The sequence below is a fragment of the Burkholderia arboris genome (assembly GCF_902499125.1).
Lineage (GTDB): Bacteria > Pseudomonadota > Gammaproteobacteria > Burkholderiales > Burkholderiaceae > Burkholderia > Burkholderia arboris.
This window is the reverse complement of record NZ_CABVPX010000005.1, coordinates 283,472-331,560: the sequence shown is the minus strand read 5'-3', so window position 1 is coordinate 331,560 and position 48,089 is coordinate 283,472. Positions and strand designations below refer to the sequence as shown.

Genomic DNA, 48,089 nt, shown 5'->3' with positions numbered 1-48,089 from the left:
GGCGCGTTCGGCAAGCCGGCAGCGGCGCGCTGGCCGCCGGCGGCGCAGCCGCGAGCGTCGGCGCGGCTGCCTCGGCAGGTGGCGCCGCTTGACCGGGACCGGGGCCTGACGCGACGGCCGGCACTGCCGGCATCGGCGCGGCCGACAACGCGGCCGTGTGGAAAGCGCCAACCATGGCGACCGACAGGACGAGCAGCGACGCGGACGGCTTCATGCGCCCCTCCGTTTCGTCTGGCTGATCCGGTCATCAAGCGTGTCGGAACCGACGCGCGCTAAGCAGCTATGCCCGTGAGTGCACATCCCCACTGCTTCCCCTCATATGGCGAACTGGCCTGATGCATTTATCGAAACGACGCGGCAAATCCTTTCATGGCCGTCGTCGTGCTCCGCGCGCCTGGCACTGGCGCACGCGCATTCGTCACACTATCTCAAAAATGGGACAAAACTAACGCCGCTTCGCGACGGCGAAGCGAAAAAAACCTCAATCCGGTCGGAAATGCTGCGCATGCGGTACGAATGGTAAGAATTGCGCCGTTGTCGCCAGACGGGTCGAACGGCATACTGCCGGCGCGGTGCGGCGGTCCGTTGCAGACCGCCCGGAACGCGCTGCCGCGGAGCGGCGCGTATGCTACCGCAAACCCGCGACGCCGGACGTGCTTTCTTTCACGGAAAACTGACTTGAATCAAATCATCGACCCCGCCCCCCCTTCCTCCGACACGCTGCTGCGCATCATCGCGACGCAGACCGAAATCGCGAAACTCGGTCTCGACCTCGGCAGCGTGATGGCCTACGTGGCCGAGCAGGTGCCGCAGCTCACCGGCGCGAGCGCCGCCGCGGTCGAATTCGCCGAAGGCGACGACATGGTGTACCGCGCCGCGTCGGGCACGGCTGCCGGGATGCTCGGGCTGCGGTTGCGGCGCTCGGGCAGCCTGTCGGGCCTGTGCGTGCAGCAAGGCGAATTGCTGCACTGCGTCGATTCGGAAATCGACCCGCGCGTCGATCGCGACGCGTGCCGCCGCGTCGGCCTGCGCTCGATGCTCGTGATGCCGCTCACGCATGCCGACACGACGGTCGGCGTGCTGAAGGTGATGTCGCCGAACGTCGACGGCTTCTCGCAGGCCGACGCCGGCACGCTGCGGCTGATGGCCGACCTGATTGCCGCCGCGATGTTCCACGCGGCGCGCAACGAGGCGAACGAGCTGTACCTGCGCGCGACGCACGACGCGCTCACGGGCCTGCCTAACCGCGCGCTGTTCTACGACCGCCTGCGCCAGTCGATGCACACGGCGCTGCGCGCAAACGGCCGGCTCGGCATTCTCAACATCGACATGGACGGACTGAAGCCGATCAACGACGGGTTCGGCCACCGCGCGGGCGACGCCGCGCTGCGCGAGATCGCTACGCGGATGCAGGGGGTGGTACGGCGCTCGGACACGGTCGCGCGCGTCGGCGGCGACGAATTCGCGGTGATCCTGCCGAACATCGGCACCCGCGACGATGCGCACGCGCAAAGCACGCGGCTCGCGCGGCAGGTCGGCGAACCGTTCGAATTCGAGGGGCACGCGCTGCGGCTCGGCGTCAGCGTCGGAATCGCGATGCTGCCGGAAGACGGCACCGACATGAACGCGCTGATCGAGCACGCCGATCAGGCGATGTACGAAGCCAAGCGGACGCGGTCGCAGCGCACCGCGCACGCGTAACGCCTGACGGGCGACGCTAGCCGGTCAGCGGCACCGCGAGCGCGATCCCGACCACGAGCCACTGCACGATCGCGACGAGCACGCCGGCACGGCACAGCCCGACCGCACCGCGCACGCGCGCGTCGAGCGCGCGCCCGGCCTTCGTCGCGTCGATCCAGCCGAGATCGGTGAGCGCGCGGTCGAGCGCCTCGAGCCCGTCGTCGAGCGCCCCGTCGCCCGCGGCCGCCCGCGCGAGCGCCGCGAACAGCCGGCGGTCGATCGCGATGCGCACCGCGTACCACAACGCCGCAATCCCCGACCCGGAGCTGACGACGGCCAGCAGCCCGCGGGCGAGCGTCGCCGGCGCCCAGCCCGCCGCGATCCACCAGCCCGCGCCGGCCGCGGCCAGCGCCGCCGCGATCGCCCATGCACCCGCATCGAGCGCGCCGCGCGCGGCGGCAATCCTGAAGGGAGCGGACGGATCGCGCATCACGCCCGTCCCATGTCGCGACGGCGATCGATCCAGTCCTGCAGCACGCCCACGCCGTCATCCGACCACACCGCATGCGGCCGCACCGCGCGCACCGCCGCCAGCGCGTCGCGCGCATCGCCCAGCCCGCGCCGCGCGGCGAGCCACGCGGCCGCGCACAGCACGCTGCGCCCATAGCCTAGCGCGCAGCAGACCAGCACGTCGCGCCCGTCCCCGTGCAGGCGTTCGAGCGCCGCGACGGCCTGCGCGAGCTGCGCCGGCGTCGGCGCGACCAGATCGAGCTGCGGCACGGACGCATACGCGAGCGACGCATCGGCCGCCGCCCAGCGCGGCATCTCGGCAGTCAGGTCGACCAGCGCGGTGAAACCGTGGCGCCGGAGGTCGCGCGTCGTCGGCGTACGGCCGATCGACACGCGTGCGTCGATCCGCACCGGCGCCGGCTGCCGGAACGTCCACAGCCGCGAATTGACGAACGCACCGGCAATCGTCGGAGCGAGCAGCCAGCGAACGAAGACCGGCAACCGGCCGTGCGCATCCTTCTGGAATGCGCCGGGCGCGCCACGCCGGTAGACCCATGCCACGCACGCCAGCGCCAGCGCGATCCACCCTGCCGCCAGCGCCCAGCCCGGCGCGCGCGGCACGCACCACAGGGCCGCCAGCGCCACCAGTGCGGCGCCGAGCGCATAGCGCCGCGCGAGCGCGCGGCCGGCCGCGCCCGGCGACGCGTCGGCGCCCGGCAAGCGGCCCGCCGCATCGCGCAGCGGAAACAGGAACAGTGCGAGACAACCGACGGCCGCGCCGGTCGGCACGTCGATCGCGTGGTGCTGGTAGGTCGTCAGCACCGATACGCCGATCGCCGCGAACCACAGATGCAGCACGGCGCGCGCGAACGTGCCGCGCAGGTGCTTCGCGTAGACGGCCCACAGCACGACGAGCAAGCCGATATGCAGCGACGGCGCCTGGTTGAACGGCTTGTCGAAGCCCATCAGCAGCGTGAACAGCGCGCCGGCCACGCCGCCCGCGTCGGGCCGCTCGAACCCGAAACGCAGCGGCCACACGATGAAGCAGGCGACCGACACCAGTTGCACCGTCAGCAGCCGTTTCACGTGATCGAGCAGATCGGCGCGGCGCGTCCAGAAGAAGAACGACAGCGCATACAGCAGGTCGATCGACCAGTACGGCACGATGGTCCACGGCACGAACGGGATCGCATGCTCCCAGCCGAACGCGAACGTCGGCACTGCCGCGCGGCGCGCGGCGAGCCAGTTCGCGAAGCCGTACGTCGAGAAGAACACCGCGCCCATCGCCGCGAGCCAGCCGAAGCGCAGTGCGAACGACGCGTCGCGCGCGCCGGCCGCCGGTTCGGCAAGGCCGCCCGCGCCGCCGCCGAGCGCGCTCATGACGCGTCGACCCGCTGCGCGAGGCTGACCGTGAAGATGCCCATCTCGTCGATCCGCTGCTCGAGCTTGCGGAAGCCTGCACGCGCGACGAGCTCGTCCATCTCGGCCTGCGAACGGCGGCGCATCACCCAGGTCGCCTCGCCGCGGTGGTTGTTCAGCGCGCGCGCAATGAATTCGAGCTGCGGATGCCACGGCTGCCCGGTATAGACGAGATAGCCGCCCGGCGGCACGGCCTGCGCGAGCCCGCGCAACGAGCGCTCGATCAGCGCGTTCTCGCCAAACAGTTCGTACAGGCCCGACACGATCGCGAGTGTCGGGCGCGGCTCGAGCGTCGCGAGCGATGTCTCGTCGAATGCGTCGCCGCGCTCGAAGCGCGCGATCGGCTCGAGGCCGCGCTGCGCGATCAGCACGCGCCCGGCCTCGACGTTCGGCGGGCTGTAGTCGCGCAGCGTGATGTCGTCGGGCGCCGCGCCGTCGCGCTCGGCGGCCGACGCGATCGCGTCGAGCACATAGCGCCCGTGACCGGCCGCGATGTCGACGATCCGCACCGGCGAGCCGTGCCCGCGCAGGCGGCCGATCGCCGTGCCGATCAGTTCCTGCAGATGCACCTTGCGCTGGCGGATGCCGATCCAGCCCGGCGAATCGAGATACGTGCGGTCGATCAGCGCGCCGACGCCGAGCCGCCCCTGCGCACGGTTGCGGTACACGTAGTCGAGCGTCGAGCCCGAATCGAAGCCGAGCCGCAGCCCGAGCGCGATGCCGTCCGACAGCGCGCCGCCTGCCTTCAGGCCGGCGCGCGTGAGCGCCCAGTACGCCCGCGCGAATACGTTCGCGGGCGGCCGGCCGAGCGCCGCGTATTCGTCGTGGAACGCGCCGCGCCGGTCGGCATCGGCGAGCGACACGCGCGGGCTCGGCGCGTCGAACTCGCGCAGCACGAACGCGCGCAGCGGCGCGAGCGCCTGTGCGCGGTCGCGTTCGCCGAGCGTGTCGTGATAGAAGCCCGGCAGTACGATGCGCTCCTTGCGCGCCGCGCCGAGCCGTTCGAAGAAACGATCCTGCGGGCCGCGATGCACGACCCAGTCGGCGCCCGAGATCAGCAACTGCGTCGGCACGGTGATCGCGGCCGCGTCGGCGACGATCCGCTGCGCGGTGTCGTGCAGGTCGAGCAGCATGTTGACCGCGATCGGCCGCGTGATCAGCGGATCGGACGCATAGCTCGCGATCCGCTCGGGATCGTGCGTGAGGAATTTCGGCTTCACGTAGCTGTTCACGTAGAACAGCCCGCGCAGCTTGTGCATCAGCCGCAGCCCCGGCCGCGCGAACGGCACGTAAAGCTTGATGTGGAATGCCGGCGACGCGACGACGAGCGCGCGGATCGGCGGCGCATAGTCGTGCGCCCAGGTGGCCGCGAGCACCGCGCCGACGCTCTGGCCGACTACCGCCATGTCCTCGATCGCGATGCCGTGCGTGTCGCGGATATGTTCGACGAAGGTCTGCAGGTCGCGCACCGACGCGGCCGCGCTCGGGCTGTAGCCGCGCGCGCCCGGCGAGCGGCCGTGACCGCGTGCGTCCCACGCGAAAAATGCAAAATCCGGCAGGTCGAGCTCGTCGACGAGGTGCGCGACGCGCGCCGAATGTTCGTGGCCGCGATGCAGCAGCACGACGGCGCCGCGGCAATGCGGTGCCGTTGCGGGCCAGTGTCGATAGAACAGCGTTTCGCCGTCGTGCGTGATGAAGTCGGCCTCACGTGCCGTGCGTGCGCTCATGCGATTTCTCTCGTTTCGTTATTCGAATTGTGTGGCGCCGCCCTCCGGCGCCCGGGCCATCAGCCGCCCGCTTCGGCGATCCCGGCCCGTACGCGCCGCACCGCCGTCACGATCGACAGCACGATCAGCAGCCGCCACAGCCACGCGGCGACGCTGCCGACCGGGAATCCGAGGCCGATCCACAGCGCGAACGCGCCGAGGGCCAGCGCCCGGTCACTCTTGCCGAACGGGCCGTCGTAGCGGCGCGTCGCGCCGACGAGCGGGCCGATCAGCCCCGCGCATTCGACGATCACCGCCGTCAGCGCGAACAGCCAGACGTCCGCCGGAGCGAACGCGGACATGGCGAGGAACGGCAGCACGAGCGCGACGTCGGACACGATGTCGCCGAGCTCGTTCAGGTACGCGCCGAGCGTGCTCTTCTGCCCGTGCTCGCGCGCGAGCATCCCGTCGATCGCGTTGAGCGCCATCCGCGCGAACAGCCACAGCGGAATCAGCAGGAACAGCGCACGGGCGAACACGCCCAGGCCGGCGAGCGCGCCGACGACGATCGAGCCGCCGGCCGCGAACAGCGTGACCTGGTTGGCCGTGACGCCGCGTTCGGCGAGCGAATTCGCGAACGGGCGCAGACGGTTCTGGAATTTGGGTTTGAGTGCGTAGAGGCTCATCGTTTTATTTGCGCGGCACAGTCGGATACGTTTCCCGCCGCCATGCCCCGGGCGGCGAAACGGCCTTCGTCAGCCTTCATTGGACGGCCCTAATCGTCGCCGAGCGGCCCCGATGCGTCAAGCCTGCGGCCCGGCACGCCCGCGCGGCGCGAATCTGGCGTTTTTCAGCGAAACTCGCGATAATCCGCTGGCCCGATCGCGGTGAGATCCATTCGAACTGCAGACGGGCACTCGTGCAACAGCCGATTATCACGCCGCCGACCGGCGCATTCGCCGCGACGCAACAGCGTGCGACGGCGAATCGTCCGATTATCGCGGACCTGCGACAGGCAGCCACGAATTTGAAAAAATTTAAACAAGAGCCGTCCGGCGCGCATCCTGCCGCGCCGGCATTCCGGGGTTCCGCCCGCCGCGCTTGCGCAGCGGGCCGGGCATGCAGGCAGGAGGCACCGCGCCGATGAACATCCTCAATGTCTGGCAGCGCGACTTCCTGCTGTCCATCGTGCGACTCGTCGCCGGCGCGTATCCGGTCTGGCATCAGGCGCCGCCGTCCCCGACGCAGAAAATCTATTTCTCGAATCACACGAGCCACATCGACACGCTCGCGATCCTCGCCGCGCTGCCGCGCAACGTGCGCGCGGTCGTGCGGCCGGTCGCCGCGCGCGACTACTGGGACAGCAGCGACATGAAGCGGCACATCGCGCAGAAGCTGCTGAACGTCGTGCTGATCGACCGCCACCGCGAATCCGGCGGCGACCCGCTCGACCCCGTGCGCGACGCGCTGCGGCAGGGCCATTCGATCATCATCTTCCCGGAAGGCACGCGCGGCGCCGAGGTGCTGCCGCAGCCGTTCAAGAGCGGACTGTTCCATCTCGCGACCGAATTCCCGGACGTCGCGCTCGCGCCCGTCTACCTCGAGAACCTGCAGCGCATCATGCCGAAGGGCGCGATCTGGCCCGTGCCGCTGATCTGCAAGGTGCATTTCGGGGCGAACGACGCGCTCGGCGACCAGGAAGAGAAGCCGACCTTCCTCGCCCGCATGCGCGACGCGGTCGTCGCGCTCGCGCCGCCGCAGCGGCCCGCCGGCTGAACGCGCCGCCCTTTTCTCCCTTTTTCCGGATACCAACAACAATGCGAACCATCTTCTGGGAACTGGTCGCGGGCGTCACGGGCGTGCTCGTCGTCGCGACCGTGATCGGCGCGATCCTCGGCGCGCGCAGCGGCGGCCAGAGCTCGACCATCGTCAACCTGAACCAGCGCATCCGCGCGTGGTGGGCGATGATCGCGATCATGGCCATCGCGATCGGCCTCGGCAACAACGTCACGTATCTCGTGTTCGCGCTGCTGTCGTACCTGACGCTGCGCGAATTCATCACGCTCACGCCGACCACCGCGAGCGACCACACGACGCTCTTCATCGCGTTCTTCGTCGCGATCCCCGTGCAGTACCTGCTGCTCGGGATCAACTGGTACGGGATGTATTCGATCTTCGTGCCCGTGCACCTGTTCTTCGCGATGTCGCTCGTCTCGGCGCTCACGCAGGACACGCGCGAATTCCTGAGCCGCAACGCGAAGATCAACTGGGCGCTGATGGTGTGCGTGTACGGCCTGAGCCATGCGCCGGCCGTGCTGATCCTCGATATTCCGCGCTACGCGGGGCAGAACGCGCTGCTGCTGTTCTTCTTCCTGTTCGTCGTGCAGATCAGCGACGTGCTGCAATATGTGGTCGGCAAGCTGTTCGGGCGCCGCAAGATCGCGCCGCAGCTGTCGCCGTCGAAGACGATCGAAGGCTTCGTCGGCGGCGGTTTGCTGGCCACGCTGTGCGGCGCGTCGCTGTATCGCGTGACGCCGTTCAGCTTCGGCGCGGCCTTCGGCATCTCGCTCGCGATCGTGATCGCGGGCTTCGTCGGCGGGCTCGTGCTGTCGGCCGTCAAGCGCTCGCTCGGCACGAAGGACTGGGGCTCGATGATCGCGGGCCACGGCGGGATGCTCGATCGCGTCGACTCGATCTGCTTCGCCGCGCCGGTGTTCTTCCACCTCGTACGCTATCTGTACGTGTGATGCACGGGCGGCGCCACGCCGCCCGTTCCCGCGCGCGACGGCTCAGTAGCCGTCGCGCAATGCCTTCGGCACGACGTAGCGGCCGCGTGCCGCGTCGAACGTCACCGTATGGCGTGCGCGGATGGCCTTGTCGCCGCGCGTGCCCGTTTCGCTGACCGTCAGCGGATAGACGTCGCCGGTGCCGGTCAGGTCCGGCACGATCTCGAAGCGGCGCTCCTCGCAGCGAGCGTGCGCGTTCGCACATTCGGTCGACTCCGCGTTGTCGAGCGCCTCGTCGATGCGCGCCGCCGCCTGCACCAGCGCGTTGCCGTACGGCAGCCAGATCGAGCGGAAGCTTTGCGTATAGCCTTGCCGCATGTCGCGTTCGCCGATGACGAACCCGAACACGTGCGGCCCGAGCCGCTCGATGCGCACCGTGCCCGGCTCGCCGCGCGTGCCCGACGCGATCTCCGTTTTCTTCACGACCGGCTCGAGTGTCTTGCCGTCGGCCGTCGGCTTCAGCACGTACAGGTCGATCGTGCCGGTCGACGCGTCCGCATCCATGCCCGGCGTTCCGTTCTGCACGGCCGCTTCGGTTTCGCCGCACACCGCGAGCAGCGTGCGCGCGCCGTCCGCGGTCGCGACGCGCAGCGAGCCGCACGGCGCGTAGATGAAATCGTCGCCGTCCGCCTGCCAACCCTTGCGGTCCGCACGCCAGTTGCCGTAAGTGTCGTGGATGAAGGTCTTCAGTTGATGGTCGGGCTGGGCCGGCTCGACGGCATAAACGGGCGACAGCGCGGAGAGCGCCGTCAGTACCGCGAGTGCACCCAGTGCAGCGAGCGAAGCCGCGAGCGGCTTGAGACGTGTGTTCCGGTGCGGGACTGTCATGACGAGGTTCGTTCTGGTCGGAAGGATGGGCGGTGAATGGTTGCGGGCGCGCCCGATCACGGTTGCCGTGGCGCGATGCCGGTGCCGTCCGGCTTCAGCCGCGCGGTTGACACCCATCCCTCGGCCATGCCGCGCGTGCGCGGATTCAGGTAGACAATCGACGTGAAACGGCCATATTCGGTCCGCGCATCGACGTGGTCGTGCTCGACGATGAACAGCCCGTCGATCCGGCATGCGTCGTCCGGCGCGGAAAAGAACGGCAGGCGCCCCTTGCCGGTGACGACACGCCCGGCGTCGCTACCCGTCACGAAATCACCCTGCCCCTGTGCGCGGCGGTTCAGCGCGTCGCAATCGACGGCACCGCGCACCGGCGCAGCCGGCGCATCGCACGCCGACACGGCACGCGACAGCGCGCGCCTGTCGATCTTCAGCACGTCCGGCCGGTCGGGATCGCGTGTGATGTCGAGTGCGCGCATCGCCTGCGTATCGAGCGTCACCCAGCCGATCGTCGCTTCGCGATTGGGCGTGCCCGGATGGTCGGGCACCGTGAACAGCCGGATGCGGTAGAGATGGCCGTTGCGCTCGTCCACGTCGGCATGGATGTCGTGCCGCGCCATCGCGGTCTGCCGCAGCGCCGGTACGATCAGCGCCGTCAATTGCGCGTTGCACGACGCCGGCGGCGCAGCGGCCGCCGATTGCGCGGCCAGCACGCCCGCGCACGCCAGCCCGGCGCCCACGGCGAGTGCCGCGCACCGGCCGCGACGCATGCCCTCGCCATTCGCGCCGGCCGGCGTTACGATCTCGTTCTTCACTCCAGGCTCCGTTCGATGCACGCGGGAATCGGTCCGCGAGGCCGTAGCGTACACGCACGGCGCGGCACCGCAAGCGTCGAATCGCCGGCCCGACATGGACACACGCATGAACCTGACCTTGCAGGACGTCGCCTGGCACCGCTCGGTCGGGCGGCTCATCGAGTCGCTCGACCAGCCGGGCTTCTGGCTGTCGCTGATCCGGCTGATCGAGGAATACGTCGCGGTCGACAGCTGGGTGGCGCTGATGTTCGGCGACGGCCGCCCGCTGGTGTTCGCCGAATGCGCGTACGAAGGCGGCGGCCCCGACCCGCTGTTTCGCGACTACGTGCAGGGCCTGTACCTGCTGGATCCGTTCTACATCGCGAACCGCGATGCGCCGGCCAGCGGCCTGTTCCGGCTGTCCGACGTCGCGCCCGAGTGCTTTCGCGACACCGAGTACTACACGCGCTATTTCACGCACAACGTCGTCGAGGACGAGGTGCAGTTCAACGTCGTGCTCGACGACACGCGCACGCTGTGCCTGTCGCTCGGCAGCAAGCGGCGCTTCAGCCCCGAACAAGTGGCACTGCTCGACCTGGTGCGGCCGTGGATCGTCGCGCTGATGCGCCAGCGCCTCGCGTACGAGCGGACACCCGCCGAATCCGCGCCGTCGCGCCCGGCCAGCGCCGGTGCTGACGCGAGTCACCGCTTCGAGCACGCGATGGCCAGGCTCGGCACCCCGCTCACCGCCCGCGAACTCGACGTGATCCGGCTGATCCTGAGCGGTCGCTCGAACAAGGAAGTCGCAAACAAGCTGGAAATCTCGGCGGAAACCGTCAAGGTGCACCGGCGCAACATCTACGCCAAGCTCTCGATCAATTCGCAGTCGGAACTGTTTTCGCTGTTCCTGAAGGCGCAGACCGATGCGTGATGCGCAGCGCCGCCGCGATCTGGCCCAGACGCGGGCAATCCCCGGCTGACGTCCGCACGCCGCTCGCGTAAGGTTCGCGTATCGTTCAGCCTCCCGGGCACCCCGCGATGCACCTCTCTCCACCCGCTTCACCCGGCCACGCCGGCCCTGTCATCGGCGTGCGGCCGCAGACACTCGGCAATACGATCCGGGCGGCCGGCACCGCCGGGTTCGCCGATGCCGTCGCCCGCTTCGTCAACGAGAGCCTCGTCACCGACGCGATCCATCTCGAACGCTGGCGGCCCGACCCGGGCGCCGCGTCGGGTTATCTGATCGAATGGCTCGGGAGCTGGGGTGACCGGTATCAGGAGCTGTGCGCGCTGATGGATGCGTACTATCTGGATTTCTGGCAAACCGATCCGCTCATCGAGCCGGTGCGCGGCACGACCGGCACGCTGCTGCTGCAGCGGCACGTCGGCGGACTGCCCGACGGCGATTTCCGCCGGCGCTTCTTCGACGAACAGCGCGTCACGCAGGAATGCATGCTCGTGCACGGCAATGCGAACGTCCAGTATGCGCTGTCGGTCACGCGCTCGACCGGCCAGGCCGCATTCAGCCGCGACGAGCTGTTCCACCTGCGGCAGATGGCCGACCTGCTGTTCCCGTTGCTCGAAATGCATGCGCGCTCGTGCGCCGCGCGCCGCATCGCGCCGGCGGCCAGCCACGCGCCGTCGCATCACGGCTTCGACACGCGCATCGCGCGCCAGGACGTGCGCCTGTCGCGCCGCGAGCAGGAAATCTGCAAGCTTCTGCTGAGCGGCCGCTCGGTGCCGGAAGCCGCAACCCTGCTCGACATCCGCCACTCGACCGCCGAAACCTACGTGAAGCGCGCGTTCGCGAAGCTCGGCGTGCGCACGCGCAGCGCGCTGTTCGACTGGGCGCTGATCGACGGCTGAGCGTATCGCGCGCCGATCCCGTCTATCGACCGCGCCGTCCGGGCGTCCTTGCGGATTCGGTCGGTACTCGCCCGTTCACGACGCCCTCCGGCAGCCACTGATTTCCGTATCCGTTCACGCCTCCGTCGATACCTGTCGCGAGTTCAATACCCCCGACGGGTTAACGCGTCGGCGGGATGGGAAACCGTAAGGATCGGCGCATACTAGGCCCTGTTTCCAACCGCTCCGCCGCGTGTCGCGACGGGCCACTGCCCCCGAAACCGCCCATGAAACTGAAGCTCGACATCGTCCAGCTCGCCGGCCGCGACGGCGACACGCACTACAACCTGCAGCGCACGCTCGACGCCATCGCGACCTGCGCGCCCGGCACCGACATCGTGATGTTTCCGGAAGCGCAGCTCACCGGCTTCCTCGATCCGTCGAATCTCGCGGAAGTCGCCGAGCCGCTCGACGGCCCGAGCGTCGGCGCGGTCATTGCGGCTGCGCGCGCACGCGACGTGGCGGTTGTGGTCGGGCTGATCGAGAACGACGGCGGACGCTTCTACAACACGACCGTGTTCGTCACGCCGGACTGCATCGCGCTGCGCTATCGCAAGACGCACCTGTGGGTGAGCGAGCACGGCGTCGTGCTGCCGGGCGACCGCTACGCAACGGTCGAATGGCGCGGCGTCCGGATCGGCTTGCTGATCTGCTACGACAGCGAATTCCCGGAAACCGGCCGCGCACTCGCCGCGCTCGGCGCCCAGCTGATCCTCGTGACCGACGGCAACATGGAGCCGTACCGCAACGTCCACCGCACGTCGGTGTCGGCGCGCGCGATGGAGAACCAGGTGTTCGCGGCAGTCGCCAATCGCGTCGGCGACAGCACGCACGACGTCGTGTTCGCGGGCGGCAGCCTCGCGGTCGATCCGTACGGCAACGTGATGTTCGAAGCCGGCAACACCGAATCGCGTCATGCGCTCGAACTCGACTTCGACCAGCTCGCCGCATCGCGCGCGGTCTACGACTATCGGCGAGATCAGCGCCTGCATATCGCTGGCGAACGCATCGAGCACGCGAACGGACGTCGCGAGCTGCTGATTCCGTGACCCGCACCTGCCTGCCCGCGGCGGCGACGCCACGCGTCACGCCGGATCGGGCACCTCGATCGCCAGCAGCGCCGAACTGACCGACTTGCCGTGCGCGTCGAGCGCGAGCGAACGCGTCACGCCCCCCCCGAGCGCATCGCGCAGCACGAAGTTGAATGCACCGAGCGCCGGCAGTTCGTAGCGCACGACGTCGCCGTGCACGATGCCCGCGAGCCATGCCTTCACCGCTTGCGCATCGAGATGCGCGCGCAGATGATCGAAATGACGCGGATCGCGGCAGATGACCGATACGTTCAGCGTATTGCCCTTGTCGCCGGTGCGCGCATGCGCGAGTTCACGCAGTTGCATCATGCCTCCACGAATGAAAACGACGGTGTCACGGCCGCACGCGGCAGCAGCACCGACTGCACGGCGATCACCTCGCGTGCCGACTTGAACGCGCCGCCGCCGCCGGCCGGCCCGTTCGTATAGAGCGTCTCGACTTCATTGCCGATCCGCGCGGCTTCGGCGGCGCTCGCCGTACGGCCGGCCACCCGCACGCGCACCTCGGCCGGCTCGCCGCGCTCGGCCGGCGTTGCGTCGCCATACAGGGAATCGATGCCGATCAGGTCGAAGCGCCACTCGGTCGCCGCGACGCCGGTCAGCGCCAGCCGTTCGCGGACGATGTCGCGCGCGAGGCGCGCACGTTCGAGCGCGCCCGGCCCGCCGTACGAAATCTGGCCTTCGCCGATCCAGCCGTCGACGTAAGCAACCGACACCTTCAGCGTATCGGGTCGCGCGCTTCCACGGCCGCCCGTCACGCGCACGCGGTCGGCCGCCTCCTCGGCAACCGCCACATGCGTGAAATCGGCGACGACATCGGGTTGCAGATAGCGCGCCGGATCGTGAATCTCGTAGAGCAGCTGTTCCTTGCAGGTCGCCGCGCTCACGCGGCCGCCCGCGTGCGGCACCTTCGTGATCACGACCGAACCGTCAGCCGCGACTTCGCCGATCGGGAAGCCGAGCCGCGCCAGGTTCGGCACGTCCTTGTAGCCGGGATCCGCGAAATAGCCGCCCGTCACCTGCCCGGCGCATTCGAGCAGATGGCCGACGACGGTCGCCTGCCCGAGCGTGTCCCAGTCGTCCATCCGCCAGCCGAACGCGTGGATCAGCGGCGCGGCAAACAGCGACGGATCGGCGACCCGCCCGGTCAGCACGATGTCCGCGCCTGCCGCGAGCGCGTCGACGATCGGCGCGGCGCCGAGGTACGCATTCGCGGACACGATGCGGTCGCGATACGCGGCGACTTCGTCGCCCGACTCCTCGAAACGGAACGCGCCGCGCAGCACGACGTCGAGCACGTCGTCGCCTTCGACTGCCGCGACTTTCAGCCCCGCGATACCGAGCGACTGCGCGATCTGCGCGGTGTGCCGCGCCGCCGCGCGCGGGTTCGCGGCGCCCATGTTCGACACGATGCGCACGCGTTTCGCCGCCGCGACCGGCAGCACGGCGTGCATCCGCGCGTCGAGCAACGGGTCGTAGCCGAGCGCCGGATCCTTGCGCCGCGCCTGCTGCGCGATCGCGATCGTGCGCTCGGCCAGGCATTCGAACACGAGATAGTCGAGTTGCCCGTGTTCGGCCAGCTCGACCGCGGGCTCGATCCGGTCGCCCGAGTAGCCGGCGCCCGCGCCGATGCGCACGCGCCGTTCAGGTTGCTTTGCTGTCATGTCCGTCCCGTCGTCCGGCGGCTTGCGCCGCCGGTAAAAATCAAAAGATGCCCAGCACGACGCATGCGATCGTCATCACGATTGACGCGCCGAACAGCAGCGGAAACGTGAATTTCTGGTGCTCGGCCAGCTCGATGCCGCACAGGCCGACGACGAGGAACGTCGCGGGCGTCAGCGGACTGACCGGGAACCCGGTCGTCATCTGGCCGAGCAGCGCGGCCTGTCCGACCTGAACGGCCGGCACGCCCAGCTGGCCGGCCACTTCCGCGATGACCGGCAGTACGCCGAAGTAGAACGAATCCGGGTCGAACAGCATGCTGAGCGGCATCGACGCAAGGCCGAGCACCACGGGAATGTGGCCGGCCATCGACGGCGGCACGAAGCCGACCGCCGCCTGCGCCATCGCCTTCAGCATCCCGCTGCCCTGCATGATCCCCGTGAACACGCCGGCCGCGAGCAGGATGCCGGCCATCATCAGCGCGGCGCGTGCATGCGCGTCGATGCGCTTTCGCTGCATGTCGACGTCCGGATAATTCACCATCAGCGCGATGCACAGCCCGACCATGAACATGATCGCGGGCGGGATCTTCTCGCCCATCACGACCATCGTGCCGAGCACGACGAGCGTCAGCACGAGGTTGAACCAGAACAGATGCGGCCGGCGCAGCGCCAGTTCGTCGGGCGTCAGTTCGCGTGTCGGCAGCGGGATCGACGCATCGCCGCGCGACAGGCCGAGCCGCTTCTCCTCGCGCCGCCCGAGCCAGTACGCGACGCCGAACACGAACGCGAGCCCGATCGCCTGCACCGGGATCAGCGGATTGAACAGCGCCGACACCGGCAGGTGCAGCGACGCCGACGCGCGGATCATCGGCCCCGTCCACGGCAGGAAATTGATGCCCGCCGCCATCGACACGGCGGCGGCCAGCACGCGCCGGTCCATCTTCAGCCGGTCGTACAGCGGCAGCACGGCCGGAATCGTCACGAGAAAGCAGACGGCGCCCGAGCCGTCGAGGTGGATCAGCAGCGCGAGCAACGTCGTGCCCATCACGATGCGCGTCGGCCGCGTGCCGACCGCGCGCAGGATCCGGTCGATGATCGGGTCGAGCGTGCCGGCATCCGTAATCGTCCCGAAATACAGGATCGCGAACACGAACATCCCGACGACGGGCGCGAGGCCCTTCAGTCCGTCGACGACGAACTTGCTGGTGTGCAGCCCGAAGCCGCCGATCAGCGACGCGGCGATCGGCACGATGATCAGCGCGACGAGCGGCGACATCCGCTTCGACAGAATCGCGGCCAGCAGCACGACGATCGTGCCAAGCCCGAGTAACGGCAGCATCCGTGTCTCCTACCTTGTCTTTTGTTGGAGACGAGCGTAAGGTCGGCGCAGCGATAGCACAATTGAAATGATTTGATCGCAGCAATCACGAACCGTTATGGATCTGAATCTTCGCGACATTCGCGCGTTCGTCACCGTCGCGCAGGCCGGCAACTTTACGCGCGCGGCCGCGCGCCTGCACCTGTCGCAGCCGGCGCTGACCGTGCAGATCCGCCGGCTCGAGGAAATCGTCGGCGCGCGCCTGTTCGACCGCAACAGCCGCAGCGTCGCGCTCACGCAGACCGGGCGCGAACTGCTGCCGCTGCTGCAGCGCTCGCTCGACGACATGGAGCGCGTGCTGCGCGATGCGCGCGCGCTCGGCGAAGGCACGAGCGGCACGGTGCGGCTCGCGTGCCTGCCGACCTTTGCATCCAGCATGCTGCCCGAGCTGATCAAGTCGTTCCGGCGCGACGTGCCGCGCGCGGGTTTCGAGATCCGCGATGGCGTCGCGAGTCTCGTCACCGCGCTCGTGCGCAACGAGGAAGCCGATCTCGGGCTGACCGGCGGCGACACGTTCGATGCGTCGCTGGAGGTGCTGTATGCGGGCACCGACCGGCTCGTTGCCGTGTGCCCGAAGGATCATCCGCTCGCGCGCAAGCGTCGCGTCACCACCGCCGACGTCGCGGGCGTGCCGCTCGTGCTCACCGCGCAAGGCACCAGCGTGCGCAGCGTCGTCGATGCCGCGCTCGAGGCGGCCGGCTGCACGCCCGACATCGCGTGCGAACCGACCTACATGATGACGGCCGTCGCGATGGTGCGTGGTGGCCTCGGCGTGACGATCCTGCCCGCGACCGCGCGCGAGGTGCGCGCCGAGCCCGAGTTGGTCGCGAAGCCGATCGACGATCCCGCGTTCGTGCGGCCGATCGCGCTCGTCACGAAACGCGGGCGCACGCTGCCGCGCGTCGCGCAGGCGTTCGCCGAAACCCTGCTCGCGGAATTGAAAAAGCGCGCGTGAATCGCGCGCCCTGATGGGGAATGGCCGGTCGCCCGGCGCTTACTGCGCGTCCGGATCGACGTGCAGCGATTCGCCGATCGCATAGAAATTGCCGCCCGCGATGTAGTGCAGGCTGCGCAGCGCGGGATCGGCCGATTCGAAATACCAGTGCCCGTCGCGGAACACGCGCGTATCGGACCATGCGCCAACCACTTCGCCGATGAACAGGTCGTAGGCCTGCTGGTTGTGCGGCTCGGGAATCAGCTTGCACGCGAGCCAGCCCGAGCAGCCGGCGACGAACGGCAGGTCATGCCCTTCGACGTCGAACAGCGTGACGCCCGCTTCGCGCAGCTTGTCGGGCCGCTCCGCGAGGCTGTGGCTGCCGACCGCATGCGTGAGCTGCAGTTGCGCGGCCGTCGGCACCTGGATCGCGAACGTGCCGCTGCGCTCGACGAGCTCGCGCGTCTTCGCGGACTTGTCGAGCACGACCGTCAGCTTCGGCGGCAGGAAGTCCAGCGCGCACGCCCACGCGGCAGCCATCACGTTGTCGACGCCGCCGTGACGGGCCGACACGAGCACGGTCGGGCCGTGGTTGAGGAGACGGTAGGCTTTCTTCAGCTCCACCGGAGCGATGTGACGGTCCATACGGGTTCCTTGGAGAACGGCGCGCACGGACGGATGCCGTGCGGCGCGGCGCCGGCCGGCGCACCTGCGCGCACGTGCCGGAGGCCGCATTCTCGCACCCAAATTCAATCGGCGCTGACGGCGCCGCCGGTCACTTCGCGAACAGCTGGCCGATGTCGCGGAACGCCTTGAATTCGAGCGCATTGCCGCACGGGTCGAACAGGAACATCGTCGCCTGTTCGCCGACCTGCCCCTGAAAGCGCACATACGGCTCGATCACGAAGGTCACGCCGAACGAGCGCAGCCGCTCGGCCAGCGCTTCCCAGCTCGGCCAGTCGAGCACGATCCCGAAATGCGGCACCGGCACGTCGTGCCCGTCGACCGCATTCGTGTGCGCGCCTTCCTGCGACGCGGTCTTCGGATGCGCGTGGATCACGAGCTGGTGCCCGTAAAAGTCGAAGTCGACCCACTGCGCGCTCGAACGCCCCTCTTCCAGCCCGAACACGCGGCCGTAGAAATCGCGCGCGGCCGGCAGGTCGTAGACCGGAATTGCCAGGTGAAACGGGGAAAGACTCATGGTTGCCTCGTGAAGGAACGCTCGCGTGGCGCGAGGACGGCACCATGGTAGACAAGGTCAAGCAAAAATTAAATCAATATATAATTTCGCGATTCACAAACGGAATTGATGAATGATCCGCGAGCTGAAAACCCTCGTCGCCGTCGCCCGGGAAGGCACGTTCGCCGCCGCCGGCAATCGTATCGGGCTCACGCAGGCGGCCGTCAGCGCGCAGATGCAACGCCTCGAGGCCGAGCTCGGCTTCGCGCTGTTCGACCGGCAAGGCCGGTCGGCGCGGCTCAACGAGATGGGTCATCACGTGCTCGACCAGGCGCAGGCGCTGATCGGCCTGTACGAGAACCTGAGCTCGACGGCGCCCGGCTCGCCCGCCGCCGTGCGCGTGACGATCGGCGCGATCGCGTCGGTGCAGAGCGCGCTGCTGCCGGCCGCGCTGGCCGATTTCCATCGCCGGCATCCCGCGTGCCGGACACGCGTGATCCCGGGGTTGTCGATCGAGCTGGTCAACCGGGTCGATGCGGGCGAGATCGACATGGCTGCGATCATCCGCCCGCCGTTTTCGCTGCAGAGCGACCTGCACTGGACGACGCTCGCGCAGGAACCGTTCCGGCTGATCGTGCCGCGCGGCGTGAAAGGCAAGGACTGGGCCGAGCTGCTCGCGAGCGAGCCGTTCGTCCGCTACGACCGCGCGTCGTTCGGCGGCCGCCAGGTCGATCGCTTTCTGCGCAAGATGCACATCGCGGTGCGCGACACCTGCGAACTCGACGAACTCGATGCGATCGTCAAGCTGGTCGAGAACGGCGTGGGTGTCGCGATCGTGCCGCAGACCGCCGTGTATCGCCGCTGGCCCGCCGGCGTTCGCGCGATCGACCTCGGGCATCACACGTTCCACCGCGACATCGGGCTCGTGCATCGCGCGCGGCGCACGATGTCGGAACCTGCGCAGCAGCTGGCGCAACTGATCGAAGACGCGTCGCGGGTCGGCGCGCCGCCGCGGCCGGCCTGACCTGCGCGTGGCGGCTCAGCGCCGCCCGGCCGCCCAGTCGAGCACCGCGTCGAACAATGCGACGCCCGCCGGCGACAGGTTCGTGAACGTGTCGTTGTCGAGGAAAAACATCACGCGCCGCGCCGGCGCGAGTGCTTCGTAGTCCATCGTCGCGCCCTTCTCGTACGCGAAGATCGCGGCCTTGTCGGGCTGCCCGTACACGGTCGCGATCGTGATCGCGCCGAGCCCCGGCTTGCCCCAGCTCATCGGCGCCTGCTTGCCGTACACGTTGATTGCGCCGGCCGGCAAGCCGGCCGCAATCGGATGCGGCGCATTGACGAGCCACAGGTAGCGCTCCTTGCCGGTTTCGCCGAAGTCGACGTCGTGCCGCTTGCCCGTCATCGCGAGATCGTCGAGCAGGTCGTTTTCCCAGGTGACGAGCGGCTTGTCGAGCGTGCGCCAGCCGGGCCGCACGTTCTTCGACGATACCGTCGACGAGATCACGATCACGTCGGCGTCGCGCGCCGCATCGGGCGTGGCCGACTCGTCGATCAGGCGCACCGCGTAGCCGCGTTCGCCGAGATGCTGGCTGATGCGTTCGTCGACCTTCAGGTTCGGGCCGCGCAACTGCACGAGCATCGCGACGCGCGTAACCGCCGGCGGCGCATCGGCGGCGCACGCGGGCGTCGCGACGCCGGCGCCGAGGCCAGCGGACAGTGCGAGCACCGAGCCCGCGATCGCGCGCAATGCGCGGCGCCGTGCGCCGTCGGCAACGGCGCGCGCGGCGCCGGTCTTCATCTTCAGGTTCATCCGGGGGTTCTCCGACGCCGCACGCCGGCATGGCGGCCGCGCGGCAAGTGCATGGTCAGAACTGCAGCGTGGTCAGCAGCGACACCTGTCGCGCGTCGCCGATCGCGACGAAGTAACGGTTCGCGCTCGACGGGTAGTAGGTGCGGTTGAACAGGTTCTTCACGTTGAGCTGGAACGACAGCTTCTGCTTGCCGATCCGCGTGTCGTAGGTCGCGAACGCGTCGGCGAGCACGTACGACGGCAGCGTGAAGCTGTTCGCCGAATCGCCGGGCCGTGCGCCGACATAGCGCGCGGCCGCACCGATGCGCAGGTCGTCGCCGCCGGTCACCGTGCCGAAGTCGTAGACGGCCGCGAGCGACGCGGTGTGGCGCGCGACGTTCCACAGCTGGTTGCCCGCATACAGCGGATCCTCGGTCGTTTTCGCGTCGATGTATGCATAGCTCGCGATCACGTTCACGCGTTCGCCGATCTTGCCCGACACGTCGAGCTCGACACCGCGCGAGCGCGCCTTGCCCGACGTGCGCCAGTCGGTCAGCTTCGTCGCGTCGTTGTACTGCGACACGAGCACGTTCTTCTTGTCGATGTTGAACAGCGCAAGGGTGCCGGTCATCCCGCCCGGCAGGTCGAGCTTGCCGCCCACTTCCCACGCGGTCGCTTCCTCGGGCGGCGTCGCGCCGTCGATGATGTAGCCCGTCATCGGCGCGATCGACGACGACGGCTTCAGCGACTGCGAATAGCTGCCGTACAGCGAGAACGCATCGGTCCACTTGTAGACGATGCCCGCGCGCGGCAGCCACTTCGAGCCGCTGAGGTCGGTGTTCGCCTTGAACGGCCGGCCGCGCCCCGCGACCTGGTTGTACGTGATGTAGCGGATCCCGCCCGACACGATCCACTTGTCGGTCAGGTGAACGGTGTCCTGGAAGAACGCGGACGCATCGTGCAGCGTGTCGGTCTGGTCGCTGTCGCTCGCGGACACCGTGCTCGACGGCGGCAGCAGCCCGTACACCGGATCGACATAGCTGAACGGCGTCTTCACGGCCTGGCGCAGCATGTCCTTGCGATAGATGCGGCGGTATTCGGTATCGAAGCCGACCTGCACGTCGTGCCGCATCCCCGCGAGCGTCAGCTTGCCGTTCACGTAGCCGATCCCGTAGCTGTCGGTGCTGAGCGAGCCGTGCGTCGCATCGTTGCTGCGCGTCATCGTGCCCTTCACCGGATCGACGCCCGTCGTGCGCAACTGGTTCGCGTCGTAGGTCTCGCGGTTGTAGCTGTAGCCGAAGTGCGCGCTCCAGTCCGCGTTGAACTGGTGATCGACGGTCAGTTGCGCGAGATGCGATTCGCCGTCCATGTTGTTGAACGGCTCATCGATCCGCCGCCGCGCGGGAATGTCGAGCGGCGCATTGGTGCGCGGATCGAGCGCGGTGCCGCGATCGAACGGCGAATGGAACTTGCGGTACTGGTAGGACACCGCGACCTGCGTATCGCGCCCGTACCATGCGAGCGACGGCGCGACGAAGGTCTGCCGGTTCTCGCCGAAGTTGCGCCAGTACTGCTCGTTCGACTGGTCGACGATCAGCCGGTACGCGAGTCGCGAATCGCCGACCGGCCCGGTCGAATCGAACGTCGCGCTGCCGCCGTTCTTGCCGTGCCCGACCGTCGACGCGCCAAGCGAAATCGCGTTGTAACGCTTGAGCTGCGGCTGCTTGGTGACGACGTTGATCATGCCGCCCGGATCCATCAGCCCGTACAGCAGCGACGTCGGCCCCTTCAGCACCTCGACGCTGTCGACCGCCGCGTTGAACGCACGGCCCTGCACGAGCGGCATGCCGTTCTGCATGATCGAGCCGTCGCGGTTGCCGCCGAAGCCGCGCTTCATGATCGTGTCCTGCGTGCCCGCGAGCGTGTTGCCCTGCGTGATGCCGCTCACGTTGCCGAGCGCGTCGTCGAGATTGCGCGGCCGCTGGTCGCGCAATACCTGCGCGGGCACGATGTTGACGGCCTGTGCGGTGTCGAGCAACGGAATCTCCGAGCGCAGCACGCCGGCTTCCTTCGGCGCGCGATAGCTTTCGGCACGCAACGCGCTGGTGCGCACGTCGATCGCCGGCAACTCGGCGGCCGGCGCGGCGCCCGCCGCCACGGGCCGGGCCGCCGAACCGCCGGCGCGCGTCAGCGTGTAGCCGCCGCCGGGCTGGCGCAGCGCGACGAGCCCCGTGCCGGCCAGCAGGCGGTCGAACGCGCCGTCGACGTCGAACCGGCCGCGCACGCCGCCGCTCGTCAGTCCGGCCGTCATCTCGGCCGGAAACGCGAGCAGGATGCCCGCCTCGCGCCCGAACCGGTTCAGCGCCGCTTCGAGTTGGCCGGCCGGAATGTCGAACGCGCGGCGTGACGCACGCTGCGCGGCGGGCGCCGCGTCGGCGCCGGTGTCGGCCAGCGCGGGGAGCGGCAGCAGCGCCGACAGCAGGACGGCGCCGGCCAGTCGGCATGCAAGACAGCCCGGCGCGGCCGGGCGCGATGCGCGCGGCAGGTGACGGGCGGGCGCCGGACGGCGCCGATACGTGAGGCGGATGGAAACCATGATCGAAGAGTCGGTGGGCGATGGGCCAGTGCTGCTTTCAATACCCATGTCACGCGAACATCGAGAAACAGCTCAGGCCGGCGAAAGTTTTTTTCGATGAGCTCACGAACGGGCCGGCACGACGGTCGCCCAGTAACGCGTCAGGTAGGTAACGTCGATCGGCAGCGTCGCCTTCAACGTGTCGAGCACGCGTGCGGGATTGTCGAGCGGAAAGGTGCCCGACACGCGCAGGTCGGCCACGGCAGCATCGCAACGCAGGGTGCCGCGGCGATAACGGTCGAGCTCGGCGACGAGATCGGCCAGCCGCATCCGCGACGCGACGAGCATGCCGCCCGTCCACGCGGACGCATACGGATCGAGCGGCGCCGGTGCATCGATCGCGTCGCGCGTGAACTCCGCGCCCTGTCCCGCCGCGATCACGCGCGCGCCGGCCGCCCCGTCGGCCGGCTGTACGCGCACGGCGCCGGCGAATACCTCGATGCGCGTCGCATCGTCGCGCTGCCGTACCGCGAAGCGCGTGCCGAGCGGCCGCAACTCGCCTTGCGCGGTCGCCACGACCAGCGCCCGCGCGGGCACGCGATCGTCGTGGCCGCTCGTCACCATGATCGTGCCGCGCAGCAGGCGCAGGTGGCGCGCTGCGTCGTCGAAACGCACGTCGAGCGCCGTGTCGGTATCGAGCACGACGACCGTGCGATCCGCGAGCGTCACCGTGCGCCGCTCGCCGACCGCCGTGCGCAGGTCGGCCGGCCAGATCGCCGCACGCCGCGCGGGCTCGGCCATCCACTCGGCGCCGCCCGCGAACAGCAGCACGGCCAGCGCCTTCACGGCCGCGCGGCGGCGGCTCGCACGCGGCGGCAGCAGCGCCGCGTGCGCGGCCTGCGGGTCGAGCCCGGCCGCGAGCCGGCCGAAGCGGCCCTGCATCGTTTCGATATGACGCCAGGCCGCGTCGTGCGACGGATCCTCCGCGCGCCAGCGCGCGAGCGCCGCGGCGAACGCTTCGTCCTGACGGCCGGACTGCCCGTCGACCCACCATTCGACTGCGCGACGCGCGACGTGCGGCGGGACCGCCGGCGCTGCCGGGGCGGCCATCGGTCAGGCCGCCATCGCGAAGAAACACTGCGTGCCGGCCTTCACGAGATAGCGCTTCACCGTCGCGAGCGACACGCCGAGTTCGCGCGCGATCTCGGCCTGCGTGAGCCCGTCGAGCTGCGCGAGCAGGAACGCGCGCTTCGCCGCGAGCGGCAGGCCGTCGAGCAGCTGGTCGATCTCGAGCAGCGTCTCGAGCACGACAGCCCGCTCTTCCGGCGACGGCGCATACGTCTGCGGGCGCTGCGCGAGCACGTCGAGATACGCACGCTCGATCTGCTCGCGCCGCCAGTGATTGCTCAACACGCGCTGCGCGACCGTCGTCAGGAACGCGCGCGGCTCGTCGGCGCCGATCGGCTCGTCGCGTGCAAGCAGGCGCATGAAGGTGTCGTGCGCCAGATCGGCCGCGCGGTGCGCGCAACCGAGCTTCCGGCTCAGCCAGCCGCGCAGCCACGCGTGATGGCCGGCATAGAGGGCGTCGATTTCTCGATGGAGAGACAGCTTGTCAGCGGACATGGCCGGGTTCCGGGGTGCGCAGGCGTCAACGATTCTGTAAATGAGAATGATTATTATATACAAAAGTAAGCTTGCAGCCCGGGTTTCGGTGCGCGACGACCACGAGGCGGCGACGGATCGCGACGACGCGATGCCGCCGGCGGTCGCGCGCGGCGCGCGTTTATCACATTCATTACAGCCCGGCCAATTCAATTCATTAAATAATGATTTGACGGATCAATAACAATATTCCGCCGACGGCAATTCCCCCGAAAATCACCCGGAATTATCACGCGCGACGCAAAATGCCCTGAGAAAATCGCGAAATGAAAACCAATTGATACGCGATCGTCAATAATTCAAATCCCTCAATGGTGAATTTCGAAGAACGTCTCCGTCTGCATCAGACCACACCGGAGAATTTCATTTTTGCCGTTTTATTCCGGCTCTGTAGTCTCCTGCCATTCCGGATCACGAACACAAGCCAATGCGCAAGGAGATGAAATGAAACGCACGACCCTCTCGCTGATTTCCGTCGCGTCGTTCGCGGCGATACCCGTCGCGCATGCGCAGTCGAGCGTCACGCTGTATGGCGTGATCGACACGTCGATCACCTATGTGAACCACGCGCAGGGCAAGGACAACGCGTGGATGCTCGGCAACAGCAGCGCAGGCAACCTGGCCGGCAGCCGCTGGGGCGTGAAAGGCACCGAGGATCTCGGCGGCGGGCTGAAGGCGCTGTTCCAGCTCGAGAACGGCTTCGACCCGAGCAACGGCCGGCAAGGCCAGGGCGGCCGCATGTTCGGCCGGCAGGCGTTCGTCGGGCTGACGAGCGACCGCTACGGCACGCTCACGTTCGGCCGCCAGTACGATCCGCTCGTCGATCTCGTGCAGGGCATCACCGCCGACAACTATCTGGGCAGCGTATTCGCGACGCCGGGCGACGTCGACAACTACGACAACAGCTTCCGCGTCGACAACGCGGTGAAGTACACGTCGGCCGTCTATTCGGGCCTGCAGTTCTCGGCGATGTATTCGTTCGGCGGCATTGCCGGCAGCACCGGCGCCGCGCAGTCGTACTCGGCTGCCGTGTCGTACAACAACGGGCCGTTCAGCGTCGCGGGCGGCTACTTCCATGCGACCAACAGCCCCGCGTCGAGCGGCCTGCGCAACGGCTGGACCAGCTCGTCGGACGGCACCTTCGACGGCCCGATCAACAACGGCTATGCGAGCGCCCACTCGATCGGCATCGCGCGCATCGCGGGCCAGTACGTCGCCGGCCCGTTCACGTTCGGCCTCGGCTACAGCAACGCGCAGTACCGCCGCGACGCAAGCTCGGTGTTCGGCTCGAACGAGCACTACAACACGGGGCAAGGCTTCGTGAACTACCAGGCGACGAATGCGCTGCTCGTCGGCGTTGGCTACAGCTACACGCGCTCGGGCGGCGACACGTCGGCGACCTATCACCAGGTATCGGCCGGCGCCGACTACAACCTGTCGAAGCGCACCGACGTCTACCTGACCGCTGCGTATCAGCACGCGAGCGGCCAGACCGGCGACGGCAAGGGCGGCTCGATGGCCGCGCAGGCATCGATCGGCTCGTACGGTTACGCGGGCACGAGCTCGCAGACGATGGTCAACCTCGGCCTGCGTCACCGCTTCTGATGTCGAACGGCCGGCTGCGCGGCGCGCGGCCGGTCGAATCCGCATTGCGCACACGGCGGCTTCGGCCGCCGTTTTTTTATATCGCGTGCGTTCACCGCGCCAATCGCCGCCGGGCGATTTCCCTTTCGCGCGATTCGTCGCCGGCTTCACCCCACGACTGACGTAACGCGTCAGGTTCCGGTCGCCGCCATCGTATTGGCGCTCGCGCCAATACCGGCCATTTTTACCGGCCGGAGATCGTCGCACCGCATGATCCGGCGCGATAAAAAGGCGCGACAAACGCCCGGGCAAATGCAAAGGAAAGTTTGACGCGAGCCATTTGTCTGCTCGCTATGGCACACTTCGCGTCTGCGTAATTTCCTTGCACCGGGCGGCCGGATTCCGCCCCATCCTGCCATGCCGCGTCATACCACCTGTTCGATCAGCCGCGAAACACTGAAAATCGCCTCGACGATTGCGATGTCGTGCGCGCTGCACGGTGTCGCGCGGGCCGATTGCCTCGACGACGCGGCCACGTTCCAGCACGTGAGCGTCAGCCTGATGCGCGGCATCGCGCAGGTCGAATCGGGGATGAATCCGAACGCGGTCAACACGAATACCAACGGCACGGTCGACATCGGGCTGATGCAGATCAACAGCACGTGGCTGCCGACGCTCGCGCGCGAGGGCATCACGCGGGAAAGCCTGTTCGATGCGTGCACGAACGCGTATGTCGGCGCGTGGATCCTGTCGCAGAACATCCGCCAGCTCGGCCCCAACTGGAACGCGATCGGCGCGTACAACTCCGCGTCGCCCGACAAGCGCCTCGCGTATGCGCGCAAGGTCTATGATGCAATCCGGACCATGCCGGATTCGCCGGATACCCCCATGCCTATCCTGCCCCCTTCCTTTACGCCGCCGCAACAGGCACAGGCGTACAACCCGTTCGCGAGCCTGAGCGTGCCGGCGTCGACGGTCACGCGCCCGCGCACGGTGTCTCCGGCCCCGCCGCCTCCGCCGCCGCAGGGCGGCCCCGCCGGTCCGGCCGGCACGTACAACTTCGGCTGGTCGGTCACGGGCGCCGACCAGGCCAAGCCGACCCAGGTGTTCGACGACGGTGCGCGGATCTACGTGCAGTTCAGCGACATGAAGCACGTGCCGGCGATCTTCACCGAGACGTCGGCCGGGCGCGTGCTGATGTCATGGGAGCTGCAGTTTCCGTATGCCGTCCTGACGCGTCCCGCGCAAACGTTAATCTTCCAGCTCGGCGCGTTCGAAGCGCGCGCGCAGCGCAGTGCAGCGGCCGCGGGCATGACCGCGCAGGCCGGTACGGCAGGTGCGACCCCGGCCGCGGCATCGAAGAAGCCGGCCGCCGGTACGGCGACGAATGCGGCCACGAACACGGCAACCGGTACGCCGGCGAAACGCACGGCGTCGGCCGACGCGCTGTGGTATCTGAATACGCCGTCGACGTCGGGCACGACGGCGGCCTCGCCGTCGACGGCGAACCTTCCCGCCACGCTGCCGACGGCGATCACGTCGAACACGCCGCCGCCCGCACCGGTCCAGGCGCCGGCTGCGGCCGCTCAGCCCGCACGCGTCAGCACGGACGCACTGTGGTACATCTCGAAGTGACGCGCCGTCGATCGCGCGCGTCGCGCGGCGATCATTGCTGCGCAGTCGGCGGCAGCTCGGGCGCGTTCATGTCGTCCACCCACTGCAGTTCGGCCGTGCCGTTGTTCCTGAAATACACGCGCAGGTAACGCGACGTCGCCGATTCCGGCTGTGGAATCGTCACGTCGATCGTCTTGTGCTCGGCCGGGATACCGCGCTGAATGTCGTCGAGCGGCTGCGCGAATAGCCAGGACAGCTTCACCTGCTGCCCCGGCGTGACCTTGCAGCCGCAGGCGAACCCGCCACCGCCGCCGAAGGCCTCGCCCGCATCCCGCGCCGACGGATTGCCGAAGCATCCCGACCGGTGCTCGTTGTCGAGCCAGAATTCGTGAAGCTTGCGGTCGTACTCGTTGTATCCGGTGATGCATACGGTGCGCCGCGTCGCCGCCGTTTCGCCATCATGCGGACCGCACGCGGCGAGCACGCCCGGCACCGTCAGCGCCAAAGCGAGCGCCCCTGCCCTGACGTTCATCGACGGCCCCGCACGACCCGTGGGGCCGGGCGGCACGTGCCCGGCGACGATACGCACAGGCGCGTCACGCCGGCAACCGCCGTCACCCGCGCCGCACCCAGATCACCTTCCCGCCGCGAATGCCGAGATTGCGGCGCTCCGGCCGGTAATCCATCGTGCCCGGCAGCGACTGGCCATCGCGCTCGAGCACGCGCCACAGGCAGCCGTCCAGTTGCGCCTTCGCATCGGCCTCGGTCCTGCCGACCAGCGCATCGTCCGGCCCTGCGTCCGCCTTGCAGGCTTGCGCCGCGCCCGCCGGCCCGCCATTCGCCGGCGTGCTGCCCGCGCTCGAGATTTTCGTGTTCATGTCCGCACATCCCGCAAACGTTGCGCTCGCAACCAGCGCCGTCATCATCGCGATCGTCTTCTTCATCGGTTTCTCCCTTTCGCGCCCGGCGACACTGGTGCGGCGTTCCTCGCCGAGCGGGCGTTGCATGCATGATCGGTTCCGCGCCGCCGGCCGTTTCCGGAAGATGCCGGCCGGCCAACCGCAGCCTCGCGCGCGCCGGCCGCGCCGATTCGGCGCACCGCAGCCGCGGGTTCGGCCTGCTGCCGAAGCCGCCTGCATGTTACCGCACGCCATGCAGCGCGACCGCGCATGCACGGCGATTGCGCCGGGTCACGCCTGCCGCGGCAGCACGCTCAGAACGTGTAGGTCACGCCTGCAATGCCGTAGTAGTTGCTGCGGGACTGGACGATCGGGCTGTCGCCGGCACGGCCGAGCAGCCGCGTCACACCACCGGTCGCGAGCACCGACCAGTGCTGCGACAGCGTCCAGTTCCACGCGACCGCCATCGACGCGCTGTCGATCCCGCCGCTCGCCGAATACGGCCGGAACCGGCTCGTCATCGACTGTGCGTCGGTCACGCCGTAGAACGTCTGCATGTAGCGTCCCGAGCCCGCATGCACGGTCCCCGTCACGACGATCTCGTGCTGCGACGTCTTGAACACCGGCACCGCGAGATCCATGTGCCCCGACACGCCGCGCGACGTGTGCGTCACCGGGGAATCGATCGTGACGCTCAGCTCGGCTGCATTGAAAAGCGTCACGCCTGCGCGCACGCCGACGAGCACCGAGCCCGGAATCCGGCCCATGCCCTTCAGGTAGTCGGAGCCCGGCAGGTCGAAGCGGTTCTCGTCCGCGCGGCCCGCGTCGTAGCTGACGGCCGCCGACACGAACACCCCATGCGGCAGGTCCAGCCGGTAGCCGGCGCCCTGCGTGCCGTCGATGAAGAAGCCGTTGCCGAACTTCGCGGAGAACGACGGCGCAACGACGCCGCGATACTGGTTGCTGCCCTGGTAGCGCGGTGCGAAACCGCCGCCGAGCGACAGCGAATACTGGTTTTCCGCGTGGGCGGCGGCGGCGAGGGTCAGGCCGGCGAGCGGCACGCAATAGCGGTAGCGGCGAAGTAATGGGCGCACAATATTGAGATAAGAGTGACGGAGCCCGCAGTCTAGGTGCCGCCCTGCCCCAAGACTGTCCAGAATCTGCGGAGAATCTGTGCTCAATTGTGTTCGATTGTTCGAGATTGTCGTACCGCTGTCCCCGCCTCCGGAACGCCGGATAGAATTCGCGTGCCACGCCGCGCAACAGCCTGCCGGGTGTGAAATGGCGCGTGCATCCTGAGGAGACCATGAACGACAATCCGCTCAAATACCGTGTGCTGCTGATCGAGGACGACGACCGCCTCGCGCAGCTCGTCCGCGAATACCTCGACGGCTACGAATTCGCGGTGACGGTCGTACGGCGCGGCGACCTCGCCGTCGCGGCGGTGCGCGAGCACCAGCCGGCCCTCGTGATACTCGACCTGATGCTGCCGAATCTCGACGGCATGGAAGTCTGCCGGCGCATTCGCGCGTTCACGAATATCCCCGTGCTGATCCTGACCGCACGCGCGGACGTGTACGACCAGGTCGCGGGCCTCGAGACGGGTGCCGACGACTACGTGACGAAGCCGCTCGAACCGCGCGTGCTCGTCGCGCGCGCCCGTGCGCTGTTGCGCCGCGCGCAGCCGGCCGCGATCGAAACACCCGTTGCCGCGCCCGACGCGCTCGTGTTCGGCGAACTGACGATCTCGCCGCCGAACCGCACCGTCACGTGGCGCGGCGAGCCGGTCGACCTGAAGACGGCCGAATTCAACCTGCTGCTGATCCTCGCGCGCGCGGCCGGCACCGTGCTGAGCCGCGACGACATCCTGAAGCAGTTGCGCGGGATCGAATTCGACGGGCTCGACCGCTCGGTCGATTCCGGCATCTCGAAGCTGCGCCGCCGCTTCGAGGACGCGTCGTCGGAGCCGCACAAGATCAAGACGATCTGGGGTCGCGGCTACCTGTTCAGCCCTTCCGCGTGGGACGAATAAATGCTGCGCCCGTTGATCAGGCTGTACCTCATCGTGATCGTGTGCGTCGCCGCATCGATCGTCTTCATCCAGCTGGCGTTCGACCGGATCTTCTACGAGCGGGTCGCGCAGGCGCAGCGCGACTCGCTGACGACCTATTCGTTCGTGCTGAACGACTACCTCGAGCGCCATCCGGGCGCGCAGCGCGCGCTCGCGCTGCGCGAACTCGCGCTGCACGGCAACGAAGGGTTCGGCTTCATGTCGATGGCCGACGCGCGCGCGCAACTGAACGGCGCGCCGCTGCGCGATCTCGATGCCGGCAGGATCGCGATCAGCTACAACGGCAAGGATTACTACATGCCGCTCGCGGACGGCTCGGTGCTGCATGCGCGCCCGATCGAGCCGCCGGACCTCGACATCCGGATCTATGCGTACATGCTGCTCGCGCTCGCGACGTTGTTCGCGGTGGTGCTGTGGATTCACTATCACTGGCGCGACATTCGCAGGCTGCAGGAAGCGGCCCGCACGTTCGGCGCCGGCACGCTGTCGACGCGCGTGAAGCTGTCGGGCAAGTCGAACATCTACGACCTGTCGCAGCAGTTCAACGACATGGCCGCGCGCATCGAGGCGTCGATCAAGCAGCAGCGCGAAATGATGCACGGTATCTCGCATGAGCTGAAGACGCCGCTCGCACGGCTCGAATTCGGGCTTGCGCTGCTTGCCGAGCCCGACGAAACGGGACGGATGCGCGAGCGCCGCGATGCACTGCGGCGCGACGTGCGCGAACTCGACGAACTCGTCACCGAACTGCTGACGATCGGCCGGCTCGAACAGGGTGCGAGCGAGCTCGCGCCGATGGAAATCGTCGTCGATGCGCTGATCGACAGCGTCGCCGGCAACGTCGCGAACGACGTCGCCGATCGCGGGATCACGCTCGACGTCTCGGCGCTCGGTGCGCCCGCGACCCACGTGTGCGACCCGAAGCTCGTCGCCCGCGCGCTGCTGAACCTGATCCGCAACGGCGCACGCTACGCATCGCACAAGGTCGTGCTGGCCGCTGCCAGCGACGCGACCGGCGCGCTCGTGCTCAGTGTCGACGACGACGGCCCCGGCATTCCGGCCGCCGAACGCGCGCGCGTGTTCGAGCCGTTCCAGCGGCTCGACTCCAGCCGCGACCGGCAGACCGGCGGTTTCGGCCTCGGGCTCGCGATCGTGCGGCGCGTCGCGCAGGTGCACGGCGGCGACGTGCGGCTCGAGGATTCGCCGCTCGGCGGCGCACGCTTCGTCATCACGCTGCCCCCGCTGACACTGCCGGACAGCCTCTTCGACGTGGCGAGCATCGATTCACGTGCCGGCACGCCCGGCGACGGCAAGCGCACGGCCACGCCGTCGCGATGAGTTGCACGGCGGGCGGCCGCCCCGCCGTCGCCCACCGGATCTGACGGGATTGCGCCGCTCAGCGGCGGCGCAGCAACGCGACGAAGAACAGGCTGCCGAACATCGCGGTCACGATGCCGATCGGCAAATCCTCCGGCGCCGCAAGCGTGCGGGCCGCGACATCGGCCCACACGAGCAGGATCGCGCCCGTCAGCGCGGCGACCGGCAGCAGCCGGCCGTGCTCGGCGCCGACGACGCGACGGCACAGATGCGGCGTCACGAGCCCGACGAAGCCGATCGCGCCGCTCACCGCGACCATCGCGCCCGTCGCGAACGATGCGACGACGAACACCTCGCGCCGCATCCGCGCGCTCGGCACGCCGAGCGACGCCGCGGCGACATCGCCCGACATCAGCGCATTCAGTTCCCGCCGGCGTGCGTACAGCGCGCCGCCGGCGAGCGCCGCGCATACGGCCGGCACCGGCAGCAGATCCCAGCGCGCGAGCCCGACGCCGCCGAGCATCCAGAACAGCACCGACGACGCGGCGCGCTGGTCGCCGAGATACAGCAACAGGTTGCCGAACGCGGCCATCATGAACGACACCGACACGCCCGCGAGCAGCAACCGGTCCGATTCGAGCCGGCCGCCCCGATGCGCGAGCGCGACGACGCATGCGGTTGCCGCGAGCGCGCCGGCGAACGCGGCGGCCGACAACGTGAACGGGCCGAATGCCGCGCCCACCACCACCGTGACCGTGACGGCGCCGAGCATCGCGCCTGCGCTCACGCCGAGCAGGTGCGGATCGGCCAGCCGGTTCGCGGTCGCCGCCTGCAACGCGACGCCGACCGCCGCCAGCGTCGCGCCGACGATCGCGGCCAGCAGTGCGCGCGGCATCCGGATCAGCCACACGATGCTGTCGTCTCCCGCTCCCGGCGCGAATGCACCGGCCTCGCCGAATGCCGACGCGACGTGCATGGCGACGATCCGCACCGCATCCGGCATCGCGACCGGCGCCGGACCGAACGCGGCCGACACGACGATCGACACGCTCAGCAGCACGGCCAGCACCGGCAGCGCCACGCGCATGCCGGGCCGCGCCCCCCGCCCGCCCACGCTCATCGCGCCGGCCCGGCGAATGCGGCCGGATACAGTGCGCGCGCGAGCGTCTCGACCGCCGCGACGTTCTCGGGGCCCGGCGTCGCCACATCGTACGGAATCACGACGAAGCGCCGGTCGCGAATGGCGGCCACGCGCGCAAGCGCCGGCTGACTCAGCAGGAACTGCTGCTTCTGCGCGGCCGTCACGGCCGAATAGTCGACGATCACGATCACCTGCGGATCGCGCGCGACCACGCTCTCCCAACTCACCTGCGTCCAGCTGCGCGACAGGTCGTCCATCACGTTGCGCGCGCCGGCCGCCGCCAGCAACGCGGTCGGCATCGCGAGCCCGCCTGCCGTCATCGGCTTGTCGGTGCCGCTGTCGTAGACGAACACGCGCAGCGGCGCAGGCTGCCCGATCGCGCGCGACACCGCCGCGAGACGCGCCCGCATCGCGGCGACCACCTGCGCGGCACGCGCATCGACACCGAAGATCCGGCCGAGCGTGTTCAGGTCGCGAAACACGTCGTCGAACGACGCGGCCGATTGCTTCATCACGTGCGAACACGACTCGGTCAGCTCGTACGTGCGGATGCCGAACGGCGCGAGCGTCGCGGGCGTCACCGGGCCGCCGACATGCATCCCGTAGTTCCAGCCCGCGAGATAGAAGTCGGCGCGTGCGGCGACCAGCACCTCGAGCGACGGATACTGGCTCGCCAGCTCGGGCACCCCGCGCAATGCGTCGCGCACGCGTGCGGTGCCCGTCTTCCAGCCGCCGATGCCCGTATAGCCGACGAGCCGGTCCTTCAGGCCGAGCACGAGCATCATCTCGGTCAGGTTCACGTCGTTGCTGACCGCGCGCGTCGGCGCGCGATCGAACGTCACGTCGCGGTCGCAACTGCGCACCGTGACGGGATAGGCGCCCGCGTGAGCGGCGGCACAGCCGAGCACGGCGGCGGCAACCAGCCGGCGTGCAACAGAGGACAAAGGAAACGGCATGGCGGTCATTCCGGATGAAGCGGCGTGATGCGCGGCCGGCCCGTGACGGGATGGCGATCGACGAGCGCGGCGACGCCGAACACGTCGCGCAGCAGCGCTTCGGTCAGCACGTCGTCCGGCACGCCGGACGCGACGACCCGGCCGTGCGCGAGCACGTGGAGCCGGTCGCAATACGCAGCCGCGAGATTGAGGTCGTGAATCGTCGCGAGCGTCGCGATGCCGAGGCGGCGCACGCGTGCGAGCAGTTCGAGCTGGTGACGCAGGTCGAGATGGTTGGTCGGTTCGTCGAGCAGCAGCAGTTCGGGCTGCTGCGCGAGCGCGCGGGCCAGCAGCGCGCGCTGCTTCTCGCCGCCCGACAGCGACGCGAAGCGTTGCGCGCGGCGCTCGACGAGGCCGACGTCGTGCAGCGCGGACTCGACGATCCTGCGATCGTCGGCGGATTCCGCGTCGAACGGCCGCTTGTGCGGCGTGCGGCCCATGCCGACCAGTTCGTCCACCGTCAGCCCGAAATCGTCCGGCGCCTCCTGCTGCAGCACCGCAATGCGCTGTGCGACCGCGCGCGGTCGCATGCGCCACACGTCCTGCGCATCGAGCGCGACACGGCCCGCGTCGGGCCGGGCGTAGCGGAACACGCAGCGCAGCAGGCTCGTCTTGCCGCTGCCGTTCGGACCGACCAGTCCGACGAACTCGCCGGCGGCAACGGTCAGCGCCACCGAATCGAGCACCGTGACCGCACCGCCGGGCGACCAGCTCACGCGCTCGATGTCGAGCATGCGGGTAACGGGATGCACGTCGCGCCGCATCAGAAGCGCATCGTCGCGACGAGCTCCGCCGAACGCGACGGACCGAGCAGCCATTGCTCGCCGCCGTTCGACGTCGTCACCGCATACGTGCGGTTCGCGAGATTGCGCAGGTAGAGCGCGAGCTCGGTGCGCGACGTCGGCTGCCAGCGCAGCGATGCATCGAACACCGTATACGACGGCACCTGCACGCGGTTCGCATCGTCGCCGTAGGTCGCGCCGACGTAGCGCACGCCCGCATTCGCCTGCCAGCGCTCGGCGAATGCCCAGCCGAGCCACAGGTTCGCCGTCTGCTGCGGCACGTTGGACGGCACGTTGCCGGCCCGCGACACCGTCGCGCCGCCGGCCGTCTGGTTGAACGCGTCGTAGCGCGCACGCAGCAGCGCGACGTTCGCATCGATCGTCCAGCCGTGCGGCAGCCGCGCGCCGCCCGTCAGCTCGACGCCGCGCGACGATTGCCGGCCGACCTGCTGGCGCAGCGCGGGATTGAACGGATCGGTGCTGAGCAGGTTGCGCTTCGTGATGTCGTACACGGCGAACGTCCAGTACGCGCGAGCGTCGAGCAGCGTCTGCTTGAGCCCGGCTTCCCACTGTTCGCCGGTTGCGAGCCGGGTGTTCGCCTGCGATGCCGACAGCGTCACGAGCGAGCCGAGCCCCTCCGCGCCCGTCGTGTACTGCGCGTATGCGCTGAGCGTCGGCGCAACCTCGAACACGAAACCGGTGCGCCAGCCGACGTTCGCGAATCGCTTGTCGAAGCCCGCCCCGGTCGCCGCCTGCTCGCGGCTGAACGCGATGTGGTCGTAGCGCAGGCCGCTCACCCACGCGAGCCGCGGCAGCACTTCGAGCCGGTTCTCCGCGAACACCGCGGCCTGTCGCGCCCGCGTGCTGAATTGCGGCACGGTCGGATCGGGGCTCGTGAACACGCCAGGATCGAAGCCGTGCGCGGCCACCGTCGATGCGCCGCCGTACGGCGAGTTGTTGGTCCCGCTGAACGTGATCTGGCTGAACTCCGTGCCGATGACGAAGCGGTTCGCGCGGCCGAACAGCATGCCGTCGAAGCGCGCGCTCAGCCGGTCACCGATCTGCCGCTGGTGGTGGCCGATGTCGAGATAGTCGCTGCGCGTGACACGTCCCGTCGCCGCATCGAGCGCATACGATTCGGCATTGCGCCAGTGGCGGTTCGACGTCAGGTAGTAGAGCTGGTTGTCGATCGTCACGCCGGCCGTGGGCCGGTAGCTGGCCGACAGGCGCGTCCACTGGTCATAGTACGAAATCGTCGCATCGCCGACGGTGTAGTTGAGCTTGCGCAGCGACGGATCGAGCACGCCGTTCGGCGCCGGTACGCCGTAGTACGTCGCCGGCATCTGGCGGCCGTAGTCGTAGTCGAGCGTCAGCGTGAGCTGCGGGCTCACGTCGAATTTCAGCGCGCCGCCGATTGCCGTCGTATGCGTATCGGCCCGTTCGGCCAGCCCGTTCGCGCGCGCATCGCTCGCATAAAAGCGGTACGACAGCCGCGGGCCGAGCGCGCCCGTCGTATCGAACCCGAAGCGCTTCGCGCCGTCGGGGCCGACGCCGGCCTGCAGCGTCGTCTCCCTCTCGCGCTGCGGCCGCTTCGGCACGACGTTCACGACGCCGCCGATCGCCCCTTCGCCGTACAGCACCGACGCCGGGCCGCGCAGCACCTCGATGCGCTCGACCGACCACGTATCGAACGGAAACGTGATCGTGCCGGCCGCCGGCATCAGCCGCACGCCGTCGAGCAGCGTCATCACCGATTCCTGCCCGCTGAAGCCGCGCACGCTCAATGCGGTGCCGCCGGTGCCGGGCGCCATCGCGCTCGAAAAGCCGGCCGTGCGCGTGACCGCATCGAGCACCGTGCGATCGCCGCGTGCTTCGATCGTGTCGGCCGTGACGGTTTCGACGCTCGCGGGTGTATCGAGGCTTGCCAGCCCGAGCCGCGAGCCCGTTTCGAGCGGCTGCGTCAGCGGATCGGCCGGTGCGGATGAAGCCGTGACGTTGATGGCCGGCAGCGCGCGCCGGTCGTCCGGCGCGGGGGCCGCGGCTTCGGCGGCCAGCACGCCGGACGTGGCCATTGCACAGCCCAGCAGCGTCGTGCAGCTGCGCGCCGCGCATGCACGCCAGGCGCCCGTGTTCCGGCGCGGCGCGGCATGGTGCCGCTCCCCGCGCGCCGGGTGGTTTCCGGATTTCGTCACGTCGTATCGATCTTCGTTGGATGTCGTCGCCAGCCGCCGGCGACGAAAACCTCGGATGATACATTATATCAACTTGATTCGTCAGGGTTTTGTCAGCTTCCCCCTTCACCGCGCGCTTACAACGGGAAACTGAACTGCACCCACAGCTTGTCGCCCTGCGGCCGGTTGCGCACCGCGAACTCGTGCTGATACTTCACGACCACGCCCGACGCCGGCCCCCACATGTAGCGCAACTGCGGACCGATCGCGACGGTTTGCCCGCGAAAGCCGTCGGAGCCGACCTTCACGCCATCCTGCGTATCGTCGGTGAACTGCTTCAGGAACGTGCCCTGCACGCCCACTTGCACGCGCCGGCCGATCGAATAACCGATCAGGTAGTCGAGCACGGCGACCGCGCCCGAGTGGTAACGCGTCGCGTGGTTCGGCGAATTCAGCTCCACCAGCGTGGTCGTCGACATCTCCCAGTCGCGGCCCGGCAACCACGTCGTGCTGAGATACGGCAGGAACGCATACGTGTTCAGCCCCGGATTCGCGATCCGGTTCACCGAGTACGCACCGCTCGGCACCGCGAACGACGGCGAGAAGAACGCGAAGAACGTCTTCGACGCATTCGCGTAATTGACCATGAAGGGCTCGAGAATCACGTCGCCGAGCGACGTGCGGTTGCCGGTGCCGCCCGGCGTCGACAGATGCAGGTGCACGATCGGCACAATTGCGCTGCTCGACAGCGAGAACGGCCCGAACGTCGCGCCCCAGGTATGCACGACGCGCGGCGTTTCCGCGACGACGCTCAGGTGGAACCCCGGCACCGCGCTGCCGCCGTCCGGCCCGGCAAAGCGGTTCGCCGAGTAATACAGCGAATAGTTGAAGTACTGCGTGTTGCCGGGCGGCGGCAGCAGCCCGTTCAGCACCGTGTTGACGCCGAACGGATAGCTGATCTGGCCGCCCTCCGTGGCCAGCGCCGGCACGTGAATGGCCCCGGCGATCAGGAGTGCCAACGGCACTCGTCGCAATGCATGTTTCATGTCGTCTCCAGACCGGATTGTTATCGTGTAATCGCGAGCCGGGCGCTGCTGGCCCGGGGAGACGCAATGTAAATCGCACGACGGCGGCGAAAAAGACGACGATCGGGAGAACAGTTCTCCGTCATGCGGAGAAATGCGCGACAGCGCCGGGCCGCTTGCGATCAGCGGCCGACTTCCTTCCATTTGCGCGCGAGCCCGAGGCGTTCGAAGCGCTCGATCAGGAACTCGGTGAAGACGCGGATCTTCGCCGGCTGATGGCGGCGGCTCTGGTACGCGATGTTGACGGTGAGCGCCGGCAGTTGCCAGTCGGTGAGCACGGGCACGAGTTTCCCGGCGACGATGTCGTCGTGGACGATGTAGAGCGGCTGGATCAGGATGCCGAGCCCGGCGAGCGCCGCCGCACGGATCACCTGCCCTTCGTTCGCATCGAGCACGCTCTTGATCGTGACCGACTGCGTCTTCGCGCCGTGACGGAAATGCAGCACGTACGGATCGTTCGCGAGGTTGTACACCAGCAGCCGGTGGTCGCCCAGCGCATCGGGCGTCGCCGGCGCGCCGTGCTTCGCCAGATACCCGGGCGACGCGGCCAGCACGCGCCGCGTCTCGGCGAGCTTGCGCACGGTGATGCCCGAATCGGCCTCGTGCTCGCGCGTACGGATCGCCACGTCGATGCCGGCCTCGATGAAATCCGGGTAGCGGTTTGCCGCGATGATCTGCACGTTCAGGTTCGGATAGCGCCGGTGAAACTCGGGCAGCGCGGGCGCGATGTAGATCGACGCGAACGACACCGACGCCGTCACGCGCAGCGTGCCGGCCGGGTTGACGCTCGCCTCGTTGACGGCCGCATCGGCTTCCGACAACTCCGTCAGGATCGCGACGCACCGCCGGTGGTACTCATGCCCCGCGTCGGTCAGCCACAGCCGGCGCGTGGTGCGCTCGACGAGCCGCGCGCCCAGCCGCTCTTCCAGCGCATTCAGGCAGCGGCTCGCCGCCGCGCTCGACATGCCGAGCCGTTCGGCGGCCTTCGACAGGCTGCCCAGCTCGGCCACCTGTACGAAAAACTCGATCTGCGTCCACTTGTCCATGCGTTCGATTCTTCCACCTGGCGGAGAACAAAACTCCTCCAAATCATCTTTTTTACGATCCCGGGAGGAATTAATGTTACGTCAACGCGCCATCGAACGACATCAGGAGACAACCCCTATGCGCAATCTCAACGAAGACACCATCACGCAGGCCGTGATCGCGTCGCTCTCCGGCTGTCGCGACGAGCGGCTGCGCACGGTCATGACGAGCCTCGTCCAGCACCTGCATTCATTCGCCCGCGAAACGAAGCTCACCGAGGCCGAATGGCAATCGGCGATCGGCTTTTTGACGGCCGTCGGCCACATCACCGACGACAAGCGCCAGGAGTTCATCCTGCTGTCCGACGTGCTCGGGCTGTCCACGCTCGTCACCGCGCAGAACCACGCGAAACCGGCCGGCTGCACCGAGGCGACCGTGTTCGGCCCGTTCTACGTCGACGGCAGCCCCGAATTCGCGATGTTCGACGACATCGCGAACGGCGCATGCGGCGAGCCCTGCTTCGTGTCCGGCCATGTGCGCGGCATCGACGGCACGCCCATCGCGCACGCGTCGCTGGAGGTCTGGCAAGCCGACGAGGACGGCCACTACGACGTGCAGCAGCCGGCCGGCGACGGGTCGGTCACGCATCGCGCGCGCGGCCGGCTGCGCAGCGGCGCCGACGGCCGTTACGCGTTCCGCTCGATCCTCGCCGAGCCGTATCCGATTCCGCACGACGGCCCCGTCGGTGCGATGCTCGATGCGCTCGGCCGCCACCCGTGGCGCCCCGCACACCTGCACTTCATGATCCAGGCACGCGGCTACGAGACGCTGATCACGCACGTGTTCCGCGACGGCGACCGCTATCTCGACTCCGACGCGGTATTCGGCGTGCGCTCGACGCTCGTCGCCGACTGGGTCCGGCATGCGCCGGGCATCGCGCCCGACGGATCGCGGATGGACACGCCGTTCTACACGCTCGACTACGACTTCGTGCTGAATCCCGCGGAGCGTGCCGCATGATCCGGCACGTCGTGATGTGGAAGGTTGCCGGCGCAACCGACCGCGAGCGCGCCGAGGCGCGCGCCAGCGTGAAAACTGCGTTCGAAAGCCTGCGCGGCCGGATTCCGGGAATGACGCACCTCGAGGTCGGCGCGGATTTCAGCGCGACCGATTACGCGTGCGACCTGATTCTCGTCGCCGATTTCGAATCGCGCGAAGCACTGGACGGTTACGCGGCGCATCCCGAACACGCACGCGTACGCGACGCACTGACGGGCCTGCGCATCGCGCGCCATCAGGTCGACTACGCAACGGAGTAACGACGACATGAACTTCATCTACCAGGCACGCCCCGCACGCGTGATATTCGGCGCGGGCAGCCTCGACCACCTCGAACGCGAAGTGCTGGAACTGGGCGCGCAACGGGCGATCGTGCTCTGCACGCCGGAGCAGCGCGAGCTCGCGCAACACATCGTCGAGCGACTCGGCGCGCGTGCCGCCGGGCTGTACGACCGCGCGACCATGCACGTGCCGATCGAGATCGCCCGCGATGCGCAGGCGTTCGCCCGTTCATGCGACGCCGATTGCGCGATCGCGATCGGCGGCGGCTCGACGATCGGCCTCGGCAAAGCGATCGCGCTCGAAAGCAGCCTGCCGATCCTCGCGATACCGACGACGTACGCCGGCAGCGAAATGACGCCGATCTACGGGCTGACCGAAGGCGGCCTCAAGCGCACCGGCACCGACGCCCGCGTGCTGCCGAAGACGGTGATCTACGATCCCGCGCTCACCGTGACGCTGCCGGTCGAGCTGTCGGTGACGAGCGGCCTCAATGCGATCGCGCACGCAGCGGAAGGCCTGTACGCGAACAACGCGAATCCGGTCATGAGCCTCGTGGCCGAGGAAGGCATTCGCGCGCTGGCGCACGGCCTGCCCGGTGTGCGGCGCGATCCCGCCGATCTCGCCGCGCGCAGCGACGCCCTCTACGGCGCCTGGCTGTGCGCAATGGTGCTCGGCAACGTCGGCATGGCGCTGCACCACAAGCTCTGTCACACGCTCGGCGGCAGTTTCAATCTGCCGCACGCGCCGACCCACACGGTCGTGCTGCCACATGCGCTCGCATACAACGCGGCGCACGCGCCTGACGCGATGCAGCGGATCGCCCGCGCGATCGGCACGAACGACGCGGCGCGCGGCCTCTATGCACTGGCGCTCGACAACGGCGCACCGGTTTCGTTGAAAGCGATCGGCATGCAGGAAACCGACCTCGATCGCGCGGCCGATCTCGCGGCCGCCAATCCGTACTGGAACCCGCGCCCGATCGAACGCGACGGCCTGCGCGCGCTGCTGCAGGATGCCTTCGACGGCAACCTGCCCGGCTCGACCGCGCACTGAGGCGCCCACACGACACACCAACAAACGAACCCGTCATGGAGACAACCCACATGAATACCGAACCGAGCGGCCAAGGTCACGGCGCCGTCGAGTCGTGCGACGTCGCGATCGTCGGCTACGGCCCGACCGGCCTCGTCGCCGCATCGATGCTGGGCCGCGCCGGCCACCGCGTGATCGTCCTCGAACGCTGGCCGACGCCTTACGGGCTGCCTCGCCTCACGCACATCGACGGCGAAACCGCGCGCATCGTGCAGGCCAGCGCCGACGTCGATCATGCGCTGCGCAACGCGAAGGCCGTCGATACCTACCACTACCGCGACGCGAACGGCGACCTGCTGCTCGAACTGAACTGGACCGGCCGCGCATGCGGCTACCCCGCGCACATCTCGATCTACCAGCCCGACATCGAGGATGCGATCGATGCGCGCGCCAGCACCTTCCGGAACGTCACGATCCTGCGCGGCTGGGAAGTCGACACGCTGCAGCAGGACGACGACGGCGTGACGCTCACGGCACGCCCGTGGCGCGGCGGCCAGGATGCGCAATGGACCGGCCAGCCGCGCACCATGCGTGCGCGCTACCTGATCGGCGCGGACGGCGCGAACAGCCTCGTACGCCGCACGCTCGGCATCGAACGTTCCGACTTCGGCTACAACGAGCGCTGGCTCAATCTCGATTCGGAAAACAAGCGCGATCTCGGCGACGGCTGTGCGCGCACGACGATCTACTGCGATCCGGCACGTGCGTACATGCACATGCCGATCGGCACGAAGCGCACGCGTTTCGAGTTGCGCGTGCTGCCGGACGAATCGACGGCCGAATGGGAAACCGAGGCAGCCGGCTGGAAGTGGCTGAAGGACCACTACGGCTACGGCCCGGACGACCTGAAGCTGCTGCGCCATGTCGTCTACACGTTCGAGACGCGCATGGCCGAACACTGGCGCTCCGGCCGCGTGCTGCTCGCGGGCGATGCCGCGCACACGATGATGCCGTACATGGGGCAAGGCGCATGCTCGGGCATGCGCGACGGCATCGACCTCGCGTGGAAGCTCGATCTCGTGCTGACCGGCCGCGCATCCGCCGACCTGCTCGACACGTACGAAGCCGAGCGCCGCCCGCACGTGACCGCGATCACGCAGATGTCGCTGTTTCTCGGCCAGGTCGTCAACGAGGACGATCCGCGCAAGGTCGCCGAGCGTGACGCGGCATTCCGCTCCGGCAACATGCCGCCGATGCCGCCGTTCCCGAAGCTCGGCCATGGCATCCTGCACGCCGAAGCCGACGGCACGCTGCTGCCGACGACCGGCGCACCGGCACCGCAAGGGCGCGCACGGCGCGGCGCGGCCGACGGCCGCTTCGACGACGTGGTCGGCCAGGGCTTCCAGCTCGTCACGCGCGAGCACCCTTGCCGCCATCTCGACGACGCGCAGCGCGCGTTCCTCGCGCAGCTCGGCTGTCACGTGGCCGTGCTGGCCGACGACGTGTGCGCGCCGGATGCGGTGATCGATCTCGACGGCGAACAGCGCGCGTTCATGGATGCGCACGGCATCGGCGCGTATATCCGGCGGCCCGATTTCCTCGTGTTCGGTTCGGTGGCCGACCTGCGCGATCTCGGCGCGCTCGTCGATGCGCTGCGCGACAAGCTGCATTGGTCGGCGCCGTCCGGCGAACCGTCCGCCGCCACGGCCACCGCCGCACACGCCTCGTAACGGAGATGCACGCATGACGACCGAACTGTCACCATTCGCGCTGTCCCTGCAACGCGCGATGCCCGTCACGCGCCTGCTCGATTGCGGAATGGACTACGCGGACGCGATCGCGCTGCACGCACGCACGTCGGCCGGCGAACCCTGGGATGTCGCGGCCGAGGCGCTCGCCGACGCGCAGCTCGCGCGCGCCACGCAGGCGGCGGATGCCGGCCATCTTGTCACCGCCGCCGACGCGCAGGCGATGGCCATCGCCGGTCTGCTGTTCGCGCAGATGGCGTTCAACCACGACGTGCCGCGCAAGCGCGCGCTCTATGCGCGGCTCGTCGACGCGTCGTACGGACTCGCGCGCTGGTCCGACAAACGGATCGAACGCGTCGAAGTGCCGTTCGGCGATGCCCGCCTGATCGGCTGGCTGGTTCGCCCGCCGGTGGAACACCTGCGCGGCACCGTGATCGTGTTCGGTGGCCAGAGCGGCTGGGGCTTCGCGTACTGGCCGATCGCACGCGCGCTCGAGTCACGCGGCATCGCCACGCTGCTCGCCGAAGGGCCCGGCCAGGGCGAAACGCGGCTCGAACAGCGGATCTTCGTCGACGTCGATATGAGCGCGGCCTATCGGCGCTTCGTCGATCACGTCGCCGAACGCGTGCCCGGGCCGATCGGTATCTGGGGCAACAGCATCGGCGGATTGTGGGCCGCTTCGACCGCGGCGAGCGACCGGCGGATCGCGGCCTGTTGCGTGAACGGCGCGCTGGCGGCGCCGTCGCTGCTGCCGTTCCGCACGTTCGTCGAACAGGCCGCGGCGATGCTCGGCAACGACGATCCCGACGCGGTGGCGGCGAACTTCGCGCGGATGAGCTTCTCGTCCGGACGCGACCGCATCGCGTGCCCGCTGCTGGTGCTGCACGGCGGCGAGGATCCGCTGATCCGGCTCGACGACCAGCAGCCGTTTCTCGATGCGGCGACGGGCGGCGATGCGACGCTCGAGGTCTGGCCAGACGGCGAGCATACGATCTACAACCACGCGTCCGAGCGCACCGCGTTCGTGTGCGACTGGTTCGTCGAGCGGCTGACGCGGGCTTAACGACAGGCGGCGGCGGGCCGGGCGACACGGCAGCCGCCGCCCCGCTCAACCGCCGATCTTGAACGTCGGCAACTGCTGCCCGAGCCGCGCGCCCATTTCCGCGCCGAGCGCCTGCAGTGCATTGAACGGCCGGATCATGACCTCGAATTCGACGATCAGCCCGTCGTCGTCGAAGCGGATCATGTCGATCCCTTTCAGCGCCTTGTCGCCGACGGCCGCGCTGAACTCCAGCACCACGCTCTTGCCGTCGTCGGTGACGAACTGGCGGTGATACGTGAAATCCTGCAGGATCGTGATCACCGTACGCAGCGCCATCAACAGCGCGGGCGCGGGCCCGTACGGCTTGAACGCCATCGGCGAACGGAACACGGCATCCGGATGGACGATCGCATCCAGCGCGCCAAAGTCCTTGTTTTCGATCATTGCGTGCCACGCGTCGAGCGATTTCGCAACGGCGGGATGAACATTGAGCGGTGCGTGCGTCATCGAAGTCTCCTGTATCGTCGGATGGAAAAGAAACGAGCGGTCTCAAAGGGTCGCGGCGAGCGTCGTGCCCTGGTGAATCGCACGCTTCGCGTCGAGCTCGGCGGCCTCGTATGCGCCGCCGATCACGTGAACCTTGCATCCGGCCGCCTCCAGTTGCACGGCCAGTTCGCGCAACGGCTCCTGCCCCGCGCAGATGATCACGTTGTTCACCGGCAGCGTCTGTTCGACGCCGTCGATCGTCACGTGCAATCCTTCGTCGTCGATGCGCCGGTACGTCACCGCCGACGACATCCCGACGCCGCGCGCTTTCAGCGCCGTGCGGTGAATCCAGCCGGTGGTCTTGCCGAGCCCGTCGCCGACTTTCGACGCCTTGCGCTGCAGCAGATGCACCTGCCGCGCAGCCGGCTCGGGTTGCGCACGGCCCAGGCCGCCGGCATGCGCATAGGACCGGTCGACGCCCCATTCGCTGAAGAACCGGTCCGCGTCGCCACGCTCGCCGCCGTCGCGATGCACGAGATACTCCGCGACGTCGAAGCCGATGCCGCCCGCGCCGACGATCGCGACACGGCGGCCCACGGCCTTGTCGTCGCGCAGCACGTCGAGATAGCCAAGCGTCTTCGGATGCCCGGCGCCGTCGATCGGCGGCGTGCGCGGCACGATGCCCGTCGCGATCACCACTTCGTCGAAAGCGCCCTGCAGCAGCATCTCGGCGGTCGCCCGCGTATTGACGTGCAGCGTAATGCCGCGCAATTCGATCTGCCGGCGGAAATAGCGCAGCGTCTCGTTGAACTCTTCCTTGCCGGGCACCTTCTTCGCGATGTTGAACTGGCCGCCGATCTCGGCGCCGGCTTCGTACAGCGTCACCGCATGACCGCGCTCGGCCGCCGTGACCGCGAAGCCGAGGCCCGCCGGCCCGGCGCCCACCACGGCGATCCGCTTGCGCTGCCGTGCGGGGCGGATCACGAGCTCGGTTTCATGGCATGCCCGCGGATTCACGAGGCAGGACGTGATCCTGCCGCTGAACGTGTGGTCGAGGCACGCCTGGTTGCAGCCGATGCACGTGTTGATTTCGTCCGCACGCCCTTCCCGCGCCTTGCGGACGAATTCGGCATCGGCGAGAAACGGCCGCGCCATCGACACCATGTCGCAATAGCCGTCGGCAAGCAGTTGTTCGGCGACTTCCGGCGTATTGATCCGGTTCGTGGCGACGAGCGGGATGCCGACCTTGCCCATCAGTTGCCGCGTCACCCATGCATACGCGGCGCGCGGCACCTTGGTCGCGATGGTCGGGATGCGCGCCTCGTGCCAGCCGATGCCGGTATTGAGGATCGTCGCGCCGGCCGCCTCGATCGCCTGCGCGAGCCGGATCACCTCGTCGAGCGTCGAACCTCCTTCGACGAGATCGAGCATCGACAGTCGGTAGATGACGATGAAGTTCGTGCCCACGCGCGCGCGCACGCGCCGCACGATCTCGACCGCGAAGCGGATCCGGTTGTCGTACGCGCCGCCCCACGCGTCGTCGCGATGGTTCGTGCGCGCGGCGATGAATTCGTTGATCAGGTAGCCTTCGGACCCCATGATCTCGACCCCGTCGTAGCCCGCATGCTGCGCGAGCGCCGCGCATCGCGCGAAATCGGCGATCGTCTCGTCGACTTCGTCGCTGCTCAACGCATGCGGCGTGAACGGGTTGATCGGCGCCTTCAAGGCGCTGGGCGCCGCCAGCGCCGGGTGATACGCGTAGCGCCCGAAGTGCAGGATCTGCAGCGCGATCTTGCCGCCCTCCGCATGCACCGCGCGCGTCACGACGCGATGACGTTCGGCTTCCGCCTCGGTCGTCAGCATCGCGCCGCCCGGCGCCGGACGGCCGCGCTCGTTCGGTGCGAATCCGCCCGTGACGATCAGGCCGGCCTCGCCTCGCGCGCGCTCGGCATAGAACGCCGCCATCCGCTCGAAGCCGTTCGGCGCTTCCTCGAGGCCGACATGCATCGCCCCCATCAACACGCGGTTCCTGAGCGACGTGAAGCCGAGTTCGAGCGGGGTCGTCAAATGCGGATAACGGGGTGTCATCGGGGGGCTCCATTTTTTATGCAACAAGTTGCACAGATGGTAGTTCACCGCCCTCGTTTATGCAACACGTTGCATAAACATGATCCCTGGCTTGTACTGTGGCCCCGATATGGCAAGATGCGATTCATTCCGCGGCCTCCTCCGATCCGACATGTCCCTGCCTCACGCACTCCTCACCGCACTCGCCGAACGTCCCGGTTCGGGGTCCGAGCTCGCCGACCGCTTCGATCGTTCGATCGGCTATTTCTGGCAGGCGACGCATCAGCAGATCTATCGTGAGCTGGGGCGTCTCGAGGAAACGGGTTGGATCGAATCGCTGCCCGCTGAATCGGGGCGTGGCCGCAAGCGCGCGTACCGGATCCTGCCCGCCGGCAAGAAGGAGCTTCGGCGCTGGATCGCCGAACAGGAAGATCCGACGCCGCTGCGCGAGGCGTTGATGGTGCGCCTGCGGGCAGAAGCGGTACTCGGCCCGTCCGGCCTCGAGGACGAAATCAGGCGGCGCATCGCGCTTCACCAGGAGAAGCTCGACCTGTATCTGCAGATCGAGGCGCGCGATTTTTCGGCGCCCGACGATTCGCGCGCGAAGCGCCTGCAGCATCTGGTGCTGCAGGCCGGCATTGCGAACGAGCGGTTCTGGGTCGAGTTTTCGCAGGACGCGCTCGACACCTTGCGTCTGCCGAAGGATTGAACCGGCTTGGCCCCTGCCGTGCAGGGCCTGCGCGGTTCAACCGGACAGCGGGTTCGCCCTGCGCGCGGCCGGTTCGCCCCGACCACACATGCGGGCCGGCCCGCTCATGCCGCCGCAGCGACACGCAATGCGGCACGTGCGTTCCGTGCGTCGAGGCTGAATGCGCCCGCGCCGAAGTACGCGATCTGCAGCAGGCCGCCGGCCATCATCACGTTCTTCAGGAAGTGAATCATCTGGTTCTGGTCGGCGAAGTTGTGGTGGAAGAACACGGCCGTCACGAGGCTGAACAGCGCCATCGCCAGCGCCACCGGGCGGGCCCGGTAACCCGCCATCAGCAGCAGCCCGCCACCCGCCTCGACGAGCACCGCGACCACGAATGCGAGCGATGGCGCCGGCAGGCCGACGGAGGCGATGTAGCCGACGGTGGTCGCGTGCGCGGCCAGCTTGCTCAACCCGCTCATCAGAAACGGCGCGCCGATCAGAATGCGGCCGAGCAGCGGAAGATACGTGTAACGATTCATGATGCACTCCTGAAATGAAATGATTCGGCAGACTAAAAAAATCAAGGCACTCAGCCGGCGTCCACCATCACCAGCTCGGAATCCTCGAGCGCGACGATGTCGAGCGCGGCCTCGTTCGTGATCGCGACCCCGTCGAGCGATCCCACGCGTTCCCCGTTCACGTCGATGCACCCCGATGCCGCAACGAGATACGCGCGGCGCGATGCGCCCAATGCGTGTCCGACCCGCTCGCCCGCCCTCAGCGTTGCGCCGAGCACGCGCGCGTCGGCACGGATCGGCAGCGCGCCGTCGTCGCCGGCGTAGCCGCTCGCCAGCACGACGAAACGCCCGGACCGGTCGCCCTTCGGAAACGGCTTCGTGCCCCACCCGGGCGCGCCGCCATTCGCTCGCGGCAGCAGCCAGATCTGGTAGACCTTGAGCGGCGTGTCGCCGCCGTTGAACTCCGCATGCCGGATGCCGGTGCCCGCGCTCATGACCTGCACGCCGCCCGCGCGGATCGTGCCTTCGGAACCCAGCGTGTCGCGATGGCCGAGCACGCCTTGCCGCACGTACGTGAT

47 protein-coding genes and 1 pseudogene (1 of these 48 cut by a window edge) are annotated in these 48,089 nt (G+C 68.6%); 19 read left to right on the top strand and 29 right to left on the bottom strand.

Features of this window, described 5'->3' with window-relative positions; all coding sequences use genetic code 11:
- Window positions 1-214: pseudogene (locus BLA15945_RS09140) on the bottom strand (hypothetical protein); the annotation flags it as partial.
- 464 nt (window positions 215-678) lie between these two features.
- On the opposite strand from BLA15945_RS09140, the gene BLA15945_RS09135 reads away from it, so the two are divergent.
- Window positions 679-1,701 (top strand): sensor domain-containing diguanylate cyclase, encoded by a 1,023-nt coding sequence (locus BLA15945_RS09135; RefSeq protein ID WP_407045092.1) that lies wholly within the window; start codon window positions 679-681, stop codon window positions 1,699-1,701.
- Between the two features lie 16 nt (window positions 1,702-1,717).
- On the opposite strand, the gene BLA15945_RS09130 is transcribed toward BLA15945_RS09135, so the two are convergent.
- The 4 genes from BLA15945_RS09130 to BLA15945_RS09115 are packed head-to-tail and all read right to left on the bottom strand — an operon-like array spanning window position 1,718 to window position 6,001.
- Complete coding sequence (locus BLA15945_RS09130; RefSeq protein ID WP_174992100.1) at window positions 1,718-2,170, bottom strand: hypothetical protein; 453 nt, start codon at window positions 2,168-2,170, stop codon at window positions 1,718-1,720.
- Window positions 2,170-3,570: a phosphatase PAP2/dual specificity phosphatase family protein gene (locus tag BLA15945_RS09125; protein WP_174992099.1), complete on the bottom strand. Its 1,401-nt coding sequence runs from the start codon at window positions 3,568-3,570 to the stop codon at window positions 2,170-2,172. Before BLA15945_RS09125 ends, BLA15945_RS09130 begins: the two co-directional genes overlap by 1 nt.
- The gene (locus BLA15945_RS09120; protein WP_174992098.1) at window positions 3,567-5,336 is read right to left on the bottom strand and encodes a bifunctional alpha/beta hydrolase/class I SAM-dependent methyltransferase; all 1,770 of its coding nucleotides are present in this window, start codon (window positions 5,334-5,336) and stop codon (window positions 3,567-3,569) included. The genes BLA15945_RS09125 and BLA15945_RS09120 overlap by 4 nt, the downstream gene beginning before the upstream one ends.
- 59 nt (window positions 5,337-5,395) lie before the next feature.
- Entirely contained in the window at window positions 5,396-6,001 is a 606-nt protein-coding gene (locus BLA15945_RS09115; protein ID WP_059234883.1) for a CDP-alcohol phosphatidyltransferase family protein, read from the bottom strand.
- Window positions 6,002-6,458: 457 nt separating this feature from the next.
- Here BLA15945_RS09115 and BLA15945_RS09110 point away from each other — a divergent pair, with 457 nt between their 5' ends.
- Both BLA15945_RS09110 and BLA15945_RS09105 read left to right on the top strand, forming a co-directional pair.
- The gene (locus BLA15945_RS09110; RefSeq protein WP_174992097.1) at window positions 6,459-7,091 is read left to right on the top strand and encodes a lysophospholipid acyltransferase family protein; all 633 of its coding nucleotides are present in this window, start codon (window positions 6,459-6,461) and stop codon (window positions 7,089-7,091) included.
- Between the two features lie 41 nt (window positions 7,092-7,132).
- Entirely contained in the window at window positions 7,133-8,062 is a 930-nt protein-coding gene (locus tag BLA15945_RS09105) for a phosphatidate cytidylyltransferase (RefSeq protein ID WP_059234885.1), read from the top strand.
- Window positions 8,063-8,104: 42 nt separating this feature from the next.
- Here BLA15945_RS09105 and BLA15945_RS09100 read toward each other — a convergent pair whose 3' ends face one another.
- Window positions 8,105-8,929: a hypothetical protein gene (locus tag BLA15945_RS09100; RefSeq protein ID WP_059234887.1), complete on the bottom strand. Its 825-nt coding sequence runs from the start codon at window positions 8,927-8,929 to the stop codon at window positions 8,105-8,107.
- A 56-nt stretch (window positions 8,930-8,985) separates the two neighbouring features.
- Complete coding sequence (locus BLA15945_RS09095) at window positions 8,986-9,741, bottom strand: hypothetical protein (protein ID WP_174992096.1); 756 nt, start codon at window positions 9,739-9,741, stop codon at window positions 8,986-8,988.
- Window positions 9,742-9,847: 106 nt separating this feature from the next.
- On the opposite strand from BLA15945_RS09095, the gene BLA15945_RS09090 reads away from it, so the two are divergent.
- From BLA15945_RS09090 to BLA15945_RS09080, 3 genes are all read left to right on the top strand, one after another.
- Entirely contained in the window at window positions 9,848-10,651 is an 804-nt protein-coding gene (locus BLA15945_RS09090) for a helix-turn-helix domain-containing protein (RefSeq protein ID WP_174992095.1), read from the top strand.
- Window positions 10,652-10,758: 107 nt separating this feature from the next.
- Complete coding sequence (locus tag BLA15945_RS09085) at window positions 10,759-11,586, top strand: helix-turn-helix transcriptional regulator (protein WP_174992094.1); 828 nt, start codon at window positions 10,759-10,761, stop codon at window positions 11,584-11,586.
- A 266-nt stretch (window positions 11,587-11,852) separates the two neighbouring features.
- Window positions 11,853-12,674, top strand: a complete 822-nt coding sequence (locus BLA15945_RS09080; RefSeq protein ID WP_174992093.1) for a carbon-nitrogen hydrolase family protein — start codon at window positions 11,853-11,855, stop codon at window positions 12,672-12,674.
- A 36-nt stretch (window positions 12,675-12,710) separates the two neighbouring features.
- Here the strand turns inward: BLA15945_RS09080 and BLA15945_RS09075 are convergent, their stop codons facing one another.
- Genes BLA15945_RS09075 through BLA15945_RS09065 form a run of 3 tightly spaced genes read right to left on the bottom strand, consistent with a single transcriptional unit; the run spans window position 12,711 to window position 15,719 of the window.
- Window positions 12,711-13,022: an AtuA-related protein gene (locus BLA15945_RS09075; protein ID WP_059236821.1), complete on the bottom strand. Its 312-nt coding sequence runs from the start codon at window positions 13,020-13,022 to the stop codon at window positions 12,711-12,713.
- The gene (locus BLA15945_RS09070; protein ID WP_174992092.1) at window positions 13,022-14,380 is read right to left on the bottom strand and encodes an acyclic terpene utilization AtuA family protein; all 1,359 of its coding nucleotides are present in this window, start codon (window positions 14,378-14,380) and stop codon (window positions 13,022-13,024) included. Before BLA15945_RS09070 ends, BLA15945_RS09075 begins: the two co-directional genes overlap by 1 nt.
- Window positions 14,381-14,420: 40 nt before the next feature.
- Complete coding sequence (locus BLA15945_RS09065; RefSeq protein ID WP_059234895.1) at window positions 14,421-15,719, bottom strand: CitMHS family transporter; 1,299 nt, start codon at window positions 15,717-15,719, stop codon at window positions 14,421-14,423.
- A gap of 97 nt (window positions 15,720-15,816) precedes the next feature.
- On the opposite strand from BLA15945_RS09065, the gene BLA15945_RS09060 reads away from it, so the two are divergent.
- A complete protein-coding gene (locus BLA15945_RS09060; RefSeq protein WP_174992091.1) occupies window positions 15,817-16,713 on the top strand; it encodes a LysR family transcriptional regulator in 897 nt (298 codons plus the stop codon).
- Window positions 16,714-16,752: 39 nt separating this feature from the next.
- Here BLA15945_RS09060 and BLA15945_RS09055 read toward each other — a convergent pair whose 3' ends face one another.
- Window positions 16,753-17,337, bottom strand: a complete 585-nt coding sequence (locus tag BLA15945_RS09055) for a flavin reductase family protein (RefSeq protein WP_174992090.1) — start codon at window positions 17,335-17,337, stop codon at window positions 16,753-16,755.
- 130 nt (window positions 17,338-17,467) lie between these two features.
- Window positions 17,468-17,893 carry a VOC family protein gene (locus tag BLA15945_RS09050; RefSeq protein WP_059234901.1) on the bottom strand — a complete coding sequence of 142 codons (426 nt, stop codon included), beginning with the start codon at window positions 17,891-17,893 and terminating at the stop codon, window positions 17,468-17,470.
- Between the two features lie 112 nt (window positions 17,894-18,005).
- Between BLA15945_RS09050 and BLA15945_RS09045 the strand changes: the two genes are divergently transcribed.
- Window positions 18,006-18,896, top strand: a complete 891-nt coding sequence (locus BLA15945_RS09045; RefSeq protein WP_174992089.1) for a LysR family transcriptional regulator — start codon at window positions 18,006-18,008, stop codon at window positions 18,894-18,896.
- A gap of 15 nt (window positions 18,897-18,911) precedes the next feature.
- Here BLA15945_RS09045 and BLA15945_RS09040 read toward each other — a convergent pair whose 3' ends face one another.
- Genes BLA15945_RS09040 through BLA15945_RS09025 form a run of 4 tightly spaced genes read right to left on the bottom strand, consistent with a single transcriptional unit; the run spans window position 18,912 to window position 23,862 of the window.
- The gene (locus BLA15945_RS09040) at window positions 18,912-19,685 is read right to left on the bottom strand and encodes a hypothetical protein (protein WP_174992088.1); all 774 of its coding nucleotides are present in this window, start codon (window positions 19,683-19,685) and stop codon (window positions 18,912-18,914) included.
- A 55-nt stretch (window positions 19,686-19,740) separates the two neighbouring features.
- Complete coding sequence (locus tag BLA15945_RS09035) at window positions 19,741-22,308, bottom strand: TonB-dependent siderophore receptor (RefSeq protein WP_174992087.1); 2,568 nt, start codon at window positions 22,306-22,308, stop codon at window positions 19,741-19,743.
- A 54-nt stretch (window positions 22,309-22,362) separates the two neighbouring features.
- On the bottom strand, window positions 22,363-23,349 hold the full coding sequence (locus BLA15945_RS09030; RefSeq protein WP_174992086.1) for a FecR domain-containing protein: 987 nt from the start codon (window positions 23,347-23,349) through the stop codon (window positions 22,363-22,365).
- A 3-nt stretch (window positions 23,350-23,352) separates the two neighbouring features.
- Window positions 23,353-23,862, bottom strand: a complete 510-nt coding sequence (locus tag BLA15945_RS09025) for a sigma-70 family RNA polymerase sigma factor (RefSeq protein ID WP_059234910.1) — start codon at window positions 23,860-23,862, stop codon at window positions 23,353-23,355.
- A gap of 40 nt (window positions 23,863-23,902) precedes the next feature.
- Here BLA15945_RS09025 and BLA15945_RS09020 point away from each other — a divergent pair, with 40 nt between their 5' ends.
- The 3 genes from BLA15945_RS09020 to BLA15945_RS09010 all read left to right on the top strand — a co-directional run bounded on the left by BLA15945_RS09020 (window position 23,903) and on the right by BLA15945_RS09010 (window position 27,120).
- The gene (locus BLA15945_RS09020) at window positions 23,903-24,085 is read left to right on the top strand and encodes a hypothetical protein (RefSeq protein WP_155627158.1); all 183 of its coding nucleotides are present in this window, start codon (window positions 23,903-23,905) and stop codon (window positions 24,083-24,085) included.
- Between the two features lie 260 nt (window positions 24,086-24,345).
- Complete coding sequence (locus BLA15945_RS09015) at window positions 24,346-25,506, top strand: porin (RefSeq protein ID WP_059234912.1); 1,161 nt, start codon at window positions 24,346-24,348, stop codon at window positions 25,504-25,506.
- A 396-nt stretch (window positions 25,507-25,902) separates the two neighbouring features.
- Window positions 25,903-27,120 carry a lytic transglycosylase domain-containing protein gene (locus BLA15945_RS09010; RefSeq protein WP_174992085.1) on the top strand — a complete coding sequence of 406 codons (1,218 nt, stop codon included), beginning with the start codon at window positions 25,903-25,905 and terminating at the stop codon, window positions 27,118-27,120.
- A gap of 31 nt (window positions 27,121-27,151) precedes the next feature.
- On the opposite strand, the gene BLA15945_RS09005 is transcribed toward BLA15945_RS09010, so the two are convergent.
- The 3 genes from BLA15945_RS09005 to BLA15945_RS08995 all read right to left on the bottom strand — a co-directional run bounded on the left by BLA15945_RS09005 (window position 27,152) and on the right by BLA15945_RS08995 (window position 29,059).
- The gene (locus BLA15945_RS09005) at window positions 27,152-27,631 is read right to left on the bottom strand and encodes a hypothetical protein (RefSeq protein WP_174992084.1); all 480 of its coding nucleotides are present in this window, start codon (window positions 27,629-27,631) and stop codon (window positions 27,152-27,154) included.
- Window positions 27,632-27,713: 82 nt separating this feature from the next.
- Window positions 27,714-28,043 carry a hypothetical protein gene (locus BLA15945_RS09000; RefSeq protein ID WP_174992083.1) on the bottom strand — a complete coding sequence of 110 codons (330 nt, stop codon included), beginning with the start codon at window positions 28,041-28,043 and terminating at the stop codon, window positions 27,714-27,716.
- Between the two features lie 269 nt (window positions 28,044-28,312).
- The gene (locus tag BLA15945_RS08995) at window positions 28,313-29,059 is read right to left on the bottom strand and encodes a MipA/OmpV family protein (RefSeq protein ID WP_174992113.1); all 747 of its coding nucleotides are present in this window, start codon (window positions 29,057-29,059) and stop codon (window positions 28,313-28,315) included.
- Window positions 29,060-29,304: 245 nt separating this feature from the next.
- Here BLA15945_RS08995 and BLA15945_RS08990 point away from each other — a divergent pair, with 245 nt between their 5' ends.
- Window positions 29,305-30,030 carry a response regulator gene (locus BLA15945_RS08990; protein WP_059234919.1) on the top strand — a complete coding sequence of 242 codons (726 nt, stop codon included), beginning with the start codon at window positions 29,305-29,307 and terminating at the stop codon, window positions 30,028-30,030.
- Entirely contained in the window at window positions 30,031-31,407 is a 1,377-nt protein-coding gene (locus tag BLA15945_RS08985; RefSeq protein WP_059234921.1) for an ATP-binding protein, read from the top strand.
- 58 nt (window positions 31,408-31,465) lie between these two features.
- Here BLA15945_RS08985 and BLA15945_RS08980 read toward each other — a convergent pair whose 3' ends face one another.
- From BLA15945_RS08980 to BLA15945_RS08955, 6 genes are all read right to left on the bottom strand, one after another.
- Window positions 31,466-32,506 (bottom strand): FecCD family ABC transporter permease, encoded by a 1,041-nt coding sequence (locus BLA15945_RS08980; protein WP_174992082.1) that lies wholly within the window; start codon window positions 32,504-32,506, stop codon window positions 31,466-31,468.
- Entirely contained in the window at window positions 32,503-33,492 is a 990-nt protein-coding gene (locus BLA15945_RS08975) for an ABC transporter substrate-binding protein (RefSeq protein WP_174992081.1), read from the bottom strand. The genes BLA15945_RS08980 and BLA15945_RS08975 overlap by 4 nt, the downstream gene beginning before the upstream one ends.
- Window positions 33,489-34,286, bottom strand: a complete 798-nt coding sequence (locus tag BLA15945_RS08970) for an ABC transporter ATP-binding protein (protein ID WP_059234926.1) — start codon at window positions 34,284-34,286, stop codon at window positions 33,489-33,491. The genes BLA15945_RS08975 and BLA15945_RS08970 overlap by 4 nt, the downstream gene beginning before the upstream one ends.
- Window positions 34,286-36,376 (bottom strand): TonB-dependent receptor, encoded by a 2,091-nt coding sequence (locus BLA15945_RS08965; RefSeq protein ID WP_174992112.1) that lies wholly within the window; start codon window positions 36,374-36,376, stop codon window positions 34,286-34,288. The genes BLA15945_RS08970 and BLA15945_RS08965 overlap by 1 nt, the downstream gene beginning before the upstream one ends.
- Before the next feature lie 236 nt (window positions 36,377-36,612).
- Window positions 36,613-37,521, bottom strand: coding sequence for a SphA family protein (locus tag BLA15945_RS08960; RefSeq protein ID WP_174992080.1), 909 nt, complete (start codon window positions 37,519-37,521; stop codon window positions 36,613-36,615).
- Between the two features lie 161 nt (window positions 37,522-37,682).
- A complete protein-coding gene (locus BLA15945_RS08955; protein WP_059234929.1) occupies window positions 37,683-38,606 on the bottom strand; it encodes a LysR family transcriptional regulator in 924 nt (307 codons plus the stop codon).
- A 118-nt stretch (window positions 38,607-38,724) separates the two neighbouring features.
- On the opposite strand from BLA15945_RS08955, the gene BLA15945_RS08950 reads away from it, so the two are divergent.
- The 5 genes from BLA15945_RS08950 to BLA15945_RS08930 are packed head-to-tail and all read left to right on the top strand — an operon-like array spanning window position 38,725 to window position 43,770.
- Entirely contained in the window at window positions 38,725-39,606 is an 882-nt protein-coding gene (locus BLA15945_RS08950) for an intradiol ring-cleavage dioxygenase (protein WP_174992079.1), read from the top strand.
- The gene (locus BLA15945_RS08945) at window positions 39,603-39,905 is read left to right on the top strand and encodes a Dabb family protein (RefSeq protein ID WP_059234932.1); all 303 of its coding nucleotides are present in this window, start codon (window positions 39,603-39,605) and stop codon (window positions 39,903-39,905) included. The genes BLA15945_RS08950 and BLA15945_RS08945 overlap by 4 nt, the downstream gene beginning before the upstream one ends.
- 7 nt (window positions 39,906-39,912) lie before the next feature.
- Entirely contained in the window at window positions 39,913-40,980 is a 1,068-nt protein-coding gene (locus BLA15945_RS08940) for a maleylacetate reductase (RefSeq protein ID WP_059234934.1), read from the top strand.
- Window positions 40,981-41,030: 50 nt separating this feature from the next.
- Entirely contained in the window at window positions 41,031-42,689 is a 1,659-nt protein-coding gene (gene mhpA / locus BLA15945_RS08935) for a bifunctional 3-(3-hydroxy-phenyl)propionate/3-hydroxycinnamic acid hydroxylase MhpA (RefSeq protein WP_174992078.1), read from the top strand.
- Window positions 42,690-42,702: 13 nt separating this feature from the next.
- A complete protein-coding gene (locus tag BLA15945_RS08930) occupies window positions 42,703-43,770 on the top strand; it encodes an alpha/beta hydrolase family protein (RefSeq protein WP_174992077.1) in 1,068 nt (355 codons plus the stop codon).
- A gap of 45 nt (window positions 43,771-43,815) precedes the next feature.
- On the opposite strand, the gene BLA15945_RS08925 is transcribed toward BLA15945_RS08930, so the two are convergent.
- Both BLA15945_RS08925 and BLA15945_RS08920 read right to left on the bottom strand, forming a co-directional pair.
- Complete coding sequence (locus tag BLA15945_RS08925) at window positions 43,816-44,256, bottom strand: nuclear transport factor 2 family protein (RefSeq protein ID WP_059234939.1); 441 nt, start codon at window positions 44,254-44,256, stop codon at window positions 43,816-43,818.
- Between the two features lie 42 nt (window positions 44,257-44,298).
- Entirely contained in the window at window positions 44,299-46,323 is a 2,025-nt protein-coding gene (locus BLA15945_RS08920; RefSeq protein WP_174992076.1) for an NADPH-dependent 2,4-dienoyl-CoA reductase, read from the bottom strand.
- Window positions 46,324-46,474: 151 nt separating this feature from the next.
- Here BLA15945_RS08920 and BLA15945_RS08915 point away from each other — a divergent pair, with 151 nt between their 5' ends.
- Window positions 46,475-47,011, top strand: a complete 537-nt coding sequence (locus tag BLA15945_RS08915; protein WP_059234943.1) for a PadR family transcriptional regulator — start codon at window positions 46,475-46,477, stop codon at window positions 47,009-47,011.
- 104 nt (window positions 47,012-47,115) lie between these two features.
- Here the strand turns inward: BLA15945_RS08915 and BLA15945_RS08910 are convergent, their stop codons facing one another.
- Both BLA15945_RS08910 and BLA15945_RS08905 read right to left on the bottom strand, forming a co-directional pair.
- Complete coding sequence (locus tag BLA15945_RS08910; RefSeq protein WP_059234945.1) at window positions 47,116-47,532, bottom strand: DoxX family protein; 417 nt, start codon at window positions 47,530-47,532, stop codon at window positions 47,116-47,118.
- A gap of 50 nt (window positions 47,533-47,582) precedes the next feature.
- A protein-coding gene (locus tag BLA15945_RS08905) for a pirin family protein (protein ID WP_174992075.1) crosses the window boundary here: on the bottom strand, window positions 47,583-48,089 show its 3' portion. 192 nt of this gene lie beyond the right edge of the window; only the last 507 of its 699 coding nucleotides appear in the window; the start codon falls outside the window, past its right edge; it ends in the stop codon at window positions 47,583-47,585.

What these genes read in the sequence shown, in the direction of transcription:
- BLA15945_RS09130 (WP_174992100.1), bottom strand. Translation starts at nt 2,170, where the DNA reads ATGCGCGATCCGTCCGCTCCCTTCAGGATTGCCGCCGCGCGCGGCGCG.
- BLA15945_RS09125 (WP_174992099.1), bottom strand. Translation starts at nt 3,570, where the DNA reads ATGAGCGCGCTCGGCGGCGGCGCGGGCGGCCTTGCCGAACCGGCGGCC.
- BLA15945_RS09120 (WP_174992098.1), bottom strand. Translation starts at nt 5,336, where the DNA reads ATGAGCGCACGCACGGCACGTGAGGCCGACTTCATCACGCACGACGGC.
- BLA15945_RS09115 (WP_059234883.1), bottom strand. Translation starts at nt 6,001, where the DNA reads ATGAGCCTCTACGCACTCAAACCCAAATTCCAGAACCGTCTGCGCCCG.
- BLA15945_RS09110 (WP_174992097.1), top strand. Translation starts at nt 6,459, where the DNA reads ATGAACATCCTCAATGTCTGGCAGCGCGACTTCCTGCTGTCCATCGTG.
- BLA15945_RS09105 (WP_059234885.1), top strand. Translation starts at nt 7,133, where the DNA reads ATGCGAACCATCTTCTGGGAACTGGTCGCGGGCGTCACGGGCGTGCTC.
- BLA15945_RS09100 (WP_059234887.1), bottom strand. Translation starts at nt 8,929, where the DNA reads ATGACAGTCCCGCACCGGAACACACGTCTCAAGCCGCTCGCGGCTTCG.
- BLA15945_RS09090 (WP_174992095.1), top strand. Translation starts at nt 9,848, where the DNA reads ATGAACCTGACCTTGCAGGACGTCGCCTGGCACCGCTCGGTCGGGCGG.
- BLA15945_RS09085 (WP_174992094.1), top strand. Translation starts at nt 10,759, where the DNA reads ATGCACCTCTCTCCACCCGCTTCACCCGGCCACGCCGGCCCTGTCATC.
- BLA15945_RS09080 (WP_174992093.1), top strand. Translation starts at nt 11,853, where the DNA reads ATGAAACTGAAGCTCGACATCGTCCAGCTCGCCGGCCGCGACGGCGAC.
- BLA15945_RS09075 (WP_059236821.1), bottom strand. Translation starts at nt 13,022, where the DNA reads ATGCAACTGCGTGAACTCGCGCATGCGCGCACCGGCGACAAGGGCAAT.
- BLA15945_RS09070 (WP_174992092.1), bottom strand. Translation starts at nt 14,380, where the DNA reads ATGACAGCAAAGCAACCTGAACGGCGCGTGCGCATCGGCGCGGGCGCC.
- BLA15945_RS09065 (WP_059234895.1), bottom strand. Translation starts at nt 15,719, where the DNA reads ATGCTGCCGTTACTCGGGCTTGGCACGATCGTCGTGCTGCTGGCCGCG.
- BLA15945_RS09060 (WP_174992091.1), top strand. Translation starts at nt 15,817, where the DNA reads ATGGATCTGAATCTTCGCGACATTCGCGCGTTCGTCACCGTCGCGCAG.
- BLA15945_RS09055 (WP_174992090.1), bottom strand. Translation starts at nt 17,337, where the DNA reads ATGGACCGTCACATCGCTCCGGTGGAGCTGAAGAAAGCCTACCGTCTC.
- BLA15945_RS09050 (WP_059234901.1), bottom strand. Translation starts at nt 17,893, where the DNA reads ATGAGTCTTTCCCCGTTTCACCTGGCAATTCCGGTCTACGACCTGCCG.
- BLA15945_RS09045 (WP_174992089.1), top strand. Translation starts at nt 18,006, where the DNA reads ATGATCCGCGAGCTGAAAACCCTCGTCGCCGTCGCCCGGGAAGGCACG.
- BLA15945_RS09040 (WP_174992088.1), bottom strand. Translation starts at nt 19,685, where the DNA reads ATGAACCTGAAGATGAAGACCGGCGCCGCGCGCGCCGTTGCCGACGGC.
- BLA15945_RS09035 (WP_174992087.1), bottom strand. Translation starts at nt 22,308, where the DNA reads ATGGGTATTGAAAGCAGCACTGGCCCATCGCCCACCGACTCTTCGATC.
- BLA15945_RS09030 (WP_174992086.1), bottom strand. Translation starts at nt 23,349, where the DNA reads ATGGCCGCCCCGGCAGCGCCGGCGGTCCCGCCGCACGTCGCGCGTCGC.
- BLA15945_RS09025 (WP_059234910.1), bottom strand. Translation starts at nt 23,862, where the DNA reads ATGTCCGCTGACAAGCTGTCTCTCCATCGAGAAATCGACGCCCTCTAT.
- BLA15945_RS09020 (WP_155627158.1), top strand. Translation starts at nt 23,903, where the DNA reads ATGAGAATGATTATTATATACAAAAGTAAGCTTGCAGCCCGGGTTTCG.
- BLA15945_RS09015 (WP_059234912.1), top strand. Translation starts at nt 24,346, where the DNA reads ATGAAACGCACGACCCTCTCGCTGATTTCCGTCGCGTCGTTCGCGGCG.
- BLA15945_RS09010 (WP_174992085.1), top strand. Translation starts at nt 25,903, where the DNA reads ATGCCGCGTCATACCACCTGTTCGATCAGCCGCGAAACACTGAAAATC.
- BLA15945_RS09005 (WP_174992084.1), bottom strand. Translation starts at nt 27,631, where the DNA reads ATGAACGTCAGGGCAGGGGCGCTCGCTTTGGCGCTGACGGTGCCGGGC.
- BLA15945_RS09000 (WP_174992083.1), bottom strand. Translation starts at nt 28,043, where the DNA reads ATGAAGAAGACGATCGCGATGATGACGGCGCTGGTTGCGAGCGCAACG.
- BLA15945_RS08990 (WP_059234919.1), top strand. Translation starts at nt 29,305, where the DNA reads ATGAACGACAATCCGCTCAAATACCGTGTGCTGCTGATCGAGGACGAC.
- BLA15945_RS08985 (WP_059234921.1), top strand. Translation starts at nt 30,031, where the DNA reads ATGCTGCGCCCGTTGATCAGGCTGTACCTCATCGTGATCGTGTGCGTC.
- BLA15945_RS08980 (WP_174992082.1), bottom strand. Translation starts at nt 32,506, where the DNA reads ATGAGCGTGGGCGGGCGGGGGGCGCGGCCCGGCATGCGCGTGGCGCTG.
- BLA15945_RS08975 (WP_174992081.1), bottom strand. Translation starts at nt 33,492, where the DNA reads ATGACCGCCATGCCGTTTCCTTTGTCCTCTGTTGCACGCCGGCTGGTT.
- BLA15945_RS08970 (WP_059234926.1), bottom strand. Translation starts at nt 34,286, where the DNA reads ATGCGGCGCGACGTGCATCCCGTTACCCGCATGCTCGACATCGAGCGC.
- BLA15945_RS08965 (WP_174992112.1), bottom strand. Translation starts at nt 36,376, where the DNA reads ATGGCCACGTCCGGCGTGCTGGCCGCCGAAGCCGCGGCCCCCGCGCCG.
- BLA15945_RS08960 (WP_174992080.1), bottom strand. Translation starts at nt 37,521, where the DNA reads ATGAAACATGCATTGCGACGAGTGCCGTTGGCACTCCTGATCGCCGGG.
- BLA15945_RS08955 (WP_059234929.1), bottom strand. Translation starts at nt 38,606, where the DNA reads ATGGACAAGTGGACGCAGATCGAGTTTTTCGTACAGGTGGCCGAGCTG.
- BLA15945_RS08950 (WP_174992079.1), top strand. Translation starts at nt 38,725, where the DNA reads ATGCGCAATCTCAACGAAGACACCATCACGCAGGCCGTGATCGCGTCG.
- BLA15945_RS08945 (WP_059234932.1), top strand. Translation starts at nt 39,603, where the DNA reads ATGATCCGGCACGTCGTGATGTGGAAGGTTGCCGGCGCAACCGACCGC.
- BLA15945_RS08940 (WP_059234934.1), top strand. Translation starts at nt 39,913, where the DNA reads ATGAACTTCATCTACCAGGCACGCCCCGCACGCGTGATATTCGGCGCG.
- mhpA (WP_174992078.1), top strand. Translation starts at nt 41,031, where the DNA reads ATGAATACCGAACCGAGCGGCCAAGGTCACGGCGCCGTCGAGTCGTGC.
- BLA15945_RS08930 (WP_174992077.1), top strand. Translation starts at nt 42,703, where the DNA reads ATGACGACCGAACTGTCACCATTCGCGCTGTCCCTGCAACGCGCGATG.
- BLA15945_RS08925 (WP_059234939.1), bottom strand. Translation starts at nt 44,256, where the DNA reads ATGACGCACGCACCGCTCAATGTTCATCCCGCCGTTGCGAAATCGCTC.
- BLA15945_RS08920 (WP_174992076.1), bottom strand. Translation starts at nt 46,323, where the DNA reads ATGACACCCCGTTATCCGCATTTGACGACCCCGCTCGAACTCGGCTTC.
- BLA15945_RS08915 (WP_059234943.1), top strand. Translation starts at nt 46,475, where the DNA reads ATGTCCCTGCCTCACGCACTCCTCACCGCACTCGCCGAACGTCCCGGT.
- BLA15945_RS08910 (WP_059234945.1), bottom strand. Translation starts at nt 47,532, where the DNA reads ATGAATCGTTACACGTATCTTCCGCTGCTCGGCCGCATTCTGATCGGC.